This window comes from Micromonospora sp. NPDC051924 (assembly GCF_055586005.1).
Genome location: NZ_JBVJJA010000029.1, coordinates 1 through 51,076 on the forward strand (window position 1 = coordinate 1; position 51,076 = coordinate 51,076).

Consider the following 51,076-nt stretch of genomic DNA (forward strand, 5'->3'; position numbering starts at 1 on the left):
GCGAAAGAAAAAACAAACGCGGCACAAAAAACCCCAAAAAAAAAAAAAAAAAAAACCCCCCCCCCCCCCCCCTGCCCCCCCCCCCCCCCCCCCCCCCCCCCCCCCCGCCTCTCGTACGCACCGCCAGACCGGGTCTGGCCCCACCACCACCGGTCGGACCCGGTACCGGACGCAAGGAGAGACATCATGATCGATGTCACGCTGGAGTCGGTGAGCAAGCGGTTCGCGCGCGCCGGCGACACCGCGGCCGTCGACGACGTCGACATCAGGATCGCCGCGGGGGAGTTTTTCACCCTGCTCGGCCCGAGCGGCTGCGGCAAGACCACCACCCTGCGTATGGTGGCCGGCTTCTACTTCCCCACCTCGGGCCGGATCCGCTTCGGCGAGGAGGACGTCACCCACCGGCCGCCGAACAAGCGCGACACGGGCATGGTGTTCCAGAACTACGCGCTCTTCCCGCACATGACCGTCGCGCAGAACGTCGCGTACGGCCTGAAGATCCGCAAGGTCGGCCGGACCGAGTCGAAGCGGCGGGTCGAGGAAGCACTCGGCCAGGTGCACCTGGCCGGGTACGGCGACCGTCGCATCGACCAGCTCTCCGGCGGCCAGCAGCAGCGGGTCGCGCTCGCCCGGGCTCTGGTCATCCGGCCCCGCACCCTGCTGCTCGACGAGCCGCTGTCCAACCTCGACGCCAAGCTGCGCGAGGAGACCCGCGTCGAGATCCGCCGGATCCAGAAGGAGAGCGGCACCACCGCCATCTACGTCACCCACGACCAGGCGGAGGCGATGGCGATGTCCGACCGGATCGCCGTCATGGAGTCCGGCCGGGTCCAGCAGATCGGCGCGCCGCAGGAGATCTACCACCGGCCGGCCAACGCGTTCGTGGCCCGGTTCATCGGCCGCAGCAACGTGCTCAGCCTGCCGGTGGCTGCGGCCGGCCCGGAGACCGTCACCGTGGCGCTGCCCGGCGGTGACCAGGTCACCGTGGCCGCGCCGGCCGAGCACGGGCTGCGCGAGGGCGCGACGGCCTTGATCTCCGTGCGGCCCGAGCACGTCGGGCTCACCTCGGCCACCGAGGCTGCTGCCCTCAGCGGCCGGGTGACCGAGCTGGAGTTCACCGGCATGGCCACCAACCTGGTGGTCGACGTGGCCGGCGAGCCGGTGCAGGTCGCGGCGATCGACGTCCCGACCGGGCTGGCCGTCGGCGACCAGGTCGGACTGCGGCTGCCCCGGGAGCGGATGTGGGTGGTGCGCCCATGAGCACCATTCCCGCCACCCCCAGCGCGGCCACCGTCCCACCGGCCACCGGCGACCCGACGCCGCCGCGGGCCCGCCGGTCCCGGCGGCTCACCGTCGGCGCCAACTCGCCCTGGTTCCCGTACCTCCTGGTATTCCCGCTGGCGCTGATCCTCTTCGGGTACGTCGTCCAGCCGATGTTCGCCACCTTCGCCGAGAGCGTCGGGGTGGACGGCCTGGCGAACTACGGCACCTTCCTCACCGGTGACGGAGTCGCGCGGTCCGCGCTGGTCACCTCGTTGGTGATCTCGGCCGCCAGCGTGCTGCTCTGCGGCATCGTCGGGGTGGCCATGGCGTTCCTGCTCAAACGGTTCTCGTTCCCGGGCCGCCGGCTGATCGAGGCCATCATCCTGGTGCCGGCGGCGCTGCCGCCGCTGATCGGGGCGATCTCGTTCCAGCTGCTCTACAGCGAGACCGGCATCCTGCCGCGCGGCCTTCAGCACCTGCTCGGCACCGAGAACCCGGTGCTGCCGTTCAGCGGCATCGCCGGGGTGCTGGTGGTGCACACCTTCACCATGTACCCGTTCTTCTACCTGGCGACCTCGGCCGCGCTGGTCGGCATGGACCCGTCGGTGGAGGAGGCCGCGTACAACCTGGGCGCCGGCCGGGTCCGGGTCTGGCGGACGGTGCTGCTGCCGATGCTCACCCCGGCGTTGGTCTCCGCCTCGCTGCTGGTCTTCATGACGTCGCTGGCGTCGTACACCGCTCCGCTGCTGTTCGGGGTGGACCAGACGATGACCATGCAGATCTACATCAACCGCACCAACGGCAACCTGCCGATGGCCTCCACGTACGCCTCGGTGCTCGGCGTGGTGTCGGTGCTGTTCCTGCTCGGCATGCGCTGGTACGAGGGGCGGCGCAGCTACCGGTCCCAGTCCAAGGGCATCGCCGCGCACCGCCGGGAGATCACCAATCCGTTCGGCCGCTGGCTGGCCCTGCTCGCCTCGCTGCTCGCCACCGTGGTGCTGCTCGCCCCGGTGGGAACGATCGCCCTGGTGGCGTTCTCCCAGGACGGCTCCTGGACGACCGAGGTGATCCCGTCGGCGTACACCACGCAGAACTTCGTCACGATCTTCTCCGACCCGGAGGCGTACCGGCCGATCGTCAACTCGCTGAACATGAGCCTGATCGCCACCGTCGGCTGCGTCGTGGTCGGCGTGCTCATCGCGTACGCGGTGCGCCGGCTGAACTTCCGCGGCCGCGGCCTGCTCGACGTGGCGGTCATGCTGGCCTGGGCGCTGCCCGGCACGGTGGTGGCGATCAACCTGATCTCGGCGTTCAGCACCGGCAACGCGTTCAGCCTCGGCCAGGTGCTGATCGGGACCTTCTGGATCATGCCGTTGGCGTACTTCGTGCGGTTCCTGCCGCTGGTGTTCCGCTCCAGCTCGGCGACGCTGGCGCAGCTCGACCCGTCGCTCGAGGAGGCCGCCCGCAACCTCGGCGCGCCCTGGTGGCGGGCGTTCGGCACGGTCACCCTGCGGCTGATGCTGCCGGGCGTGCTGGCCGGCGCGCTGCTCGCCTTCGTGCACGGCGTCGGCGAGTTCGTCGCCTCGGTGCTCATCTACACCTCGGAGACCGCGCCGATCTCCGTCGAGATCAACAACCGGATGTACTCGTTCGAGGTGGGCACCGCCGCCGCGTACGGCATGCTCCAGATCGTCCTGATCTTCGTGGTGATGGTGGTCTCCGGGCGGCTGGAGAGCGGCCCGAAGGCCAGCCGGGAGGCGGCGCAGTGGACGGCGTGACCGACCGCTGGCCGGCGGGCGGCGGGCTGCTCCCCGCCGCCCGGATCCCCGGCGGCGAGCTGGCGGCCGTCGCCGCGGCGGCGGACTTCGCGGTGCTCCCGGTCGGCGCGGTCGAGTGGCACGGCCCGCACCTGCCGCTCGGGACCGACCTGATCCTCGCCGAGGGCTTCGCCGGGGAGAGCGCCGAGGGCCGCGGTCCGCACGGCGTGCTCTTCCCCGCGGTCGCCTACGCCGCCTGCCCGGGACAGACCCGGCCCTGGCCGGGGACGGTCGCGATCCGGCCGGAGATCGCGGTCGGCTACCTCGCCGACGTCATCGAGGGGATCGTCGCCGCCGGGTTTCCTCGGCTGCTGGTCGTCAACGGCCACGACGCCAACATGTCCACCGTCCGGGCCGCGATGGAGTGGGTCTCCGGGCGGCGGACCGCCAGCCTGCTGCTGGTCAACTGGTTCCAGCTGGTCACGCCGGCGGAGACGGCCGACATCTACGGCGAGCCGCCGGCCCGCGGGCACGGCGGCGCGTACGAGACCTCCGGGGTGCTCGGTTTCGACCCCGGGGCGGTACGCCTCGCCGCCGCCGCCGACCTGCCGCCGCGGCCCAAGCTGCCGGTGAGCCATCCGTACGTGCTGGTCGAGTCCCGCCCCGACCCCTGGCAGGGCTGGTCGGGGCACGTCACGCTGGCCAGCGAGGAGGCCGGCCGGAGGGTACGCGGGCTCGCCGCGGCGCGGCTGCGGGAGATCGTGGCCGCCTGGGTGGCCGCCCCGCCGCCGTCCCCGCCCACCGCTGACCCGCTGCCGACCCGGGGAGAATCATGACCGTCGACCGAGGCTTGGACGTCGTCGACTTCCACCTGCACTTCCGGATCGGGGTCGACGAGAGCATCCACGCCTGCGAGCAGGCCGCCGGCATGCACCCGGGCGGCGAGCACGAGCGGGCGGTACGGGCCGCGGGCTCAGCCCCGTACGCCCGGCAGTGGCGCCAGGCGTGGGGCTTCCCCGACCCGGAGCCATCCGCCGAGCGGTGGCAGGACGAGGCGGACCGCTGGGCCGAGGAGTTGCGCGCGGTGCACGTCCGCCGGGCCGTCTTCGTCACCGGCGGCGGCAACGACACCCTCGCCGACGTGGTGGACCGCCACCCTGATCTGCTGCTCGGCTTCGCCCACCACGACCCGTACGGCCCGGACGCCGCGGGCGAACTGGAGCGCGCGGTGACCGAGCGCGGGCTGCGCGGGCTGAAGCTGTTCGCCCCGCTGCTGCGCGGCCCACTGGACCACGAGGACCTGGATCCGCTCTGGGGCACCGCCCAGCGCCTCGGCGTGCCCGTCCTGGTCCACATCGGGCACTACGGCAGCGCCGGCGGCCTCAGCTTCGGCCGGTACGGCGGCCCGGACGAGTTGGCCCGGATGGCTCGCCGCTTCCCGGAGCTGGCCGTGGTCGTGCCGCACTTCGGCGTGCAGCACGTGCAGGAACTCTTCTTCGCCGCCTGGGGCTGCCCCAATATCCACGTCGACACGTCCGGCTCGAACCAGTGGGTGCGCTGGATGCCGTACAAGCTGACGCTGGAGGACCTCTTCCGCCGGTGCTACGAGACGATCGGCCCGCACCGGATCGTCTTCGGCAGCGACTCGTCCTGGTTCCCGCGCGGCTACGTCACCCGCTACCTCGACGATCAACTGCGGGTCTGCCGGGAGCTGGGCCTGCCCGACGACCACCTCCGCGCGATCTTCGCCGGCAACGCCGAACGACTGCTCGGCCTGACCGACTGACCGGCCGAACCCCGCGGACCGGGCCGATCGCCCGCCCGCGGACTGGAAGGAACCCGAGGAACCGCCATGAGCACACCCGCGCTGACCACCTACCAGCGGCACCACCTGGCCCCCACGTACGACCACCACGTCGGCCACCTCTACCCGGCCATGGTGCGCGCCAGCCAGGCGCACGTCGTGATGCTGACCGAGCAGGGGCTGATCCCCGCCGAGCGGGGCGCCCGGCTGCTGCGCGGGCTGGCCGAGCTGCGCGCCGACACCACTCCGGCGCCGGCGTACGACGGCAGCTTCGAGGACACCTACTACCTGCTGGAGAAACGGCTCGCCGCGGCGTGCGGCATCCCGACGTCCGAGCTGGACGTGCAGATGGCCCGTAGCCGCAATGATCTGGACGCCGGGGTGTTCCGGATGCTGCTGCGCGACCAGCTGCTCGGCGTGCTGGACCGGGCGCTCGCCACCGGGCGGACCGCGCTCGACCAGGCCGACCGGTACGCGGACGTGGTCATCACCGGCTACACCCACCGCCGGCCGGCTCAGCCCACCACCGTCGGACACGCCCTGGCCGGGTACGCCGAGGCGCTCGCCGGCGAAGCGGCCGCCTACGCCGACCTGATCGACCAGCTCAACGTCTCGCCGCTGGGCTCCTGCGCGTTCGCCGGCACCGACCTGGAGATATCCCCGGCCCGGGTGGCGGAGCTGCTCGGCTTCGCCGGCCTGGTGACCAACTCCTACGAGGCCGTCGCCGGCGCCGACCACCTGGTCCGGGTCGGCACGCTCAACGCGCAGGCCCTGGCCACCGGGGCGCGGCTGGCCCGCACCCTGATGGACTGGCTGAGCTGGAACTGGGTCACCACCCCGGCCGACTTCACCCAGGGCAGCAGCATCATGCCGCAGAAGCGCAACCCGGTGGTGCTGGAGCATCTCGTCTCGTACGCCGGCGCGGCCGCGGCCGACGCCGCTTCGGTCCTGAACAACGTGGGCGCCGCCTGGTGGGAGGACTCCAACAACGCCACCACCGACGTCCAGGTGCGGCTCTGGGAGAGCAACGACCGGGCAGCGCGCTTCTTCGCCCTGGTCGGCGGCTTCCTCGCCGAGATCGCGCCGCTGTCCCCGCCCAGCCGGGAGGAGATCGTCGCCTCCGGCGCCACCACCACCGCGGCGGCCGACGCGCTGACCCGGCACGGCGTCCCGTTCCGGGCCGCCCACTCGGTGGTCGGCCGGTTGGTCCGGGCCGGCGCGCCGGACACCTGGACCGCCGAGGGCGTCCGGGCCGCCGCCGACGGGCTCACCGGTCCGCTCGACGACGCCGCGGTCGGGGACCTGATCGCCGCCGCCGTCCGTCCCGACCTGGTCCTGAACCGGGCTCAGGCGGATGGCCCCGGCGCCGCCGCGGTGCGCGCCCAGGTGGGTACGTTGCGGGTCGCGTTCGACGCGGTCGCCGACCGGCTGGCGGCGGTGCGTGATCGCCTCCACCGGGCCGACGGAGCGCTGGACGCGGTCGCCGCCGAGCTGGTGGCCCGGTGAGCGTGCGACTCTCGGGGCCTCCCGTCGCCGGCACCCGTGCCGACGGGCTGTTGCTCGGCATCGACTTCGGCGGCACCAAGATGGCCGTCGGGGTGGCCGACGCGCAGGGGCGGCTGCTGGCCCGGCGGCGGGTCCCCACCTACGCCGACCGGGGCGCGCCGCAGGCGCTGGGCCGGGCGCTGGACCTCGCCGGGGAACTGGTCGCCGGCGTCGGTGGCCGGCTGGTCGCCGCCGGGGTCGCCTCGCCCGGCGTGGTCCGCCCGGACGGCATCGACCTGGCCCCCAACGTGCCCGGCTGGGAGCGGCTGCGGCTGGCCGACGCGGTCCGGGAGGCGCTCGACGTGACCCGGGTGGCGGTGGACAACGACCTGAACGCCGCCGCCCTGGCCGAGCTGCGGCTGGGCGCGCTGCGCGACGCGGACCCCGGGCTCGTCGTGGGAATCGGCACCGGCGTGGCGGCGGCCGTGACGATCGGGGGCGGGGTCCTGTCCGGGCACCGCGGCGCGGCGGGCGAGATCGGGTACGCCGTGGCCGGCGGCCCCTGGCCGGGGACCATGCTGGAGCTGGACTTCTCCGGCCGGGCCCTGGACCGGCTCGCCGAGGAGCTGGACGTGCCGGGCGGGGCCGCCGGGCTCGCCGCCGCGGCGGAGCGGCCCGGGCCGGCGCGCGACGCGCTGGCCACCCGGGTTGACGAGGTGGCCCGGCACCTGGTCACCTGCTGCCTGCTGCTGGATCCGCAGCGGGTCGTGCTGGTCGGCGGGGTGACCCGCAGCGCGCTGATCCGCGGGCTGCTGGTCGACCGGCTCACCGAGGTGCTGCCGCACCGGCCCGATGTGGTGCTCTCCCGGTTCGCCGACGACGCCGCGCTGCTCGGCGCGCTCACCCTGGCTCGCGAGGCGGTGCCCTCGCCCCGCTGACCTGGTCCGTCCGGCCCGCCCACGGGCGGGCCGGACGCGCCGCGACGCCCGCTCGTGCGGTCTGGTCCAACGGCTCCGCCGGGGAGGGTTACTCCCGGTTGTTCTTCGCGGCGCTCCCGGGTGCCGGTGGGCCCGACGAAGGTCGCCTCGAAGGCGTCGAGCGGGCCGGCCTTCGTCCGGCGATACTGTCGCCCGGTGGCGTCGCCGTACGCGTCGAGGAGCTTCCGGGTGTCCCGGGTCAGGCCGGGCGGTGGGCGCGCAGCATCAGCGAGACGCCGGGCAGGCCCCGCACCGGCAGGTACCGCTCGGCCGTGACGACCGCGCGCAGGCCGAGGTTCACCACCGGGTGCGGCTCGTCGAGGTCGGAGCCGGTGGACCGGCGGCGCCGCCAGGCGGCCACCGGACGCAGCAGCACGTTCCAGCTCCACAGCTCGTCGACGACCAGCCCGGCCTTCTCCATCGCCGCCCGCAGCCCGGCGCGGTCGTACCGGCGGACGTGCCCGACCGCCACGTCGTGCGCCGACCAGAGCCGCATGTCGGCCGGTACCGCGATCAGCGCGGTGCCGCCCGGGCGCAGGACGCGACGGATCTCGGCGGCGGCGAGGTGGTCCTCGTCGAAGTGCTCCAGGATGTCGAAGGCGACCACCAGGCCCAGGCCGGCCGACGGGACCGGCAGGTGCCGGGCGTCGGCCCGGATCACGTCCAGGCCCCGCTCCCGGGCCACCCCGGCGCCCTCCGCGCTGTATTCCAGTGCGAGCGGCGTCCAGCCGTATGCCCGCAGCACCCGGGTGTTGCCGCCACCGGCCGCGCCGACGTCCAGCGCCCGCTCCGGGCGGACCCCGGCCGCCGCCAGCCGGCGCAACGCCCGGCCCAGCAGGACCCGCCGCTCCCGGTACCACCAGTGGGTGTCCTCGAGCGCGGCGAGCTTGCGGATCTCGGTCGCCTCCACCGCCAGACGGTAACAGGGCCCTCCCGGACGGGAGGGCCCTGTTATGGCAGCGGTCGGATCAGGGCCGGGTGAAGACGAGGGCCACGTTGTGGCCGCCGAAGCCGAACGCGTTGTTCAGCGCCGCCGGGACCTCCATGTGCCGGGCCTTGTGCGCGGCCACGTCCAGGGTGAGACCCTCGTCCGGGTCGTCCAGGTTGATCGTCGGCGGGACGATCCCGTCCCGGATGGCCAGGATGGTGGCGATCGACTCCAGCGCGCCCGCCGCGCCGAGCAGGTGCCCGGTCATCGACTTGGTGGCCGACAGCACCGGGTGGTCGCCCAGCGCCTTGCGCAGCGCGCCGATCTCCAGCATGTCGCCCACCGGCGTGGAGGTGGCGTGCGCGTTGACGTGCACGATGTCCGCCTTCGCCACGTCCGCGTCGGCGATCGCCCGGGCGATGGCCCGGATCGCGCCCTCGCCCTCGGCGTGCGGCTGCACGATGTCGTACGCGTCCGAGGTGATCCCCGCGCCGGCCAGGCGCGCGTACACCCGGGCGCCGCGGGCCGCGGCGTGGTCGGCCCGCTCCAGGACCACCACGCCCGCGCCCTCGCCGAGCACGAAGCCGTCGCGGCCCTTGTCCCATGGCCGGGACGCCTTCTCCGGCTCGTCGTTGCGGGTCGACATGGCCCGCATCGAGGCGAAGCCGGCGATCGGCAGCGGGTGGATCACCGCCTCGGTGCCACCGGCCACCACCACGTCGGCCCGGCCGGCGCGGATGATGTCCAGGCCGAGCGCGATCGCCTCCGCGCCGGTCGCGCACGCGCTGGCCACCGAGTGCACCCCGGCCTTCGCGCCCAGTTCCAGCCCGACCCAGGCGGCCGGACCGTTCGGCATCAGCATCGGCACCGTGTGCGGGGAGACCCGCCGCGGGCCGGACGCCTCCAGGATGTCGTCCTGGGCGAGCAGGGTGGTGGCGCCGCCGATGCCCGAGCCGACGCTGACCGCCAGCCGCTCCGGGTCCAGCCCGGAGTCGGCCAGCCCGGCGTCGGCCCACGCCTGCTGCGCGGCGATGATGGCGATCGCCTCGGACCGGTCCAGCCGCCGCAGCTTGACCCGGTCCAGCACCTCGGACGGGTCCACCGCCAGTTGGGCGGCGATGCGGACGGACAGTTGCGCCGCCCACTCCTGGGTGAGCGCACTCACCCCGGAGCGGCCGGCGAGCATGGCGTCCCAGGTCGACGCGACGTCCCCGCCGAGCGGGGTCGTCGCGCCGAGCCCGGTGACGACGACGTCGGGACGACTCATGATCAGGACTGCGCCTCGATGTAGCTGACGGCGTCCCCGACGGTCTTCAGGTTCTGCACCTCGTTGTCCGGGATCTTGACGCCGAACTTCTCCTCGGCCGCCACCACGACCTCCACCATGGAAAGCGAGTCGACGTCGAGGTCGTCGGTGAAGGACTTCCCCTCGGCCACGTCGTCCGGGTTCACCCCGGCAACCTCTTCGAGGATCTCGGCGAGGCCGGCAGTGATCTCGTCACGGGTCATTGCGCTTGGTTCCTCTCAATGGGGGTTCCTCGACGACCGGCGTCGCCGGCCGCCGCTCCTCGGCGCACTCGCGCCCGAGGGGGTCTCAAGGACAGCGGACGACCTGACCGGCGTAGGTCAGGCCGCCGCCGAAGCCGAACAGCAGCACCGGGGCGCCCGAGGGCACCTCGCGCCGCTCGACCAGCTTGGACAGAGCCAGCGGCACGCTCGCCGCCGAGGTGTTGCCGGACTCGACGATGTCCTTCGCGATGATCGCGTCGGGGATGTTCAGCCGCTTGGCGATCCCGTCGATGATCCGGGCGTTGGCCTGGTGCGGCACGAACGCGGCCAGCTCCGACGGGTCCACCCCGGCCTTCTCGCAGGCCTGCAGCGCCAGCGGCGCCAGCGCGGTGGTGGCCCAGCGGAAGACCGCCTGCCCCTCCTGCGCGATGTACGGCCGCCAGCCCTCGATCCGCACCGCGTCGCTCTTCTCCGGCACCGAGCCCCACACCACCGGCCCGACCCCGGCCGGCTCGTCCTCGGCGGTCGCGGTGACCACCGCCGCCCCGGCGCCGTCACCGAAGATGATGCAGGTCGAGCGGTCGGTCCAGTCGGTGAAGTCGGAGAGCTTCTCCGCGCCGATGACGATCGCGTTGCGGGCCGCGCCGGCCCGGATCGCATGGTCGGCGGTGCCCAGCGCGTACGCGAAGCCGGAGCAGGCGGTGTTGATGTCGTACGCGGCCGGGGCGGTGATGCCCAGCTTGGCGGCGACCCGGCAGGCCACGTTCGGGCTGCGGTCGACCGAGGTGCAGGTGGCCACCACGACGAGGTCGATGTCGGCGGCGGTGAGGCCGGAGTTGGCCAGCGCCTTGCCGGCGGCCGCGGTGGCCATGTCGGCCACCGTCTCGTCCCCGGCGATCCGCCGGGTGACGATGCCGACCCGGTCCCGGATCCACTCGTCGTTGGTCTCGACGAGCTGGGCGAGCTCGTCGTTGGTCACCACCCGCGAGGGCTGGTAGTGCCCCATCGCGACGATTCTGCTGCCGCTCATCAGTGCTTACCTTCCGTTCGCGCCTGCCGGGCGATCAGGTCCCGCGCGGCGGGCAGGTCGTCGGGGGTGTTCAGGGTGACGATCTCCGGCGCGCCCTCGCCCTTGAGTTCGCGCTTGACCAGGCCGGCCAGGGTGCCCGCCGGGGGCAGCTCGATGACGCCGGTGACGCCCAGTTCGGCGAGGGTGCGCATGCACAGGTCCCAGCGGACGGGGGCGGTGACCTGGCGGACCAGCCGCTGGACCAGCTCCGGCCCGTGGCCGACCGCGGTGCCGTCCAGGTTGGAGAGCAGGGTCCGGACCGGGTCGGCCGGGGTGATCCCGGCGGCCGCGGTGGCCAGCGCGGCCTCGGCCGGGGCCATGTGCGGGGTGTGGAACGCGCCGGCCACCTTCAGCCGGGTGATCCGGGCCCGCGCCGGCGGCTCGGCGGCCAGCTTGTCCAGCCCGTCCAGGGTGCCGGCGGCGACGATCTGGCCGGTGCCGTTGCGGTTGGCCGCGTGCAGCCCGTGCGCCTCGATCGCGGCGACCACCTCGTCCGGGTCGCCGCCGAGCACGGCGGCCATCCCGGTCGGCTCGAGCGCGCAGGCGGCGGCCATCTCCCGGCCGCGTACTCCGGCGAGGGTGACGGCCGCCTCGGCGGTGAGCACCCCGGCCAGGGCCGCGGCGCCCAGCTCACCGACGCTGTGGCCGGCGACCAGCGCGACGTCCTGCATCGGCAGGTGCTCGCCCGCGAGCAGCGCGGCCGCGACGAGCAGCGGCTGGGTGCGGGCGGTGTCCTTGATCTCGTCCGCGTCCGCCTGGGTGCCGAGGTGCACCAGGTCGACCCCGGCCAGCTCGGACCACGAGCGCAGGCGCGCCTCCGTGCCGGGGAGGTCCAGCCAGGGGGTCAGGAAACCGGGTTTCTGGGCACCCTGTCCGGGTGAGAGTACGGCGAGCACGACTACGACTCTGACGGATACTCGCGGGTCGCGCTGTAACGCAGGGCACCAAACCGCACTAGAAGCTTTGGAGGATCCCTACAAAGATCGGCGGCGATCATCACCGGTCTGTGATGTTTTCCTCACGGCTGGGCTCAATGTCTGGCTCGGGACGGCTGCGACCGCCGGTACCACCGGGTCGAGCCGACCGACGGTCAGCGCCACCTGCAAGGCGAACGCGTCCCGGGGCGCCAGCGGCGAGAAGCCGGTCACCTCGGCGACCCGCTTGAGACGGTAGCGGACCGTGTTCGGGTGCACGAAGAGCGCCCGGGCCGCGCTCTCCAGCGTCCCCCCGGCCGCGAAGAAGGCGTCCAGGGTCTCCAGCAGCTCGCCCCCGGCGCGGACCAGCGCCGCGTACACGTCGTGGCGCAGCCGGCGGCGGGCCTCCGCGTCGCCGGCGAGGGCCCGCTCCGGCAGCAGGTCCGCGGCGGGCACCGGGCGCGGCGCGGTCGGCCAGGCCGACGCCGCCCGGAAGCCGGCCAGCGCCGCCCGCGTCGAGTCCGTCGCCTCGTCCAGGCTGGGTACGGCCGGACCGACCACCACCGGCCCGTCGCCGAACGCGGTCAGCAGCTTCTCCGTCGCCGCCACCGGGTCCGCCGCGCCACCCAGCACGATCACCAGGCGGTCGCCGTGCACGCCGCCGATCACCTCGACCCCGATCCGGCGGGCCTGCCGGTAGACCGTGTGCAGCACGGCGGCCACCTCCCCGCCCGGGGAACGGCCCACCGCCACCGCCACCGGGGGCGCGTCGGACCAGCCCAGCGCCGCCGCCCGGCTGGCCAGCACGTCCGGCGAGTCGCCGCGCAGCAGCGCGTCCACCAGCAGCGCCTGGAGCCGGGCGTCCCAGGAGCCGCGGGTCTCGGCGGCGCGGGCGTACACCCGGGCGGCGGCGAACGCGATCTCCCGCGAGAAGCGCAGCACCGCCTCCCGCAACGACTGCTCCTCGCCCTTGACCGCGAGCTGGCCGACCTGTTCCTCGACCACCTCGATGGTCACCTTGATCAGCGCCACGGTCTGCTGGAGGCTGATCGACCGGGCGAGAGCCTGCGGCGCGGCGGCGAAGACCTCGTCCGACACCTCCTGGGTGCTGTCCGTCGCGCCGCCGCCCTGCCGCAACCACTGCACCAGCGACCGGACGCCGGCCTGGGCGACCAGCATGACCCAGGACCGCTGGTCCGCCGGCAACTCCCGGAACCAGGGCAGGGCCTCGTCCATCCGGGCCACGCTGGCGGTCGCCAGCGCCCCCGCCGCCCGCTCGATCCGGCGCAGGGTCGCCGACAGTTCGGTACCGCCCGGCTCGCTCACCGGTCCAGCCTGACATGCCCTGACCAGGGACTCCACCTCGAGGGTCGGGCCGGCGGCGGCGGGCCGGCGGTGGCCGGCGACAATGATCTCCCGTGACCGACACCTCGACCGCCCGCGCCGACCTGGCCCGGGACATCGACGCCACCTGCCGACTCACCGGACGGTTCGTGCTCCGTTCCGGCCGGATCGCCGACGAGTACTTCGACAAGTACCGGTTCGAGGCCGACCCGGTGCTGCTGGACCGGGTCGCCGCCGGCCTGGCCGAGCTGGTCCCGCCCGGCACCGAGGTGCTGGCCGGCCTGGAGATGGGCGGCATCCCGGTGGTCACCGCGCTGGCCCGGCACGTCGGTCTGCACTGCGCCTTCGTCCGCAAGACCGCCAAGACGTACGGGACGGCCCGGCTGGCCGAGGGCGCGGACGTCGCCGGCCGGCGGGTGCTGGTGGTCGAGGACGTGGTGACCTCCGGCGGCCAGGTGGTGATCTCCACCGGCCAGCTCCGCGAGCTGGGCGCGACGATCGAGCACGCGCTCTGCGTGATCGACCGGAGCGAGGGCGGCGCGGCGGCGCTCGCCGGCCACGGGATCGCGCTGCGCGCCCTGCTCACCCGCGCCGACCTGGACGCCGCCGGCCGGGCCTGACCGCCGCCCCGCCCCGTCCGGACGATCTCCACGGGTACGCGCCGTCCACCCCGTCCGGCCCGGCCAGTACGGTGTCAGGGCACGTCGGGGCGACCCGCCCGACGGGCGATGGCGAACGTGAGGAGACCGGGATGGCGCACGGGGAGGCCGAGCACGGCTGCGCCCAGGGCGAGCCCTGCCGGCTGGGCCATCACGAACAGTCGGCGTCCGCCAAGCACCCGCGCCGGACGGGCGTGACCCATCCGGCCGAGCCGACCGCCGGGCGCGGGCCCGAGGCCGGCGACGAGGAGCCGCCCGTGCCCCGGCAGCGGGCCGCCGAGCCGGTCCCGCCGGCCGTGCCCGAGCCGGTGCCGGCGCAGGGCTGTCGCAGCGAGCTGCCGGGCTGGGCGGGCGCGCACCGGCACGGCGCGGTCCGGCCGCGGAGCCGGACGATCCGCCGGGATAGACCACCCCGTCGCTGGTGCTGACCCCACGCCCGCCCGATCGAGGGCTAGCGTGAGCAGGGTGAAGGGGATCGCGATCGACGCGTACGGCGCGGCCGACCAGCTCACCCTGCGGGAGCTGCCCACTCCTCCGGTGGGGCCGGACACCGTCCTGGTCCGGGTCCGCGCGGCCGGGGTGAACCCGGTCGACTGGAAGGTCCGCGAGGGCCTTCTCGCCACCGCCATACCCAGCCATTTCCCGCTGGTGCCCGGGTGGGACGCGGCGGGCGTGGTCGAGGCGGTCGGCCCGGCGGTGACCGGCTTCGCCGTCGGGGACGAGGTGATCGGCTACGTCCGGCGCGACCACCTCCAGTACGGCACGTACGCCGAGCTGGTGCCCGCCCCGGAGCGCTGCCTGGCGGACAAGCCGGTGCAGGCGTCCTGGGCGGAGGCCGGTGGCCTGCCGCTGGCCGGGCTGACCGCCTACCAGGGGTTGCAGCTGGCCCGGACGGGCGGCGGGGACACCGTGCTGGTGCACGGCGCGTCCGGCGGGGTGGGGCACCTGGCAATCCAGGTGGCCCGGGCGCTCGGCGCCGGCAGGGTGATCGGCACCGCGAGCGAGGCCAACCACGATTTCGTCCGGTCGCTCGGTGCCGAGCCGGTCAGCTACGGCGACGGCCTGCTGGACCGGCTCCGCGCGGTCGCGCCCGACGGGGTGGACGTGGCGCTGGACCTGTTCGGCGGCGACGCGCTGGACGTCTCCGCCGAGCTGCTGGCCCGGCCGGCGCGGCTGATCTCCACCGCCGACTCGGCGCACGTCACCCGGCTCGGCGGCAGCTATCTCTTCGTCAAGCCGTCCACCGCCGACCTGAGCGTGCTGGCCGGGCTGGTCGACGCCGGCCGGTTGACCGTGCATGTGGCCCGGACGTTCCCGCTGGTCGAGGCGGCCGAGGCGCAGCGCCTGGTGGCGGCCGGGCACGTCCGGGGCAAGGTGGTCCTGGAGGTCTGACCGGCGAGGCCTCAGCGGGTGCGGCGGCGGACCAGCAGCGCGATGCCGGCGAGCCCGCCGGTGATGAGCACCATCACCCCGACGTTGAGCAGGAGCAGCCGCTGCAGCTCGCCCATCGCCGAGTCGATGTCCTGCACCGGGTCCAACGCCTCCTCCGGGATGACCCGGTCGCCGCCGCCGATGCCGCCGCTGAGCGTGTCGTACTGCCGCTCCAGCGGCACCCCGGCGGCCCGCAGCACCTCGGACATGGTCAGCCGGCCGTAGAACCAGCCGGCCCGGGTCTTGCTCAGGTCGGGCTGCTTGGCCGGCCGGTAGACCCGGGGGCCGCCCTTGGCGAGCGGGTAGAGGTCGTAGGTCTTGGTCGCGTTGCCCGCGTAGAGCAGCACCACGGTGTACTTGGGACCGAGGTCCCCCGCCTTCGGGCCGCGCTGCTGGCCGGTGGCCCCCAGCCACTTCACCTGGTCGACGACGGCGTTCACCGCGGCCGGCTGGGCGTCGGCACGCAGTTGCAGCGGCTGGTCGAGCTTGTCGCCGGTGATGTCCACTCCGGCCGGTGGGAGCTTGGGCTTGGGCGCCGCCTGGGCGGCCGTCGGGCCGGTCAGGGCGAACGCGCACGCGGTCGCGATCACGGCGCCCGCCACGGCCACCAGCAGCCGCCTCACCTTCCGGACCATCGCCGCCTCCTCGCCCCGTTCGATGGCTGGCTTCCGCTGCAGGTCACGCTGGATCGGCCGACGGCGGTGGCCGGACCCGAACATCGGGTGCCCACCTTCAAAGACTCCGCAGAACGTCGCTTGGTTGCAGCTGCTGGAAGAGTTATTGGAACTATCTGTGATCTGAGGCCGACTAACCGAGCGGCCGTTGATCAGCGGCCGGATCGTACCCGGACGGAGGGGTTCATGGGGGGACGGACAGCCCGCGCGGCGCGCACCTGGGCGGTGGTTCTCGGTGCGGCGTGCGGTGTGGCGGTGCTGCTGCCGGCCACCCCGGCCGCCGCGCACAACTCGTTGACCGGCAGCGATCCGAAGGACGGAGCCCGGTTGGCGACCGCGCCGAAGCGGATCGAGCTGCGCTTCCTCGCCACGCCGGCCCGGGATACGACGAAGATCACAGTCACCGGTCCGGACCACGCGGCGGCCTCGTCCGGCCCGCCCACCTTCTCCGGCAACCGGGTGAGCGTGCCGTTCACTCCGGGCCCGGCCGGCGGGTACACGGTCGCCTACCAGGTCGGCTCGACCGACGGGCACCCGGTCAAGGGCGAGATCCGATTCACCCTGACCACCGGTGTGCCCGCCGTGACCCCGTCGCCGAGCGTGGCGTCGCCCACCGTGGCGTCGACCGCCGCGAGCCCGGCGGCCCCCACCAGCAACCCGGCCAGCCCGGTGCCCGCCGCCTCCCCGGCGCAAGGCGGCGGCACGGGCTGGTGGTGGGCGCTCGGCGCCGTGGTGGTGCTCCTCGCGCTGGGCGGCGGGCTGCTGCTGCGCCGCCGCGCCGCCGGTCGTTGAGCCACGGTGCATCGCGCGCCGGTGGCCGACGCCGCTGCGCGGTGCCAGCCCGTCGGGAACCTCCGGACGGCAGACAGGGACCGGGAGCGACCTCAGATCAGGCGCACCCGGGCGGCGCGCAGCCGGGTCAGGGTGCGCTCGCGGCCGAGCACCTCGAGGGACTCGAAGAGCGGCAGGCCGACCGTACGCCCGGTGACCGCGACCCGGACCGGGGCCTGGGCCTTGCCCAGTTTCAGCCCGCGCTCCGCGCCGACCGCCTCCAGCGTCGACTTGAGCGACTCGGCGTCCCAGGACTCCAGCGCCTCGAACGCGGCGACGGCCGCGTCCAGCAGGTCCGCCGCGCCCTCCTTCATCGCCTTCGCCCACGCCGCCTCGTCGATCAGCGGGTCGGCCAGGAAGAGGAAGTCGACGTTCGGCACGATCTCGCTGAGCACCGCGATCCGGGTCTGCGCCAGCGGGGCCACCGCGGCGAAGGCGGCGGCGTCGAACTCCTCCGGCTGCCACGGCGGCGGCACGATGGTGTCGGTGCCGGTGAGCCACGGCTGGCACTCGGTGATGAAGTCCTCGACCGGCAGCGCCCGGATGTACTCGCCGTTGAACGCGCGCAGCTTCTTCTCGTCGAAGAACGCCGGGGAGGGGTTCACCTCCTCCAGCCGGAACTCGTCCTCGATCACCGACCACGGCACGATCTCCCGGTCCCCGGACGGAGCCCAGCCGAGCAGCATCAGGTAGTTGCGCATCGCGGCGGCGAGGTAGCCCTCGTCCCGGTACGCCTCCAGGGCGACCTTGTCGCGCCGCTTGGACAGCTTCTGCCGCTTCTCGTTCACCACCACGGGCACGTGCGCCCAGACCGGCGGCTTGACCCCGAGGGCGTCCCAGAGCAGCTGCTGCTTCGGGGTGTTGGGCAGGTGCTCCTCGGCCCGGATCACGTGGGTGATCCCCATGGTCATGTCGTCGACCACGTTGGCGAGCAGGAAGACCGGGGAGCCGTCGCCGCGGGCGATGACGAAGTCCTCGATCAGCTTGTTCTCGAAGGTCGGCTCGCCGCGGATCAGGTCGACCACCACGGTCGCGCCCTCGTCCGGGGTACGGAAGCGCAGCGCCCGCCCCTCACCCGGGCCGAGCCCGCGGTCCCGGCAGAAGCCGTCGTAGCCCTGGTACTGCGAGCCGGTCCGCGCCTGTACGTCCTCGCGGGTGCAGTCGCAGTAGTACGCCCGGCCGCCCTCGTACAGCCGCTGCGCGGCGGCACGGTGCTCACCCGCGTACGTCGACTGGAAGTACGGGCCCTCGTAGCTGCCCCGCGCGATGCCGATCCAGTCGAGCGCGGACAGGATGCCCTCGGTCCATTCGGGCTTGTTGCGGGCCGCGTCGGTGTCCTCGATGCGGAGCACGAACACCCCGCCCTGCTGCTTGGCGTAGATCCAGTTCTGCAGGGCCGAGCGGGCGCCGCCGACGTGGAACATACCGGTCGGGGAGGGGGCGAAGCGTACACGTACCGTCACGTCCCCCAGCCTACGGCGGGGGGCGACCGCTTTCCGGCAGGGGGCCGGTCAGGGCACCGCCTTGATCTTGAGGACCAGGGCGCTGCCGATCAGGGTGACCGCCGCGGTGACCGCGTACAGGGTGGGGTAGCCGCCCAGGTGGACCACGATCGGGGCGGACAGCGCCGGGCCGAGCACCTGCGGCGCGGAATTGGCGATGTTGATCACCCCGAGGTCCTTCGCCCGGTCGGTGGCGGCCGGCAGCACCTGGGTGATCAGCGCCGCGTCCACCGCCAGGTAGACGCCGTAGCCGGCGCCGAGCAGCAGCGCGGCGGTGACCGCCATCGGCCAGGTCGGCGCCAGCGCCAGCAGCACCGCCGCCACCGCCATGATCAGCCCGGAGACGATCACGTACACCTTGCGCCGGCCGGACCGGTCAGAGAGCCGGCCGGACACCACGGCGGTGAGCATCATGCCGAGCGTGTAGAGCAGGATCAGCACCAGCAGCGCGCCCTCGGGGTCGGCCACCCGCACCCCGTCGGTGAGGAAGTAGAGCAGGTAGAGGGTGCCGAGGGCGTTGCCGGTCTGCACCAGGAACCGGGTGAACCAGGCCCAGGCGAAGTCCGGGTGCCGGCGCGGGCTGATCCACATGGAGGCCAACAGCGCGCGCAGCCGCAGCACCGACCGGTGCTCCCGGGGCAGCGGGTCGTCCTCGGTGAGCAGCGCGAACGGCAGCGACAGCAGCAGCATCGCCAGCGCGACGGCCGCGTACCCGGCGGCATTGCCGGTGACCACGGCGGTGACCAGCACCGCCCCGACCACCAGGCCGAGCGCCTGCGGGATGCCCACCCAGCCGGAGACGCCACCGCGCTGGGCGACCGGCACCCGGTCCGGGATGGCCGCGGTGAGGCTGGCCAGCATCGCGTTGAAGCAGACCTGGGCGGCGACCCAGCCCACCGCCACCCCGGCGATGGTGTCCTGCCGGGCCAGCAGCACCAGGGCCAGCGCGCCGAGCACCGCCCCGGAGGCGGTCCAGACGTGCCGCCGGCCGAAGTGCCGGTTCGCCAGGCGCAGCACGGTCCGGTCGGAGAACGCGCCGGCGAGCGGGTTGGCGAGCACCGCGGCGAGCGCGCCGAGGCCGGTGACGACCGCGAGCATGGCCTCCTTGTCGCCCGGCGCGATCCGCTCGATCTGCTGCGGCAGCAGCACCTGGATCGGGGTGAAGAAGGCCATCCAGACGCCCAGGTTGGCCGCGAAGATCAGCGCGATCCAGCTCCGCCGGACCGGCACGGTCGGTTCGGCGAGGGCCGCCGGCAGCGAGGCCGGCGTCGGGTTCACCGTGGTCATGGCCGGATCACCCGGTCACGGAACCAGGCGTACGAGGACTTCGGGGTACGCCGCTGGGTGGCGTAGTCGACGTGCACCAGGCCGAACCGCTTGGTGAAGCCCTCGGCCCACTCCCAGTTGTCCAGCAGGGACCAGACGAAGTACCCGGTCACCGGGACCCCGGCGTCGATCGCCTCGCGGACCGCGCGGAGGTGCCCGTCCAGGTACGCGATCCGGTCCGGATCGGCCACCCGGCCGTCGGCGTCCGGCACGTCGTCGTACGCGCACCCGCTCTCGGTGACCTGGATCGGCGGCAGCGCGTCGCCGTACCGGTCGCGCAGCTGGACCAGCAGTTCGCGGAGGCCGTCCGGGACCACCGGCCAGTCGAAGGCGGTCCGGGGGTAGCCGTCCAGCGGCACGATCTCGAACGGCAGCGGCGAGCCCTCCTCGGCGGCCCGGATGCCGGTCGGGTTGTAGTAGTTCACCCCCAGCACGTCGATCGGGGCGGCGATCACGTCGAGGTCCCCGTCCCGGATCAGGGTCGGGTCGAGGTCGGGCTCCTCCGGGTAGCCGAGGCCGAGCAGCGGGTCGGTGAAGAGCCGGTTGTGCAGCGCGTCGTACGCCGCGCCGGCGATCCGGTCGGCGTCGGTGTCCCCGGCGAGCCGTACCGGGGAGTAGTTGTTCGCGATGGCGACCGGGCTGCTGCTGCGGGCGCGCAGCGCGGAGACGGCGAGACCGTGCCCGAGCAACTGGTGGTGGGCCACCGGGAAGGCGTCGAAGAGCAGCATCCGGCCGGGGGCGTGCACGCCCATCCCGTGCCCGAGGCTCATGTGGATGAACGGCTCGTTGAGGGTGATCCAGAGCTTCACCCGGTCGCCGAGGCGGGCGGCGACCAGGTCCGCGTACTCGGCGAAGCGGGCGGCGGTGTCCCGGTTGAGCCAGCCGCCGGCGTCCTCCAGGGCCTGCGGCAGGTCCCAGTGGAAGAGCGTGGCCACCGGGTCGACCCCGTGCCCGAGCAGTTCGTCCACCAACCGGTCGTAGAAGTCCAGCCCGGCCTGGTTGGCCGGGCCGGCGCCGGTGGGCTGCACCCGCGGCCAGGCGATCGAGAACCGGTACGCGGAGACCCCGAGGCCGGCCAGCAGCGCGACGTCCTCGGCGTACCGGTGGTAGTGGTCGCACGCGTCGTCGCCCGTGCTGCCGTCGACGATCCGCCCGGGGGAGTGGGCGAAGGTGTCCCAGATGGACGGTCCCCGGCCGTCGGCGGTGGCCGCCCCCTCGATCTGGTACGCGGAGGTGGACACCCCCCAGCGGAAGCCGGCGGGGAACTCGGGCATCGGCGGGTACGTCATGCGCCCTCCCTGAAACGCGAAGCGTGCTCGCGACTCTAGGGCGCGGAGCGCCGCCGGTCCATAGGTCCGAAAAGGCAGGCGGCGCAAGGGTTTTCGGCGTGTCTTTTCCGAACCCATCCAGGTAAGTCCGATTTACACATAGAGTGCCGAATATCGCGGATGTGTTTTAAGTGGGGGAAAGACAAGATGATCCTCGTGGAACGCAGTGCGCACGTGATGGCGCCGGTGGAAGCGGTCTGGGACGTCGTGCAGCGGGCCGAGCAGTTGCCGGCCTGGCTGGCGGGGGTCCGCGCGGCCGAGGTCCTCTCGGGGGAGGGCTTCGGCCGGCGACAACTGGTCCAGGCCGGGCGCGGCGCGGCGCACGAGGCCGAGGTGATCGCCTACCAGGAGCCGACCCTGATCGGGTGGCGCGAACGGGCCAAGGGCGCCGGTGCCCGGGCCGAGGCGCGCACCGAGATCTACGTACAGCTGACCCCGGACGAGGAGGAGGGCGGGACGATCGTGCGGCTCATCGTCGTACGGTGGCCCGCCGGGACGGTCAAGGCCGCCCTGCTCCGGCTCGGCCTGCGGCGGGTTGGCGCCGACCTGGAGGACTCGCTGGCCCGGCTCACCGATCTGGCCGCCGTCGGCTGACCGGAGCCGGTCCCGGCGCCGCCCGCGATGGTGATGGTCCGGCGTTCCCGCCAGGGACGCCGGGCCATCGTCGAATCCGCCGTCAGCCGGCCCGCAGTTCGGCGATCGCGGTCCGCAGCCAGGAGCGCTCGGCCCGGCTGATGTCCCGGGCCATCACCAGCATGCCGCGCCGGAAGAGGTCGTCCTGCTCGGCGGCCCGCTGCGGCCGGTCACCGGTGTGGAAGAAGCTGGCCGGCTGGTCGAGGAAGGCCAGCCGACGTTCGAGCACGGTGGCCTGCGCCGCCGGGTCGTCGAGTTGGCCGAGGAAGGCCAGCAGCGTGAAGAACCGGTTCTGGTCGGTCACGTCCAGCTCGGCCGGCTCGCGCAGCCGCCGTCGCAGCTCCGCCCGTCCGGCATCGGTGAGCGAGAGGGTGTGCCGCGGCGCCGCGGCGGCACCCGGTTCCCGTTGCCGGCTGACCAGTCCGGCCCGCTCCAACCGGTTGATCGCCGGGTAGAGGCTGCCGTCGCTGACCGGCCGGGCGTAGCCCGCGAGCCGCGCGATGCGGGCCTTCAGCTCGTAGCCGTGCAGCGGTCCCTCGCCGAGGAATCCCAGGATCGACAACTCCAGCACCCCCACATTCTGCCTTGCCCGGCGCCCCATGCCTCGATACGGTGTACCTCGATTCGAGGTATGAGGAGGAATGCGTGCGCGTCGAGGGACAGGCCGGGACCGGGCTCAACGTGGTCGACTTCGGGGGCGACGGCCCCGGCATCCTGCTGCTGCACGGGCTCACCGGACGCGCCGCGAACTGGACCGCCACCGCCCGCTGGCTCACCCGCTACGGCCGGGTCGTCGGATACGACGCGCGCGGCCACGGCCACAGCGACAAGCCCGACGGCCCGTACGACCGCCCGGCCTACGTCGGCGACGCGGTCGCCGTGATCGAGGCGCTCGACCTCGCGCCGGCGCTGGTGGTCGGGCACTCGATGGGCGGGCTCACCGGCTGGCAGCTCGCCGGCGCCCGACCGGACCTGGTCCGGGGCGTGGTGATCGCCGACATGAACCCGGTGACCCCGCCCGACCTGGTCGACCGGTGGCGACGCTGGCTGGCCGACTGGCCGGTGCCCTTCCCGACCCTGGCGGACGTGCGGGACTGGTTCGGGGCCGAGCGGCGGACCGAGGGGGAGTCCTTCGTGGAGGTGATGGCCGGCAACCCGGACGGGTGGCGGCCGCTGGCCCGTCCCGAGCACGTGCTCGCCTCCCTCGCGCACTGGGCGGACCGCGACCACCGGCCCGAACTCGCCGCGGTGCGCTGCCCGGCGCTGGTCGTCGCCGGGGCGCAGAGCGACCAGCCGGTCGCCCGGCAGCGGGAGATGGCCGACCTGCTGCCCGACGGCCGCTTCGCCCTGGTCCCCGACGCCGGGCACGTCCTGCACTACGACAACCCGTCCGGCTGGCGCGCGGCCGTCGAGCCCTTCGTCGCCGAGCTGGCCCCGCCCCCCGCGCTGGCGTGAGCATTGTCGAGATCCACACACTTTCTCCGAAAGTGCTGTCTCCCGGGCTCGTGAGGCAGCACTTTCCCTGAAGTTGCGCGGATCCTGCGGGTGGGCGGAGACGACGAAGGGCCCGGCGCGAAGCGCCGGGCCCTTCGTACCGGATGGGTCAGCTGTCGCCGCCGGTCTCGCCGACCGGGGCCGCGTTGACGTCCTCCAGCGCGTACTTCTTGGCGGCCTCGGCCGGCACGTGAGCCGGCACCACGCCGCGGAGGGCGAGCTGGCGCAGCGTCGCGACGGCCACCGACTCGGCGTCGACGTGGAAGTGCCGGCGCAGCGCGTGCCGGGTGTCCGACATGCCGAAGCCGTCGGTGCCGAGCGAGGTGTAGTCGCCGGGTACCCAGCGGGCGATCAGGTCCGGTACCGCGCGCATCCAGTCGCTGACCGCGACCTTCGGCCCGTCGGCGTCGGCCAGCTTCTGCTGGATGTACGGGACCCGCTGCTCGCCGCCCGGGTTGAGCAGGTTGTGCTCCTCGCACGCCACCGCGTCCCGGCGCAGCTCGGTCCAGGAGGTCACCGACCAGACGTCGGCGGCCACGCCCCAGTCCGCGGCGAGCAGCTGCTGCGCCTTGAGCGCCCACTGCATGCCGGTGCCGGAGGCCAGGATGTTCGCCTTCGGCGCGTCCCCGTCGACCTGCGGGGCCGGCGAGTAGCGGTAGATGCCCTTGAGGATGCCCTCGACGTCCACGCCCTCCGGCTCGGCCGGCTGGAAGATCGGCTCGTTGTAGACGGTGAGGTAGTAGAAGATGTTCTCCTGCGCCTCGCCGTACATCCGGTGCAGGCCGTTCTCCATGATGTGCGAGATCTCGAAGGCGAACGCCGGGTCGTAGGCGGCCACCGCCGGGTTGGTGGCGGCGAGCAGCAGCGAGTGGCCGTCCTCGTGCTGGAGGCCCTCACCGTTGAGCGTGGTCCGGCCGGCGGTCGCGCCGAGCAGGAAGCCCCGCGCCATCTGGTCGGCCGCGGCCCACAGCCCGTCGCCGGTCCGCTGGAACCCGAACATCGAGTAGAAGATGTAGAGCGGGATCATCGGCTCGTCGTGCGTGGCGTACGAGGTGCCGGCCGCGGTGAACGAGGCGACCGAGCCGGCCTCGTTGATCCCCTCGTGCAGGATCTGGCCGGTGGTGGCCTCCTTGTAGGACAGGAACAGCTCCCGGTCCACCGAGGTGTACCGCTGACCGTGCGGCGAGTAGATCTTCGCCGTCGGGAAGAGCGAGTCCATGCCGAAGGTGCGGGCCTCGTCCGGGATGATCGGCACCCAGCGCTTGCCGAACTCCTTGTCCTTCATCAGGTCCTTGAGGAGGCGGACGAAGGCCATGGTGGTGGCGACCTTCTGCTTGCCCGAGCCGCGCTTGACGTCGGAGAAGCGCTCGGCGCCCGGGATCTGCAGCGTCTTGCGGGTGGTCCGGCGGGTCGGCAGGTAGCCGCCGAGCTGCTTGCGCCGCTCGTGCAGGTACTCGATCTCGTCGGACTTCTCGCCCGGGTGGAAGTACGGCGGGAGGTACGGGTTGTCCTCCAGCTGCTTGTCCGGGATGTCGAGGTAGAGCCGGTCGCGGAAGAGCTTGAGGTCCTCCAGCGTCAGCTTCTTCATCTGGTGGGTGGCGTTGCGGGCCTCGAAGTGCGAGCCCAGCGTCCAGCCCTTGATGGTCTTGGCCAGGATCACCGTCGGCTGGCCGGTGTGCTCCATGGCCGCCTTGTAGGCGGCGTAGAGCTTCCGGTAGTCGTGGCCACCCCGCTTGAGGTTCCAGATCTCGTCGTCGCTCAGGTGCTCGACCATCTTCCGGGTGCGCGGGTCGCGGCCGAAGAAGTGCTCCCGCACGTACGCCCCGGACTCCGCCTTGTAGGTCTGGTAGTCACCGTCGGGCGTGGTGTTCATGAGGTTGACCAGCGCGCCGTCGGTGTCCGCCGCGAGCAGCGGGTCCCACTCGCGGCCCCAGACCACCTTGATCACGTTCCAGCCGGCCCCCCGGAAGAACGCCTCCAGCTCCTGCATGACCTTGCCGTTGCCGCGGACCGGGCCGTCCAGCCGCTGCAGGTTGCAGTTGATCACGAAGGTGAGGTTGTCCAGCTCCTCGCGGGCGGCCACGCCGATCGCGCCGAGCGACTCCACCTCGTCCATCTCACCGTCGCCGAGGAACGCCCAGACGTGCTGCTGGGAGGTGTCCTTGATGCCCCGGTGGTGCAGGTAACGGTTGAACCGGGCCTGGTAGATCGCGTTCATCGGCCCGAGGCCCATCGAGACGGTGGGGAACTCCCAGAAGTCCGACATCAGCCGCGGGTGCGGGTACGACGGCAGCCCACCGCGCGGGTGCGACAGCTCCTGCCGGAAGCCGTCGAGCTGGTCGGCGCTGAGCCGCCCCTCGAGGAAGGCCCGCGCGTACATGCCGGGGGAGGCGTGGCCCTGGTAGAAGATGTGGTCGCCGCCGCCCGGGTGGTCCTTGCCCCGGAAGAAGTGGTTGAAGCCCACCTCGTAGAGGGACGCCGAGCTGGCGAAGGTGGAGATGTGGCCACCGACGCCGATTTCGGGCCGCTGCGCCCGGTGCACCAGCATGGCGGCGTTCCACCGGATGTACGCCCGCAGCCGCCGCTCGATGTGCTCGTCACCCGGGAACCACGGCTCGCGCTCCGGCGGGATGCTGTTGATGTAGTCGGTGGTGGTCAGGGACGGCACCCCGACCTGGCGCTCGCGGGCCCGCTCCAGCAGGCGCAGCATGACGTAGCGGGCGCGCTTGGTTCCGCGCTCGTCGATGACACCGTCAAGCGACTCGACCCATTCGCTGGTTTCGTCAGGGTCGATGTCCGGAAGCTGGCTCGGCAGACCAGCGGTGATCACCGGGCGCTTGCGTTCCGTAGCCACAGGCGTTCCCTCGGTTCTGTGTGGGATAGGTCTCTAGACGCCATCCTGCCCCCTGGTGGCGTTCGTCGTCACGTCTCCCTCCCCCAGACGCGACGCTGAACACAGGTACTCACCAGTAACTTTGTGCGATCACCGAATGCGCTAGGCCGGTGCCGGCTGGACCCGCCCGGCTACCCTGCCGCCATGCGACGTCCGGATCTGGTGGGCGGCACGATGGCGGCCGTCGGGGTGGTGGTCGCGGCGGTCTCCGTCGCGTTCCTGGCGCGCGAGATCGCGCGCAGTTCGGAGTGGGGCCCGGAGCCGCTGTTGGGTGCCGCGGTCGGCGTGCTGCTGCTGCTCGTCGGTGTGAGCACGATCCGCGACCGCTGGCGCTCCCCGTCCGGCCACCCGGCGGACGACGGTGCCGGCGTCCTGTTCCCCTACACCCCGCCGCAGCCGGGCGGCACCGGGGACATGCCGTCGTACGACTGCGGTGACGCCGGTGGCGGTGGCGGTGGCGGTGGTGGTGGTGGAGACTGTGGCGGCGGCGGGGGCGGTTCCTGAGCGGTTACGGCAGAATGCGCCGTATGCGCAGTGAGGTGATCAGCGTCCAGACCGGGTCCCGGCCGACCGTCCGGGACATCACCGCCGAGGCCGAGCGCTTCGTCGCCGACCAGGGGGACGGCCTGCTGCACGTCTTCGTGCCGCACGCCACCGCCGGACTGGCGATCATCGAGACCGGGTCCGGCTCCGACGACGACCTGCTGCGGGCGATCGACGACCTGCTCCCCGCCGACGACCGGTGGCGGCACCGGCACGGCTCGCCCGGGCACGGCCGCGACCACGTGCTGCCGGCCTTCGTCCCCCCGTACGCGACCCTGCCGGTGCTCGGCGGGCGGCTCCAGCTCGGCACCTGGCAGTCGATCTGCCTGGTCGACACCAACGGCGACAACCCCACCCGGAAGGTCCGCCTCTCCTTCCTGCCCGCCTGACCCGCCACGCACCCGGCCCGGCGGCCTCTTTTACGGAAAGAGAGTCGCCATCCCGCGTCGGATGGCCACTCTTTCCGTGAATTCAGGTGGGTGGGGCCAGTAGCCGGCGCAGCTGGGCCGGGGTGTGCCCGAGCTGGGCGCGGACCGTGCGGGTGAGGTGCGCCTGGTCGGCGAAACCGAGCTCGGCGGCGAGCGCGGCGAGGCTGTCCACCCCGTCCGCCAACCGGTCCAGCGCCCGCCCCACCCGCAGCCGGTTGCGGTAGCGGGTCAGCGGCACCCCGACCAGCGCCTGGAACTCCCGGCTCAACCGGTACGGCGAGACCCCGAGCGACCGCGCCAGCGGGACCAGCCCCGCGGCGTCGGGGTGGTCGTCGCGCAGCGCGGCCCGTGCCCGCTCCACCAGCCGGCGGCTCCGCCCGGCGGCGTCGGCCGCCGGGCCGGTGGCCGCGGCGATCAGCCGGACCAGCCGCTCGGCGGCGGCGTACTCCGGGTCGGCGCCGGCCCGCAGCAGCAGCCGGTGGGCGAGGTCGACGCGGGCGTCCACGTGCACCACGGCCGGCACCGGCCGGTCGGCGAACAGGTCCCGCCACAGCTGCTCGGAGAGGTGCACGGAGGTGCAGTCGTCCCCGCCCGCCGGGTGGGCGAACCGTTCCTCCTCGCCGGCCACGGTCAGGTAGGCCACGGTCGGCTCGACGAACTCGGCGCCGCCGCGCCCCGCCCGCCGGAAGCCGCCCCGCCGGGTCAGCACCAACCCGTACGCGGTGGCCGGCTCCGGGGCGGACCAGCCGGTGTGGTCGTCCCGGCAGCGCACCGCGGTGACCCGGAAGTCCGGGCCCCGAAGCAGCGGCGTCGCGGTACGCACCCCGTCAGCGTAGGCCGACCGGGTGACGAAACGCGGCGGCCGGCGCCGCAAGGATCGACAAGACCGGAGGTGGGCGCGGCGGGCAGGGTGGCGGTCGTGACCGACTCGACGCGGCGGCCCGCCGCCCTGCTTCCCGTCCTGCTGACCGGGCAGGCGATGGCCTCCATGGACACCTCGATCGCGGCCGTCGCGGCGCCCGCCATCCGCGCCGACCTGGCCGGGCCGCCGGCCGTGCAGCAGCTCGTGCTCGCCGGCTACACCCTGACCTTCGCGGTGCTCGTGGTGACCGGCGCCCGGCTCGGCGCCCGGCACGGGTACGCCCGGATGTTCCGGCTCGGCCTGGCCGGGTTCACCGTCGCCTCCCTGGCCTGCGGGCTGGCACCCGGGCCGGTCGCGCTGGTGCTCGCCCGGGCGGTGCAGGGGGCCGCCGGCGCGCTGCTGGTGCCGCAGGTGCTGTCGCTGATCCAGGCGCACTTCACCGGCGCGGCACGCGGCCGGGCGATCGGGGCGTACTCGATGGTGCTGGCGCTCGGGGTGGCCGCCGGCCAGGTCGCCGGTGGGCTGCTGGTGACGCTCGACCTCGGCGGCCTCACCTGGCGAAGCGCCTTCCTGGTCAACGTGCCGGTCGGGCTGGTGCTGTGGTTCGTCGCCCGCCGCGTGCTCGCCGGGCCGCCGGCCGGCCCGCCGTCGCGGAAGGGACTGGACACCCCGGGCGTGGCGCTGCTGTCGGCCGCGATGCTGGCCCTGGTGGTGCCCCTGGTGGTCGGCCGGGACCTGGGCTGGCCCGGCTGGATCCAGGTCGTCGCGGCCGCCGTCGGCGCCGTCGGGCTCCGGCTCTTCCTCGGGTACGAGGTACGCCGTGTCCGGCGCGGTCGGGACCCGCTGCTCGACGTGGCGGTGCTGCGCCGGCCCGGGGTGGCGGCCGGGCTGGCCGCCTGCTGCGTGGTGATGGGCTGCTACGCGGGGTTCCTCTTCGTGCTCACCCTGCGCCTGCAGGACGGGCTCGGCTTCACCGCGCTGGCGGCGGGACTGGCCTTCCTCCCGTACGCCTCGGGTTTCGCTCTCTGCGGCCTGGCGGTGCCGCGGCTGCCGGAGCGGGTCCGGGGGGTCCTGCCGGTGGTCGGGCCGCTGGTGCTCGCGGCGGTGGTGGCGGTGCTGGCCTGGGCGTCCCGGGACGGCTGGCCGTGGCTGCCCGGCAGCGCGCTGCTGCTGGCCGGGGGCGCCGCGCACGCGGCGTCGTTCAGTCCGCTGGTCGGGCGGCTCACCGGGATCGTGCCGGTCGCCTCCGCCGCCGCGCTCTCCGCGCTGGTCTCCACCGGCACCCTGCTGGCCGCGGTCCTCGGGGTGACCGTGATCGGCGGCCTCCATCTCGCGTTGACCGCCGCGGGGCGGTCGGGCGCCGCCCTGGCGCTGCCCCCGACCGCCCTCACCGCAGCCCTGCTCCTGACGGGCGCCCTGACCGCCCACCGCGCCCTCCGCCCACCCCACCGCCACCTCCCGGCCCCGGCCCGCGTTGATCACGAAGTTGTCGCCGGATCGCCCGCCGTGTCGGAGCGGTAACTTCATGCGGGGCGGGCCGGGGTGGGGCGGGTCAGGCGGCGGCGAGCTGGGGCTCGATGTCCTCGCTGAACGGGGGGATCGCGCCGAGATCCCGGTAGCGCTCGATGGTCATGCCCGACGGCGCCAGCCGTTGTGCGGCGCGGATCAGCGCGGTGTTGAACGAGGCGTCGCGCAGGCTGCCGGAGATGGCGAGAACGGAGAAGTCGGACATGGTGGCCTCCTCGGACCGATATTCGATGAGCTGCTCAACAGCAGAGCTGCTCAACTATTGAGTTGCAAGTATGATGTGAGTTATGGCGCACCCGAACCTCCCCACCGGCCCCGACCGGGGCGACCGCTCCGAACTGGCGGGCGACACGGTGCGCCGGATCCTGCACATCGCCTCCGCGATGCGGCACTACCAGGACGTGGAGATCGCCGAGCTGGGGCTCACCCCGGCGGCCGCCCGGGCCCTGCACGAGCTCGACCCGGATCGCCCGCTGCCGGGCCGGGACCTCGCCGAACGGCTGGGCTGCGATCGGTCCAACGTCACCGCCCTGGTCGACAAGCTGGAGCAGGCCGGGTTGGTGGAGCGGCGGGTCGACCCGGCCGACCGGCGGCAGAAGACGCTGGTGGTGACCGACGCCGGCCGGCGGGTCCGCGACCGGGTGCGCCAGGTGATGTCGGACTCCCGACTCCTCGAGGGGCTCGGCACCGACGAGCTCGCCAGCCTGCGTGAGCTGGTCTGGAAGGTCTCCGACGGCGGCTGCCCCGAGCAGTGCGGGGAGGACTGAGCCGCCCCGGGCGGAACGTGTCCGGGTGGGCGAGGTGGGCCCTCGTCGGTAATGCTGTCCGACGTGACCACCCCGCAAGATCTCGACGACCGGTTCCGGGCGGCCCTGAGCGGGCTCGGCGCCCCCGCCCAGCGGCGTGACCTGGGCGAACCGCTGTCCGACGGCGCCCCGCTGACCGGCGCGCAGGCGCTGGCCCTCTTCGACGCCCAGGTGACCAGCCGGCTGCTGGACCTGGCCGGGCGGTGGCTGCGCAGCTTCGGCGAGGGGTACTACACCATCGGCTCGGCGGGGCACGAGGGCAACGCCGCGGTGGCCGCCGCGCTGCGGCCCACCGACCCCGCCCTCCTGCATTACCGCTCCGGGGCCTTCTACTGCCTCCGGGCCGCCCAGGCGGCCGGCGACTACCCGGCCGGCTCCGATCCGGAGGCGCCGGCCGCCTCGGAACCGGAAGCGCTGGGCGACCTCGGCCCGCAGGCGGCCACGGTCGCCCCGGCCGGCACCGGGCCGGATCGGATCCCGGCGGACCCGGACGTCCCGGCAGGGGAGGCGGGGACCCAGGGCCGGACCGGCGACGACGAGGCCGGCGCGGACGGTCCCGGCCGGACGGCGGTCCGGATCCCGGATCCCCGGACCGCCATCGACGATCCCGTTCCCGTCGCCGAGGTCGCTGGCGCTCCCGTTCGTGGTGCCGAGGCCGCCGATGCTCCGGTTTTCGTCGCCGAGGCCGCCGACCTCGTCGGGCCGGGCGGGCCGACGACCCGGCCGGACCCGGACGTCGACGAGGTGGCGAGCCTTCCGGTCGGCGCTGCCGTGGTGGTCGACGCCGCCGGCGAGGCCACCGTCCACGCGCCGCCCCTGCCCGCACCCGATCCCGACGACGCGTACGCGGCGGCGGCGCGGGACGTGCTGCGCGGGATGGTCGCCTCGGCGCAGGAGCCGATCGCCGGGGGCCGGCACAAGGTGTTCGGCCGGGCCGACCTGGCCGTCATCCCGACCACCTCCACGATCGCCTCCCACCTGCCGCGGGCGGTCGGCATGGGGCTTGCCATGGAACGGCTGCGTCGGGCCGGCAACCCCCGACGCGCCGACGGGGACGACACCCCCGGCTCGCCCTGGCCGCCGGACGCCATCGTGGTCTGCTCGTTCGGCGACGCCTCGGTCAACCACGCCACGGCCACCGCCGCGTTCAACACCGCCGGCTGGTACGACCACACCGGCCTGCGCATCCCGGTCCTCTTCGTCTGCGAGGACAACGGGCTCGGGATCAGCGTCCGCTCACCGCGCGGCTGGGTCGAGGCGACCCTGCGGGCCAAGCCGGGCATCCGCTACTTCGCGGCCGATGGCACCGACCCGGTCGAGGCGTACCGGGTGGCGGCGGAGGCGGCGGCCTGGGTGCGCCGGCAGCGGCGCCCGGCCGTGCTGCACCTGAGCACCGTACGGCTGATGGGTCACGCCGGGGCGGACGCCGAGACCGCGTACCGGAGCCCGGCCGAGCTCGCCGCGGACGCCGCGCGGGACCCGCTGCTGGCCAGCGCGCGGACCCTGGTCGAGGCGGGCTTCGCCGGCGGCGAGGAACTGCTCGCCCGGTACGACGAACGCGGCTGGCAGATCCGCCGGATCGCCGAGGAGGTGCTCGACGAGCCGAAGCTGGCCTCCCCGGCCGAGGTGATCGCCGAACTGGCCCCGCGCCGGCCGGCCCGGGTCTCCCGGGCGGTGGCCGAGGTGGCGGAGCGGGCGGCCGGGCCCGGCGCGGGCGCCCGGACCGAGGCGTTCGGCGGCAAGCCCCCGGAGCTGGCCGGCCCGCTCACCCTGGCGCAGAGCATCAACGCGGCGCTCGCCGACGGGATGCTGGACCACCCGGGGATGGCCGTGTTCGGCGAGGACGTCGCCGCCAAGGGCGGCGTGTACGGGGTGACCAAGGGGCTGCGGGACCGGTTCGGTCCGGCCCGGGTCTTCGACACGCTGCTGGACGAGACCTCGATCCTCGGGCTCGGGCTGGGCGCCGGTGTGGCCGGGATGCTGCCGGTGCCGGAGATCCAGTACCTGGCGTACCTGCACAACGCCGAGGACCAGCTGCGGGGCGAGGCCGCCACGATGCGGTTCTTCTCCCGGGGGGCGTTCCGCAACCCGATGGTGGTGCGGGTCGCCGGGCTGGCGTACCAGGAGGGGTTCGGCGGCCACTTCCACAACGACAACTCCCTGGCCGTGCTCCGGGACGTGCCGGGGCTGGTCATCGCCGTGCCGGCCCGGCCGGACGACGCCGCGCCGATGCTGCGTACCTGCCTGGCCGCGGCGGCGGTGGACGGCACCGTCTCGGTCTTCCTGGAGCCGATCGCGCTCTACCACACCCGCGACCTCTACTCCGAGGGGGACGGCGAGTGGCTCGGCGAGTACGCCCAGCCGGGGGCGTGGGCCGCCGGGCACGTCCCGGTCGGTCGGGCCCGGGTGTACGGGGTGGGCTCCGCCGAGGACGTCACGATCATCACGTTCGGCAACGGCGTACGCATGTCGTTGCGTGCGGCGGCCACCCTCGCCGACGAGGGCATCGGCACCCGGGTGGTGGATCTGCGCTGGATCGCGCCGCTGCCGGTGGCGGACATCATCCGGGAGGCATCGGCCACCGGTCGGGTGCTGGTCGTCGACGAGACCCGCCGTTCCGGCGGGGTGGGCGAGGGGGTGATCGCCGCGCTGGTGGACGCGGGATACGTCGGCGCGGCGCGGCGAGTGGCCGGACTTGACTCGTTTGTACCATTAGGTCCGGCGGCGGGTCAGGTTCTGGTCTCTACGGAAGCCATTACCCAGGGTGCCCGTACGCTGCTGGCACGGTAAATTCCGTTCCACCCGGTGCGCCACTTGCGCGGGGAGCCACAACTGTGTGGACTTGGCCGACGGCGTCGAACGACGCCGCGAGCAGGGATGAGATGAGGAGGCACGCGACAGTGAGCGCGACCGCTGGTCAGGCCGCCGACGGGGTACGCAGCCTGGCGGACCGGTTCGGGATCGAGCCGGGGATGGTCGTCATGGAGATGGGGTACGACGAGGACGTCGACCAGGATCTCCGGGACGCCCTGACCGACCGCTGTGGGGAACTGGTCGACGAGGACACCGACGAGGTGGTCGACGCGGTTCTGGTCTGGTACCGCGACGGCGACGGCGACCTCTTCGAGCTCCTCGTCGACGCCCTCGGACCACTGGCCGACGCCGGCGTGGTCTGGCTCCTGACGCCGAAGGCCGGCCGGGACGGTCACGTCGAGCCGAGCGAGGTCGCGGAGAGCGCGCAGACCGCCGGCCTCCAGCAGACCTCCACGATCAACGCGGGCCGCGACTGGAGCGGCGCCCGCCTCGTGCTCCGGCGCGGGTCGAAGAGCAAGAAGTAGGCGGCCCGACCGCGCCCGGCGGCCGCCGTCGCCGGGTGTGGCAGGCTGATCTTCTCCAGACCCGACCCGAGGAGTACGCATGCCCATCGAGGTTGGCGCCGAGGCGCCCGACTTCGTGCTCAAGGACCAGAACAACCAGGAGGTCCGGCTCGCCGACTTCCGCGGCAGGCGCACCGTGCTGCTGGTGTTCTACCCGCTCGCCTTCACCGGCATCTGCCAGGGCGAGCTCTGCGAGGTCCGGGACAACCTCGACGAGTACGTCAGCGACGACATGCAGGTGCTGACCGTCAGCGTCGACTCGGTCTACGCGCACAAGATCTGGGCCGACCGGGAGGGCTACCAGTTCCCGCTGCTGGCCGACTTCTGGCCGCACGGCGCGGTCGCCCAGGCGTACGGCGTCTTCAATGACGTCGCGGGCATCGCCAACCGGGGCACGTTCGTGATCGACAAGGCCGGCGTGGTCCGGTTCGCCGAGATGAACATGCCCGGCGAGGCCCGGGACCAGCAGGGCTGGCGCAAGGCCCTCGCCGAGGCCGTCGCCGCCTGATCCCACCCCAGGCACGCCGTTCGACCGGGTCGGAGGCCGGCAGGTAAGCTTGCCAACCTCCGGCCCGCCGTACGGGCGTTCCGGGCGCGTAGCTCAGTGGGAGAGCACTCGCCTTACAAGCGAGGGGTCGCAGGTTCGAAACCTGCCGCGCCCACCACCAACCACCAGCGAAAACCGCCCCGAGAAGATCGCTCCCCAGGGCGGTGACAGCAACGGTGACAGCAGTAGCGGTTACGAGAGCCGTCCGTCGAGCTTCCCGAGCGCCTGCCGCATGACATCAAGGTTGGCGTGCGAGTAGATCTTGAGAGTGATCTTCACATCGGCGTGCCGGGCGATCGCCTGAACGACGTGCGGCGGAACGCCCAGCTCCATGAGCAGGGACACGACTTGGCGACGTTGCTCTCTCCGGGCTCGGCCGTCACGTTGCGTAACTGGCGTGCCGCCTAACGCTGGGGCATGCGATCCTCGCCGGTCAAGACGCGCGATCAGCGGCAGATGTGCGCATCCGATCAAGCAGCGAGATCGTTTCCTCCGGGCGTTGTTGGTGGAGATTGGGACGGCCTGCGAGGACGCCGCAGCCATGCTGCGGCGCGTTGCGGCAGCGGTTGGCCGCCGTAGCGGTTGATCGATACTGTGCCTCGGTGGCCCGTGCACAGCTCACCGCCCAGTTGGTGGTTGACGGTCGTGTTCCGCGGGCATTGGCGCTGTCGCCGGACGGCAGGTGGGTCGCCTACGTGGTCGCCCCCGTCGGGCGGGCTGGTGATCACCCGGTCAGCGAACTCTGGGTCGCCGCCGTCGACGGGACCGGGTCTCCGCGACGATTGACTTCGGGTGAGGCGTACGAATCAGCGCCGCGGTGGGCCGGGGATTCGCTGTTGATTTATTTTCTCTCCGACCGGGCCGAGCGTGGCACGGCGCAACTGCACCGGGTGGGGTTGGTCGACGGTGTTGTGCAGGCGGTCACGTGCTGGGCCGGTGGGGTGTCCGGGCACCTCCCACTAGCCGATCCGGACCTGGTCGTGGTGATCGCAGCCGATGAACCGTCCGCTGAGGACGAACGTCGGGTGAGGGAGCGTGACGACGCTCGGGTGTGGGGTGAATGCGTACTCCCGGACCGGCTGCGGCTGCTCGACGTACGGGGCCGGGAGGTCCGGACACCGGATGCGTTCGGCGATCGCCATGTCGTCGAGGTGGTCCAGCGGCCCGACGATGGAATCCTGGCGGTACTGACCTGGTCGACCCCCGACGTGGACCCGGGCCTTGTGGAGCCCGGTCTCCACCTCCTCGATCCGGACAGCGGTGTGACGCGGGACCTCGGCCCGGCCGCAGCGGGCGCATCGTCGCTCGTCTGGTGGCCCGCCGTCGACGGCTGGCACTTGGCATATGTCGCGAAGACTCCGCCCGCTCTGGTGGGCGGACACGCGGTTCTCGATGTCGCCGTGCCGGTGAGCGGGCCGGTGGGCGAGCACCGTAACGTGACCGCCGGCACGACCGTCTGCCCGAGCGACCTGGTTCAGGTCGACGCCGGTCTGCCGCTGGTGCTGGTCGCCGACGGGCTCGATACCGCGATCCACCGGCTCGATCCGGCCGGGCCCAACCTCGTCGAGGTGTCCCGGGTCGACGGCCTCGCGACGTCGTTGACCACGAGCCGGCACGGTGACGCCGTCGCGGCGGTGGTGAGCACGTCCTACGAGCCCGGGAACGTCCACGCCGGCCCCGCTTGGGGGCCGCTGAGGAGCCTGACCGATCTCAGGCCCGAACTCCGCAGCATCTGGTGGGGTGTCCAGGAACGCCTGTCGTACGAGGCAGCTGACGGGCTGACGCTGGACGGCCTGCTGATCCTGCCCGCCGGCCGGTCCCACAAGGACGGGCCGTTTCCGCTGGTGACACTGGTTCACGGCGGCCCGTACGAACGGCACGCCGACCGGCTCATGCTCGGCTGGGACCCGTCTGGCCAGTGGCTGGCGACCGCCGGCTACGCCGTGTTTCTGCCGAACCCGCGCGGCGGCCAAGGGCACGGTCACGACTTTGCGGTGCGCGTGGCCGGTGCGGTCGGCCTGGACGAGTGGACCGACATCTGCGCCGGCATCGACCTGCTCATCGCCGACGGCGTCGCCGACCCCGACCGGCTGGGCATCGGCGGCTGGAGCCACGGCGGCTTCCTGGCCGCCTGGGCGATCGGGCAGACCGACCGGTTCAAGGCCGCCGTGATGGGCGCCGGAATCAGCGACTGGGGAATGCTCGCCGCGACCGGAGAGCAGGGGCCGTTCGAGTCGGCCCTCGGCGGCAGCAGCGGCTGGGAAGGGCCGGGCCCACACCGCCACGACCGGCTCAGCCCGATCTCGTACGCCTCCAAGGTCCGCACGCCGGTGCTGATCCTGCACGGCGAGAACGACACCAACGTTCCGGTATCACAGGCGGAGTTCTTCCACCGGGCGCTACGCAGGTTCGGAGTCGAGCACAAGTACGTCGTCTATCCCCGAGAGAACCACTCGATCCGCGAACGCAACCACCAACTCGACGTGCTCCGCCGCACCCGCGCATGGTTCGACCGGTGGCTCGGATGAACCCAACGTCCGACCGCCACGACCGCTACGGCCGATCGCCGCAAGCCAGACCACCTATTCCAGCAACAGGGCGGCAAGCAGCGGCAAGCGTTGACGCAGTTGCTGATCGTCGTCCAAGTTCCACAGCAGCCACGCACTCATCTCGGCTACTTGTTCATTGACCTACGACCGCGGCCCGGCCAGGCTTCGGTCGAGGCGCCCGGGCTGTCGCTCTCATCTCGGCTGCCCACGCTGGTCGTGTGGCTCTCATTTGGCCTGCGCGGTCCTCGCGCTGGCGGGCGGTCAGCGTGCTGTTGATGCGGGGTGTTGAGCGTAGCCTGGACAACGGGCTTCCACTGGGCAGCGAAGGTTTCGGCGAATCGTTCATGGTCCGATCGTCGCTGGATATCGCCCACCTTCCGGGCACGGTGTTGGAGCAGATGATGGCCAAGCTCGTGCAGCAGTACGTCAAATCGCATGAAGTCTCGCAGCCGTGCCGCCTCGTGTGCCGGTTGCTCGTAGAGGAAGATCTCGCCTGGTGCTCTGGCCTTGCCGTAGACCACCACTCCGGGATCGAAGTCCTCGGTCTGCCGCAACTCGATAACGCGTAGCCCATACCATGCGGAAGCCCCGATGGCCTCCAGCACCTCACGAACGTCACGTCCGCTTGCCGGATGCACGAATCCAGGTCGCGGTGCATGAACGTGGATCCGCACCCGGTCTGGCCCCGGAGCGCGACGGAGCGCCTGGCGGGACCGGGGATCTGTTCGCAGGCTTCGGCTCACATCGCCCATGTTCGGCGGGCCCCACGACATGCAACAACCGATTTCACCGCGGAACTCACGTATCCTCTGGGGAGTCAGGGGCCGCCAGACCGACGCCCGGGCTCGATGTGTCACGCAGGTCCCGAGACCGGACACCGGCTGCCGGCGATGTCGGGTCTCAGGACGTCCGTGACAGATCGATCTCGGGCCGTGCGTCGGTCGGGTGCACGTGTTGCGCGGGTAGGACCGGGTGGAGGATTAGTGGGCAATCGCACCCGGCGGCCTGAGGGATCTCTGAAGAGGTTGCCCGACCTCCGATGAGTTCCAGCACGGTCCTGCGTCTTAGGTACATCCACCTTCCGCGCGCGAACTTGGAGGCACCTTGAGGCTCTTGCTTACGTCAGGCGGCGTGACGAACCCAAGCATCCACTCGGCGCTCGTGCAGCTCCTCGGCAAGCCGATCGCCGAATGCCACGCCCTCTGCGTCCCGACAGCACAGTGGGGTCACCCGATGTGCGGTCCGAAATCGGTGCGGGGCTTCGTAGCCGCCGAGCCCGTGTTTCAGTACCTGTCCGGCCTGGGTTGGGCGTCGCTCGGTGTCCTCGAGCTCACCGCACTGCCCACCATCGGCGCGCAGCGATGGGTCCCCTGGGTCCGGGAGGCCGACGTGCTCCTGGTCGACGGCGGCGACGCGACATACCTGTGCCACTGGATGCGGGAGTCCGGGCTGGCCGATCTGCTGCCGTCGCTGCCCGACACGGTCTGGGTGGGAGTGAGTGCCGGAAGCATGGTGATGACGCCCCGGATCGGAACGTATTTCGTCGAGTGGCCGTCCGCGCCGGACGACCGCGCCCTGGGAGTCGTCGACTTCTCGATCTTCCCGCACCTGGACGCCTTCCCAACAAACACCCTGGCCGACGCAGAGCGATGGGCCGCCGAAATCGGTGTCCCGGCCTACGCCATCGACGAACAGACGGCCATCAAGGTCGTCGACGGCTCGGTCGAGGTGGTCTCCGAAGGGCAATGGAAGAAGTTCGGGTCATAGCCGCCCGGCATCCGTGACGTCGCGTCGTTGGACGTGACCCCATGTCGCAAGGCGCGTGCGCTCTCGGATCTGCCGCGAGTCACGCCAGCGTCCGAACCTGTGTCAAGGTCCGCTTGACGTGGCGTGCCGGGCGGCGGCCCGCTCCCCGCAGGGCGGGTTGACGGCGACGGGATGGCAGTTCGGGCCTGTGGCTTGCGACAACTAGGACTCGGTCGAGTCCTACTATGAGCGGCGAGCGGTCCAGACGGCCTGTCAACGAATGTCTGGCGTCGCCGGCGCCATGCCGAGCGGACGGTGGCCTCGGCACGGTGGCGGAGGACTTCACGATCCGGGTGGGCTGAGACCAAGCGTTGGTGCTCTCAGGTCGAGTAGCCGGGAGGGGTCTAACCTCCGGCTTTCACAGATCTGGACGTAACAGTCTCACCGTGAACGCTCTTGGTCAGGGGACCATCGACGGCCGGGCTCCCGCCATCTGCCACGGCATGACTCATGGATTGCCCGGGCGAACGGTGCAGACGATGCCGTCGAGTGCCGAGGCGCACCGTCGCTGCGCCCAGCAGGGTCGCGGCGGCCAGCGGCAGCCACAGCGCCGCCGCGCCCAGGCTGAGCAGACCGGTGATGACGACGGGATCGACGGCCCGGGCCAGGCCGTAACTGAGCTGCCAGCGGGCGAGCGCGCGCCCCATCAGGTGTGGCGGTGCTGACTCGATCACCAGCGGCACGCTGCTGCCGGTGTAGAGAATTTCGCCCAGCGTGTAAGGCACGATGACCAGCGCGACGAGCACCGTGCCGGGGCCGCCGCCGGTCGCCCCGCCGAGCCAGAAGGCGAGGTAGGAGGCGGCGAGCAACAGGCCGGACCAGAAGAGCACAGTGCGGTGCGGCCACTTCGCGAGGCGCACTACCACGACCAGCTGCAGCGCAATCACCATGACGGTGTTGGCGACGAAGATGCCCGAGGGCCACGCCAGGGACGCGTGCAGGCCCTGTACCAGCAGCAGCGGCAGGGCGATCTCGAGGATGTCGGCGTAAAACGCGTACGGAATGCCGGCCAGGGCCAGGATGGTAACGGTGTGTAGGCCGGCACCGCGCGCTTCCTTCGTTGCCGCAGCCCGGGCGGGGGCCGGAACATCTTGATGGGGCAGTGGCATCCGGGCGATCACCGCCGCGCCGAACGCGCACCCGACCGCCGTCGCCAGCGCGAGCCAGCGGAGCACCTCCGGCCCGCTCGCGACCAGAACCGTGCCGAGCAGGGCGCCGGCGCCCAGGCCGGCGTTGCGCAGCGAGCGGCCCGCGGCCAGCGCCGCCGCACGCTGGGCCGGGGCGGCCAGCGCGGCGACCAGCGCGGAATTGGTGGGTGGAGCGATCTGCGTGCCGACGCCGATGAGCACCGCACCGATCGCGAATCCGGCGATGCCGGGCACCAGGGCAAGCAGCAGCGACCCCACCGCTCGCACCAGTAGCGCGGCGACGGCGGGGGCCCGCCGCGCTCCGCGGTCGATCCACCATCCGGCGAGCGGGACGGCGCCGAGGCCGGCCAGCATGCCGACGGTCAGTGTCATACCGGCCTGCCGCGCGCTGAGCCCGATCAGCACGGCGTAAATTACGATGAACGGGCGCAGCATCCCGGAGGTCGCTGCCTCGACTGTGGCGCTGAGCGCGTAGCGGCCGCCGCCCGGGATGCGGACCAGCTCACGAAGCGTCGTACGGGTGGTCGTCACGGCTCCGATCGTCCGGCCATACGGCTGCAAAGGGACCCAGGTTGGCCAGCGTCGTCAATCCATGCCTCGTCGATTGACAAACGACGTCAATCGGTCTGCCCGGGCCCGGACCCCTGCCATGATCGGTACTGTGGTTACCTCGGTCGACATCGCCGGCGTACCAGCCGATCGGATCCGGATAACGCCGTCGCCGCTCGCGGAGCTCGGCGCGGTGCTGCACGTGCTCGCGGAGCCGCAGCATCATCCGGACACCGCCGCGGCGGTTGCGATGATGGCGGCTGCCCTTCCCGCAGAGTTGGCTCCAGACCTCGAGGAATTTGGTCTGCTCTGGCACTCCGGCCGGGCCGATTTTCTGTTCCCGTCCGATCCACGGCCGAGCCTGCGCGAGGAACTGGACGACGTCGACCGCCTGGACGATGAGCGCTGGGTCGCTGCGGCGCTCGCCGCCCATCGGGCCGTCTCACCGGCGCCGCGAATGTGGTCGCCGCTGCGTGACCCGATCGTGCGGCAGCGGGCGCTGGCCGCGGCCCGCGCCCGAGGGCCGCGGCAGGCGGCGTGGGCCGAGCGGGTGCTCGCCGATCCGGCCGCCGAGCGCGAGCGGGTACGACGCTTTCTGCTCGCCTGCGAGTCCGCCTTCTTCGGCACGGTCTGGAAACGCGTCCGCCCAGCGCTCGCCGAGGAAGCTGACCGTCGACGCTTCGACCTGGCCCGCGAGGGTATCGGCGCCCTCGGCCGGATCTCGCACGCAATCGGGGTCGACACCGAGCGCGGCATTCTGACGATCGACAAGCTGCAGGACCAGACCGCAGACGGTCGCGGCGGCGGGATGACGCTCATCCCGAGCGCGTACGGCGCACCGCATATGACCGTCGTGTACGCGCCCGGCTGGCTGCCCGTGCTGCAGTACCCGGCACCTGGCTGGGACCCGCGCCCGGTGTTGCGGGTGGACGAACTGGATGCTCGGCTGACCGCGCTTGCGCACCCGCTGCGGCTACGTTTCTGCCGCACGCTCGCCCGAGGTCCGCACACGACCGGCGAGCTGGCCGACTTTTGGCGGGTGACGGCGCCGGAGGTGTCCAGGCACCTCGCGGTGCTAAAGGCGGCCGGGCTGCTGATCTCGGCGCGCCGCGGCCGTTACGTGACGTATCGCCTGGACATGGAGGCCTGCACCGGCCTGGGGCAGCAACTGGTGGACGTCCTCGGGCGCTGAACAGCCAGGACGCGTACGTGGGCAGGAAGACGTCGCAGGGTGCCCCGGCCCGGCCCGGATCGGATGATCCTGGACCGGGCCGGGTTCGTCCGCCGGTCAGTTGAACGCGGCGGCGAACATGCCGGGCTCGTAGGAGCCGCCCTGCTGGTGCACGATCACGGCGAGCCGGTTGGCGGCGTTGATCAGGCCGACCAGGCAGACCAGCGCGGCGATCTGGTCGTCGTCGTAGTGCTTGCGGACCTGGGCCCAGGTCTCGTCGGACACGCCGTGGTGGGCGTCGGCGAGCCGGGTGCCCTCCTCGGCGAGCGCCAGCGCGGCCTGTTCGGCCTCGGTGAACACGGTGGACTCGCGCCAGGCGGCGACGAGGTTGAGTCGGACCGCGGTTTCGCCGGCGGCCGCGGCATCCTTGGTGTGCATGTCGATGCACCACCCGCAGCCGTTGATCTGGCTGGCGCGCAGCGACACCAGCTCCTGCGTGGACTTCGGCAGCGGCGATTGCTGGATGACCAGGCCGGCATTGGCGAACCGCTTGAAGAACTTGACGGCGATCTCGTTGGTCATCAGGTTGATCCGGGGTTCCATGGCGTCGTCCCTACTCGTGGAGTGGCGTGCCGCGCGGTTGGTTCGCGCGGCGTCGTGACGAACATGGAGATGCCGGTGGGCCGAGCCTTGTGACAGCGTGGTCGCGTGACGCGCGCCACCGATCGAGGGTTCCCTCGGCTCCGCGTGCCCTGGCCTGTGCGGCTCAGGCGAACTCGGGGCGGACCATGAGCGTCAGGTCGGTGCTGGGTGGCGGTTGGTCGATCGAGCTGCCCGGTCCTTGGAGTCGAGCGGCTCGACCGGGAACCGGCCGGACAGCACTACATGCAGGTCTGTCTCAACGACGACCTGAGCTACCAGGTGGAATACCGGGACGGCGGCGAGGACCGGCACTTCCAGGCACACGTGCCGAAGCAGCCGGTGGTGATCGGGGTCGAGCCGGTCGCGACGGTCCTCGCGGCCTGGGCCTTCGACCGACCCGGCTGGCGCGAGGCACTCGCGTGGGAGCCCTGGCCCTGACGCCTCGACGATGCGGGGAACGCTCAACGGTCGGTTGGGGCCTCCGTCGGCCCGGCCGCTTCGGCGCGCGCCCGGTCCACGATCAGGCGGGCCGCTGACCGGGCCTCCGACAGCATGCGCTCGGCCTCACGCTCGGCGGTGGCGCGGTGGTGGTCAGCCTGCTCCTCGGCCAGGCGGATGACCTCCTCGACCCTGGTACCCAGCCCGGAGAGCGTCGGGCGTCGATCCGGTGGCTGAGCCGCCGCCTCCGCGTCCGCCGTGTCGGGTGGGGAGCGGAACAGGGACAGCGCCACCCCTGCCAGGCCGACGACGACGCCGGGCCAGACGGCGGCCGCGCCGACCTGAGCGCCTCCTACGGCGCCGACGCCGAGCCCGACCAGCAGCACCGAGAACGACGTCGCAGCTCTCTTCATCGGCCCTCCCCGGCAGCGCGGGCTGCGCATTCGATCCGCTCCACGATCGCAGGCCGCGTCAAACCGGGCCTGCTGCCTCGCCGGCGGCCTGCGCCTGCGATTCGCCAGGGTCGGGCATCCTGGAACTCATGTCTCGACGGACCCGTTCCAGCGGGACCGGGCGGCCGGTCCCCCCGGACCGGGGTAGAGCCCGGCATGGGCAGTGGGGAGTTCGTGATGAGTCGGGCCGCTCGTCGGTCGGGATCGGCGCAACCGGTGGTGTTGCGGCTGCCGTTCCACGGGACCTGGATCGTCCGCAACAGCCCGACCCGTCGAGTCCCGAGTCACGGCACCCACGCCTTTGGCGCGAGTCACGCCATCGACTTCGTCGCCGTCCACGACCGACGGACGGCAGCCGTGCGGGATTGGCGGACCATCTGGGCGGTTGAACCGGTGGACCGGTTCTACGCCTTCGACCAGCCGATCCTCGCGCCCGCCGGCGGGCGAGTGGTGTCGGCGCAGGACGGTGAGCCGGACCTGGTGGCCCGGCGCTCGCCGCTCGCCGGCATCTCGTACGCGCTGACCCAGGCGTCCCGGGCTCGGCGGGGCGCCCGTGGGCTGGCCGGCAACCACGTCGTCCTCGACCTGGCGGACGGCGGGCCGTACCTGGTGGTCGCACACCTGCGTCGCGGCACCGTCGCCGTGCGACCGGGCGAGATGGTGGCCGCCGGCCAGCCGGTGGGCCGGTGCGGCAACTCGGGCAACTCCACCCAGCCGCACGTGCACCTTCAGGTGATGGACGACGTCGACCCGTTCACCGCCGTTGGCGTGCCGATCGTCTTCCGTGACTACCGCGTCCGCCGCCGCGGTGTCGAGGAGCGGGTGCGGCGCGGCGTGCCGGACAACGGCGACATCGTCGAAACGGTTGCCGGAGCGCCCGAGGAGGTAGCGGAATGACCGACGACGACGAGCGGCAGCGGCTCGCCCACCAATTGACGGCGCTCAGCCTGCCGGAACTCGTCGAGGGTCGGGTCCCGTCGCCGGCCGTACGCCGAGAGGGCCGCCGTCCGTCCCTGGCGGCCGGCGTGGCAGCACGGTGAGTCCGGCGGCGACGACGCCGAGGACGATGGTCGCGGCCGCGCACAGCAGCAGCGTCTGGCGGGCGCCCACGGCGGCCGTCAGGGGACCACCGAGCATGGTGCCCGCCGGCACCGCCAGCACGGTGACGGCGCCCCTCGCCGCCAGGACCTGGGGAAGCCTGGCGGGACTGGTGCGGCGTTGGAACAGCGCCGTCGAGACGGACAGGTACGGCGCCCAGATCAGGCCGGCGAGGGCGAAGGCCGGCAGGGACAGGCCGACGGGTACGTCCAGGCCGAGCGGCACCATGGCGACACCGAATCCGGTGACGATGCCGACGGCGGTCGGCCGCAGTGGCCAGCGGCGCAGATAGCCGGTGGCGAGCCCACCGAGGAGGGCACCGACCCCGAAGGCCGTGTAGTAGAGGCCGAGAGTTGCCGCGGACCCGTGCCGGTCGTCGACGACGCGGATGGGCATGGCCACGTAGAACGGCCCGAACAGGAGGAAGAACCCGAACGTCAGGGCCAGCAGACCGAGCAGGGCCCGGTCCCGGAGGATGATGCCGAAGCCGACGGTGCGGGAGGAGGCGCGCTCCGCGGGGCGTGCCGGGTGGGCGGCCGGAACCGCGAGGCGGTAGGTGAGCGCCAGGACGGCGAAACTGACCGCGTCGATCGCGATGACCCACACCGGACCGGCCCAGCCGATGAGGATCCCCGCCAGCGGCGGCCCGACGATGGTGGCGACGTCCGAGATCATGGTGAGCACCGCGTTGGCCGGCAGGTGGTCCCGGTGTGGCAGCAGTTCGGCGATCAGCGTGAAGCGTCCGGCCGAACCCCACGAGTGCAGCAGCGAGGAGGCGGCGAGCAGGGCCACGTACTGCCCGACGCTGAGCACCCCGGCCAGGTGGGCGGCGGGGACCGCGGCGAGCGCGGCGGCACGCAGCGTCGCATCCCAGCCGGCGAGTTGGGCGCCGCTCCGGCCGGCCAGCAGCCGGCCGAAGACCAGCGTGCCGGCCGCGCTGGGCAGGGTGTACGCGGCTACCGCGAGCGCGGTCCACGTCCCGCGCTGTCCTTCCGGTGCGAGCTGTATCGCCAGCCAGGTCACCGCGATCAACGCCATCCCGTCGCCCAGTGCGGAGACCGCGAGTCCGGGCAGGACCCGACGCAGCAACGGGTGGCTGACCACCGGCCAGTAGGGCGAGGATCGGGGAAACCGGGGCGGCACCGCGTCCGACGTCATGTCACCACCCGACCCGAGGCGGGTGCCGCGCGCCAAGGAAATCGCCTGTAGGCAGAAGACCGTCGCCGAGATCGATGGAGGTGCCAGCGTCCGACACGGTGCCAGGCGTGTCGATCATGAAGTTGGCGGCGAAGCCGATCTCGTGGGCTGCCGCCAACTCCATGATCAACAGGGCTGCGCCACGGCGGGAAGGCACCGCGCTGCCAGGTGGACGGACCTGTGAACGGGGATCGCGGCGAAGCCGTCGGTCAGTCGCCGGAGGAGCCGGTGAAGTGCAGCGCGGCCGGCTCGCCGTCCGGGTAGCTGACCACGTGGACGCCCTGCCGCCGGTCGCGGATCGGGGACGGGTCGAAGCTCTTCAGCCCCTCCTCGACCTGCGCCGGGGCCGGCGTCGAGACGGTGCACGTCCAGCCCGAGGCACCCATGTTCGCTCCCGTCGATCGGCCGCCGGATCCTGACATGCCGGTACGACAGGCGGTGACGGCTGACCGAGGCTAGGGTCTGCCCATGCGGGGGGTGGGGCGTGACGCGGACACCTGGCGGATCCACTGGGGACGCGACCTCGTCGGCGAGATCCGCGACGCCGGCTTCCACGACATGTTCTGGACCGGCGGTCGGTTCCACCCGCTCGGCACGTTCGAGCGGGACCTGCGCCCGCTGTTCGACGCGGCGGTGGAGTGCCTGCGCACCGGAGACTTCGACCGTGGTGGCGCGGCGTTGCAGACCATCCTGGCGAACGTGCGCCTGACGGATCCCGCCGGCGCACAGGTGCCGCTGTTCAATCTCATCATCGAGGGCGACCATGCCCGCTTCCGGCGCAAGGCCTGACCGCCGTGCGACGGCACCTCTGTGCCCTGGTCACCGGGCCGGCCCGCGAACTGGTCGAGGGCTGGCGACGGACCTGGGACCCGGCGATGGCGGCCGTCGTGCCGGCGCACGTCACGATCGCGTACCCGGAGGAGACCGTCGACGAGGCGCTGCTGCTGCGCCGCGCCGCAGAGCGGCTCGCCACCGCGTCGCCGTTCCGGCTCCGGCTCGGCGGAGTGTTCGCCGAGGACCAGGGGCGGGGCGGAGTCTTCGTCGGCGTCGACGACGTCGAGGGCGGCTGGATGGGTCTGCGCCGGGGACTGCTCGCCGCGCTGATGACCCCGGTCGACTTCGCGGCCCACGTCACCGTCGCCCATCCCCGTACGTCGACGCGGGGCGAGGAGTGCCGGGCCGCGCTCGCCGGCCGGGCGGTGTCGGCGGAATTCCCGGTCGCGGAGGTGCTGTTCACCGAGACCACCGCCCGCACCTTCAGCGTGCTGCGCCGGCTGCCGCTGGGCGGGGCCGTCCGGCCCTGATCGCGGGGCAGCGGGGGAGACTGGTGCCGACTACCGTCGTGATCATGAACCGGTTGTCCGCCCACCCCGGATACGCGCGGTTCTGGGCGGCCGACACGATCTCCACGTTCGGGACGTACCTGACGACCGTGGCGTTGCCGATCCTGGCGATCGTCACGCTGGACGCGGGCGACGCCGAGGTGGGGTTGATCAACGGGGCGCGCTGGACGCCGTACCTCCTCTTCGGCGTGCTGGCCGGGGTGGTGGCCGACCGCCACCGGCGGCGGCCGATCCTGGTCGCCACCGACCTGGCCCGCGCCGGGCTGCTGACCGTGATCGCGGCGCTCGCCCTGCTCGGTCTGCTGCGGGTGCCCCTGCTGCTGGTCCTGGTCGCCGTCCTCGGCGCGTTGTCGCTGCTGCACGAGGCCGCCCACCAGTCCTACCTGCCCCGGCTCGTCCCGCCCGCCGCCCTGACCCGGGCCAACGCGCGGCTGGAGCAGAGCGGCTCGCTGGCCCAGACCACCGGACCGTTCCTCGGCGGCGCGCTGGTGACGGCGGTCGGCGCGCCGGTCGCGATGCTGGTGGACGCCGTCTCCTACCTGGTCTCCGGGCTGCTGCTGGCGACGATCCGGCGGCCGGAGCCGGCCCCCGCGCCGGCCCGCCGCCACCTTCGGCACGAGCTGCGGGAGGGACTGTCGTGGGTGTACCGGCACCCGGTGCTGGCGCCGTACGCGCTCACCCTGCACGCCCGCTTCCTCTTCGCCAGCGTCGCCTCCACCGGGTTCACCCTCCTCGTCGTACGCGGACTCGACCCGGCGGTGAGCGAGCAGCGGGCGGCGTTCGGGCTCGGCGTGGTGCTGGCCCTCGGCGGCGTCGGCGCGGTGGCCGGCAACGCGCTGTCCCACCGCGTCGGCCGGTGGGGTGCGGGCCGGGCCATCCTGCTGGAACGGGTGGTCGAGCCGGTGGGCTGGACCCTGGCGGCGCTCGCCGTGACCGGTCCGGCCGGGTGGCTGATGGTGGGCGCCGCGCAGGTGGTCATCTGGCTCGCGCTCGGGGTCAGCGGGCCGAACGAGATGGGATACCGGCAGGCGGTCACCCCGGACCGCCTGCAGGGCCGGATGAACGCCACCATCCGCTCGCTGAACTGGGGCATGCTGACCATCGGCGCCCCGGTCGGCGGCCTGCTCGCCAAGCACGTCGGCTACCGGGCGACGATCGGGATCGCGGTCGCCGGGATGGCGGTCGCGGCCACGGTGGCCGCCCTCTCGCCGGTCCGTGCCGCCCGGCACCCCGACGCCGCCCCGGAGACGGAACCGGCACCCGCCCCGGCCGGGCGGGAGTGACGGCGGCGGCTCAGGCGAACGGGCCGTCGGGGAACAGGTCCCGCCCCGCGTCGGGCGCGTCGTCCACGCCGGGGCCGTCCGTCCAGTCCGGCGCCGTGGCGCGCCAGCCGCCGCGCAGCCGCCGCCCGTCGTACGTGACCACGAGGTGGGTACCGGCCACGGGCGTGATCATGCCAGGCGCCGCCGGTAAACGGGTTGCCGGGAGCGAGCCGCGTCGATTGGCTCGGGGGATGGCGGACGTCGACGCGTACTTCATCTGTGCCACGCCGCGCACGGGCAGTTCGCTGCTCTGCGGCCTGCTGGCCTCCACGGGGGTCGCCGGCCGGCCGGAGGCGTACTTCCGGATGCCCGACGAGGAACTGTGGGCGGGGCGCTGGGGGCTGGCGTCCGGCTGGGGGTACGACGACTACGTCCAGGCGGCACTGGCGGCCGGGCGCACCGGCAACGGGGTGTTCGGGGCGAAGCTGATGTGGGGCACCCTCGACCGGGTGGTCGACGGCCTGGCCGGCGCGCATCCGGAGCTGGCCGGCGCGGACGATGAGCTGCTGCGCCGCGCCTTCGGCCGGACGGCCTTCGTGCACCTGCGCCGGGACGACGTGCTGGCCCAGGCGGTGTCCTGGCTGCGCGCCGAGCAGACGCAACTCTGGTACGTGGGCGACGCGGGCGCGAACGGCCGGACCCCGGTGTACGACCCGGACGGCGTCGACGAGCTGCTGCGGACCATCGAGGCGCACCAGGCCGCCTGGGACGAGTGGTTCGCCGCGTACCGGATCACCCCGCACCGGGTGCGCTACGAACACCTGGCGGCCGACCCCACCGCGGTGACCCTCGGGGTCCTCGACGCCCTCGGCCTCGCCCTGCCGCCCGGGGCGGCGGTCCGTCCCCGGCACCGGCGGCAGGCCGACGCGCTCAACGCCGACTGGATCGCCCGCCACCGGTCCCGAACGTGACCTTGGCCACGCTCGCCCCGGGGAGACGCGCAGGGGCAGGTCATCCGCCGTTACCCGACGGTTAAAGTGGGCGCTGCGAAGTCGCTCCCCGACCAGGGTGCGGCTTCGTAGTGCTTCACGGGATCCGTGAAGCCCAGCCGTTCCGACGTTCTCCGGGCCAACCGAATCGGATCGGCTGCACCCCCACCGCCCGACCGGCGCGTCCGGCGGGCCAACCCGGAACGGAGTAAGTCCACGCCATGAGCGTGACTACGCAGGATCCTGCTGCCCCGGTCGAGCCGGCGGAGCCCGCCGAACGCGGCCGCCTCGACCGCTTCTTCGAGATCACCCGCCGGGGTTCGACGGTCAAGCGCGAGGTGCTCGCCGGCCTCACCACCTTCGCGACGATGGCGTACATCGTCGTGCTGAACCCGCTGATCATTGGCACCGCCCCGGACAAGGACGGCAATCTGCTCGGCATCGCGCCGGTCGCCGGGGTCACCGCCCTCGTCGCCGCCGTCATGACGATCATGATGGGCGTGGTCGGCCGGGTGCCGTTCGCCGTGGCGACCGGCCTGGGCCTGAACGCCTTCGTCGCGTACGCCGTCGCCTCCCAGATGACCTGGGCGGAGGCGATGGGCCTGGTGGTGATCGAGGGTCTGATCATCACCGTGCTGGTGCTGACCGGCTTCCGGAAGGCCGTCTTCCGGGCCATCCCGGCCGAGCTGAAGGCCGCCATCGCGGCCGGTATCGGCCTGTTCATCGCGCTGATCGGTTTCGTCGACGGCGGCTTCGTCCGGGCCAGCACCGGCGTGCCGCTGCAGCTCGGCTCCGGCGCCAACGGCACCCTGCACGGCTGGCCCACGATCGTCTTCGTGGTCGGCCTGCTGGTCACGGGCATCCTGGTCGCCAAGAAGGTCAAGGCCGGCGTGCTGATCGGCATCGTCGCCACCACCGTCATCGCGGTGATCGTCAACGCGTTCGCCAAGCCCGGCGGGGCGTTCACCGCCGACGGCAAGCCCAACCCGGACGGGTGGCGGCTCAACGTCCCGACCCTGCCGGACCCGCTGGTCAAGGGGCCCGACCTGCACCTGATCGGCAACGTCTCGTTCAGCGCGTTCGCGCACGTCGGCGTGATGACCGCGCTGCTGCTGGTCTTCACCCTGGTGCTCGCCGACTTCTTCGACGTCATGGGCACCACCGTCGGCCTGGCCAAGCAGGCCAACCTGGCCACCGAGGACGGCACCGACATGCCCCGCCTGGGCAAGGTGCTCTTCGTCGACGGTGTCGCCGCGGTCGCCGGCGGCGCGGGCAGCGCCTCCTCCGCCACCACCTACGTGGAGTCCTCCTCCGGCATCGCGGACGGTGGTCGTACCGGCCTGACCAGCGTGGTCACCGGCGTGCTCTTCCTCGGCGCGCTGCTGCTCACCCCGCTGGTGTCGCTGGTGCCGAGCGAGGCCGCCGGCCCGGCCCTGGTGATCGTCGGCGCGATGATGATCCGCCAGGTCAAGGACATCGACTTCACCGACGTGGGCGTCGCCGTCCCGGCGTTCCTGACCATGACCCTCATGCCGTTCACCTACTCGATCACCAACGGCATCGGTGCCGGCTTCGTCAGCTGGGTGGCGATCCGGGTCGCGCAGGGCAAGGCCCGGCAGATCCACCCGCTGCTGTGGGCCGTCGCCGTCGCGTTCGTGATCTACTTCGGCATCAACCTGGTCAAGGCCGTCACCGGCGTCAGCTGACCGGTCGTCCGTCGCGCCCCCGCTGCCCCCGGCCCGAGGCAGCGGGGGCGCGGCGTATCCGGATCATGGGTTAGAGTGCCGACGCGCGGACACGCGACCGTCGTGGGCGCAGGGGAGATGAGGCCATGGACCGCCATGAGCTTCTCCTGCCATGCCCTCTTCCGGGTCGCGCCTCCTGACTGAGATTCACCGCGACCCGGGTCGCTCCACGACCTTGGGAGTTTCGCGTTGTCTTTTCCTGACCTGACCACCGACCGTCTCGTGCTGCGCCACTGGCCGGCCGAGGAGGCCGAAGCCGTCGTCGCCGGTGAGCGCCGCCCGTACTGGGCGGCGGACTACCCCTTCGAGGGCGACCGGATGATCGCCGGCCTGCTCACCCGCGAGCCGGACCGGCCGCACGGGCACTTCCAGATGATCGAACGGGAGACCGGCCTGACCGTCGGCGGGATCGGGCTGAAACTGCCGGTCCTCGACGGCGCGGTCGAGTTCGGCTACGGCGTCGCCCCGTCCCGGCGCTGCCGGGGCTACACCACCGAGGCCGTCCGGGCGCTGGTCGCCTTCGCCCGCACCGTACCCGGGGTGGCGGAGGTCTTCGCCACCGTGGACCCGGCCAACGTGCCGTCGGTCCGGGTGCTGGAGAAGGCCGGCCTGCGCCGGGACGGCATCGTGGCCTCCGACGAGGGGCCGCTGCACCGGTACGTCGCCGGGTAGCACCGGGTCCGGGGGGGGGGGGGGGGGGGGGGGGGGGGGGGGGGGGGGGAGACAGGAGGGGAAGCGGCAACGAGCAGAAACGACACGGAAGCAATGCGGGGCAC

Annotated in this window: 52 protein-coding genes, 1 tRNA gene and 1 pseudogene; 32 read left to right on the plus strand and 22 right to left on the minus strand. The window is 72.9% G+C overall.

Features of this window, described 5'->3' with window-relative positions:
• Positions 1-186 precede the first annotated feature (186 nt).
• From ACZ6S5_RS22195 to ACZ6S5_RS22220, 6 genes are all read left to right on the plus strand, one after another.
• Entirely contained in the window at positions 187-1,260 is a 1,074-nt protein-coding gene (locus ACZ6S5_RS22195) for an ABC transporter ATP-binding protein (protein WP_466003257.1), read from the plus strand.
• On the plus strand, positions 1,257-3,041 hold the full coding sequence (locus ACZ6S5_RS22200) for an ABC transporter permease (protein ID WP_466003259.1): 1,785 nt from the start codon (positions 1,257-1,259) through the stop codon (positions 3,039-3,041). Before ACZ6S5_RS22195 ends, ACZ6S5_RS22200 begins: the two co-directional genes overlap by 4 nt.
• Positions 3,029-3,856 (plus strand): creatininase family protein, encoded by an 828-nt coding sequence (locus tag ACZ6S5_RS22205; RefSeq protein ID WP_466003261.1) that lies wholly within the window; start codon positions 3,029-3,031, stop codon positions 3,854-3,856. Before ACZ6S5_RS22200 ends, ACZ6S5_RS22205 begins: the two co-directional genes overlap by 13 nt.
• A complete protein-coding gene (locus ACZ6S5_RS22210; protein WP_466003263.1) occupies positions 3,853-4,806 on the plus strand; it encodes an amidohydrolase family protein in 954 nt (317 codons plus the stop codon). The genes ACZ6S5_RS22205 and ACZ6S5_RS22210 overlap by 4 nt, the downstream gene beginning before the upstream one ends.
• Positions 4,807-4,872: 66 nt before the next feature.
• Entirely contained in the window at positions 4,873-6,330 is a 1,458-nt protein-coding gene (locus ACZ6S5_RS22215; RefSeq protein WP_466003265.1) for a lyase family protein, read from the plus strand.
• Positions 6,327-7,247 carry an ROK family protein gene (locus ACZ6S5_RS22220; RefSeq protein WP_466003267.1) on the plus strand — a complete coding sequence of 307 codons (921 nt, stop codon included), beginning with the start codon at positions 6,327-6,329 and terminating at the stop codon, positions 7,245-7,247. The genes ACZ6S5_RS22215 and ACZ6S5_RS22220 overlap by 4 nt, the downstream gene beginning before the upstream one ends.
• 238 nt (positions 7,248-7,485) lie before the next feature.
• Here the strand turns inward: ACZ6S5_RS22220 and ACZ6S5_RS22225 are convergent, their stop codons facing one another.
• The 6 genes from ACZ6S5_RS22225 to ACZ6S5_RS22250 form a co-directional block, all read right to left on the minus strand.
• Complete coding sequence (locus ACZ6S5_RS22225) at positions 7,486-8,196, minus strand: class I SAM-dependent methyltransferase (protein WP_466003269.1); 711 nt, start codon at positions 8,194-8,196, stop codon at positions 7,486-7,488.
• 58 nt (positions 8,197-8,254) lie between these two features.
• Positions 8,255-9,481 (minus strand): beta-ketoacyl-ACP synthase II, encoded by a 1,227-nt coding sequence (gene fabF / locus ACZ6S5_RS22230; protein WP_466003270.1) that lies wholly within the window; start codon positions 9,479-9,481, stop codon positions 8,255-8,257.
• 2 nt (positions 9,482-9,483) lie between these two features.
• Positions 9,484-9,723, minus strand: coding sequence for an acyl carrier protein (locus ACZ6S5_RS22235; RefSeq protein ID WP_007072348.1), 240 nt, complete (start codon positions 9,721-9,723; stop codon positions 9,484-9,486).
• Positions 9,724-9,808: 85 nt separating this feature from the next.
• Positions 9,809-10,753 (minus strand): beta-ketoacyl-ACP synthase III, encoded by a 945-nt coding sequence (locus tag ACZ6S5_RS22240; RefSeq protein ID WP_466003272.1) that lies wholly within the window; start codon positions 10,751-10,753, stop codon positions 9,809-9,811.
• A complete protein-coding gene (locus ACZ6S5_RS22245; protein ID WP_466003273.1) occupies positions 10,753-11,688 on the minus strand; it encodes an ACP S-malonyltransferase in 936 nt (311 codons plus the stop codon). Before ACZ6S5_RS22245 ends, ACZ6S5_RS22240 begins: the two co-directional genes overlap by 1 nt.
• Before the next feature lie 78 nt (positions 11,689-11,766).
• The gene (locus ACZ6S5_RS22250; protein WP_466003274.1) at positions 11,767-13,068 is read right to left on the minus strand and encodes a PucR family transcriptional regulator; all 1,302 of its coding nucleotides are present in this window, start codon (positions 13,066-13,068) and stop codon (positions 11,767-11,769) included.
• Positions 13,069-13,124: 56 nt separating this feature from the next.
• On the opposite strand from ACZ6S5_RS22250, the gene ACZ6S5_RS22255 reads away from it, so the two are divergent.
• The 3 genes from ACZ6S5_RS22255 to ACZ6S5_RS22265 all read left to right on the plus strand — a co-directional run bounded on the left by ACZ6S5_RS22255 (position 13,125) and on the right by ACZ6S5_RS22265 (position 15,101).
• Positions 13,125-13,670 carry an orotate phosphoribosyltransferase gene (locus ACZ6S5_RS22255; RefSeq protein ID WP_466003276.1) on the plus strand — a complete coding sequence of 182 codons (546 nt, stop codon included), beginning with the start codon at positions 13,125-13,127 and terminating at the stop codon, positions 13,668-13,670.
• A gap of 131 nt (positions 13,671-13,801) precedes the next feature.
• A complete protein-coding gene (locus ACZ6S5_RS22260; RefSeq protein ID WP_466003277.1) occupies positions 13,802-14,137 on the plus strand; it encodes a hypothetical protein in 336 nt (111 codons plus the stop codon).
• A gap of 37 nt (positions 14,138-14,174) precedes the next feature.
• Positions 14,175-15,101: an NADP-dependent oxidoreductase gene (locus tag ACZ6S5_RS22265; protein ID WP_466003279.1), complete on the plus strand. Its 927-nt coding sequence runs from the start codon at positions 14,175-14,177 to the stop codon at positions 15,099-15,101.
• 11 nt (positions 15,102-15,112) lie between these two features.
• On the opposite strand, the gene ACZ6S5_RS22270 is transcribed toward ACZ6S5_RS22265, so the two are convergent.
• Complete coding sequence (locus ACZ6S5_RS22270) at positions 15,113-15,775, minus strand: hypothetical protein (RefSeq protein ID WP_466003281.1); 663 nt, start codon at positions 15,773-15,775, stop codon at positions 15,113-15,115.
• Between the two features lie 225 nt (positions 15,776-16,000).
• Here ACZ6S5_RS22270 and ACZ6S5_RS22275 point away from each other — a divergent pair, with 225 nt between their 5' ends.
• Positions 16,001-16,606, plus strand: a complete 606-nt coding sequence (locus ACZ6S5_RS22275; RefSeq protein ID WP_466003282.1) for a copper resistance CopC family protein — start codon at positions 16,001-16,003, stop codon at positions 16,604-16,606.
• Positions 16,607-16,698: 92 nt separating this feature from the next.
• Here ACZ6S5_RS22275 and gltX read toward each other — a convergent pair whose 3' ends face one another.
• Genes gltX through ACZ6S5_RS22290 form a run of 3 tightly spaced genes read right to left on the minus strand, consistent with a single transcriptional unit; the run spans position 16,699 to position 20,762 of the window.
• Positions 16,699-18,108: a glutamate--tRNA ligase gene (gene gltX / locus ACZ6S5_RS22280; RefSeq protein ID WP_466003284.1), complete on the minus strand. Its 1,410-nt coding sequence runs from the start codon at positions 18,106-18,108 to the stop codon at positions 16,699-16,701.
• Positions 18,109-18,156: 48 nt separating this feature from the next.
• Positions 18,157-19,434: an MFS transporter gene (locus tag ACZ6S5_RS22285; RefSeq protein WP_466003286.1), complete on the minus strand. Its 1,278-nt coding sequence runs from the start codon at positions 19,432-19,434 to the stop codon at positions 18,157-18,159.
• Positions 19,431-20,762 carry a GH1 family beta-glucosidase gene (locus ACZ6S5_RS22290; RefSeq protein ID WP_466003288.1) on the minus strand — a complete coding sequence of 444 codons (1,332 nt, stop codon included), beginning with the start codon at positions 20,760-20,762 and terminating at the stop codon, positions 19,431-19,433. The genes ACZ6S5_RS22285 and ACZ6S5_RS22290 overlap by 4 nt, the downstream gene beginning before the upstream one ends.
• A 186-nt stretch (positions 20,763-20,948) precedes the next feature.
• Here ACZ6S5_RS22290 and ACZ6S5_RS22295 point away from each other — a divergent pair, with 186 nt between their 5' ends.
• On the plus strand, positions 20,949-21,395 hold the full coding sequence (locus tag ACZ6S5_RS22295) for an SRPBCC family protein (protein ID WP_466003290.1): 447 nt from the start codon (positions 20,949-20,951) through the stop codon (positions 21,393-21,395).
• A gap of 82 nt (positions 21,396-21,477) precedes the next feature.
• On the opposite strand, the gene ACZ6S5_RS22300 is transcribed toward ACZ6S5_RS22295, so the two are convergent.
• Entirely contained in the window at positions 21,478-22,005 is a 528-nt protein-coding gene (locus tag ACZ6S5_RS22300; RefSeq protein ID WP_466003291.1) for a PadR family transcriptional regulator, read from the minus strand.
• Positions 22,006-22,079: 74 nt separating this feature from the next.
• On the opposite strand from ACZ6S5_RS22300, the gene ACZ6S5_RS22305 reads away from it, so the two are divergent.
• Positions 22,080-22,889 (plus strand): alpha/beta fold hydrolase, encoded by an 810-nt coding sequence (locus tag ACZ6S5_RS22305; protein WP_466003293.1) that lies wholly within the window; start codon positions 22,080-22,082, stop codon positions 22,887-22,889.
• Positions 22,890-23,037: 148 nt separating this feature from the next.
• Here the strand turns inward: ACZ6S5_RS22305 and aceE are convergent, their stop codons facing one another.
• Positions 23,038-25,782, minus strand: a complete 2,745-nt coding sequence (gene aceE, locus ACZ6S5_RS22310; protein ID WP_466003295.1) for a pyruvate dehydrogenase (acetyl-transferring), homodimeric type — start codon at positions 25,780-25,782, stop codon at positions 23,038-23,040.
• A gap of 183 nt (positions 25,783-25,965) precedes the next feature.
• Between aceE and ACZ6S5_RS22315 the strand changes: the two genes are divergently transcribed.
• Positions 25,966-26,325 (plus strand): hypothetical protein, encoded by a 360-nt coding sequence (locus tag ACZ6S5_RS22315; protein ID WP_466003297.1) that lies wholly within the window; start codon positions 25,966-25,968, stop codon positions 26,323-26,325.
• A gap of 23 nt (positions 26,326-26,348) precedes the next feature.
• A complete protein-coding gene (locus tag ACZ6S5_RS22320) occupies positions 26,349-26,753 on the plus strand; it encodes a secondary thiamine-phosphate synthase enzyme YjbQ (protein WP_466003299.1) in 405 nt (134 codons plus the stop codon).
• An 82-nt stretch (positions 26,754-26,835) separates the two neighbouring features.
• Here the strand turns inward: ACZ6S5_RS22320 and ACZ6S5_RS22325 are convergent, their stop codons facing one another.
• Complete coding sequence (locus ACZ6S5_RS22325) at positions 26,836-27,615, minus strand: helix-turn-helix transcriptional regulator (RefSeq protein ID WP_466003301.1); 780 nt, start codon at positions 27,613-27,615, stop codon at positions 26,836-26,838.
• Between the two features lie 96 nt (positions 27,616-27,711).
• Between ACZ6S5_RS22325 and ACZ6S5_RS22330 the strand changes: the two genes are divergently transcribed.
• Entirely contained in the window at positions 27,712-29,175 is a 1,464-nt protein-coding gene (locus ACZ6S5_RS22330) for an MFS transporter (RefSeq protein ID WP_466003303.1), read from the plus strand.
• 31 nt (positions 29,176-29,206) lie between these two features.
• Here the strand turns inward: ACZ6S5_RS22330 and ACZ6S5_RS22335 are convergent, their stop codons facing one another.
• Positions 29,207-29,386: an NADPH-dependent FMN reductase gene (locus tag ACZ6S5_RS22335; protein ID WP_466003305.1), complete on the minus strand. Its 180-nt coding sequence runs from the start codon at positions 29,384-29,386 to the stop codon at positions 29,207-29,209.
• A gap of 82 nt (positions 29,387-29,468) precedes the next feature.
• Here ACZ6S5_RS22335 and ACZ6S5_RS22340 point away from each other — a divergent pair, with 82 nt between their 5' ends.
• The 5 genes from ACZ6S5_RS22340 (at position 29,469) to ACZ6S5_RS22360 (ending at position 34,029) form a co-directional block, all read left to right on the plus strand.
• Positions 29,469-29,948, plus strand: coding sequence for a MarR family winged helix-turn-helix transcriptional regulator (locus ACZ6S5_RS22340; protein WP_466003307.1), 480 nt, complete (start codon positions 29,469-29,471; stop codon positions 29,946-29,948).
• 231 nt (positions 29,949-30,179) lie between these two features.
• Positions 30,180-32,777, plus strand: coding sequence for a transketolase C-terminal domain-containing protein (locus ACZ6S5_RS22345; RefSeq protein ID WP_466003425.1), 2,598 nt, complete (start codon positions 30,180-30,182; stop codon positions 32,775-32,777).
• Positions 32,778-32,887: 110 nt separating this feature from the next.
• Positions 32,888-33,325 (plus strand): DUF3052 domain-containing protein, encoded by a 438-nt coding sequence (locus ACZ6S5_RS22350; protein WP_393184674.1) that lies wholly within the window; start codon positions 32,888-32,890, stop codon positions 33,323-33,325.
• A gap of 79 nt (positions 33,326-33,404) precedes the next feature.
• Positions 33,405-33,872 carry a peroxiredoxin gene (locus ACZ6S5_RS22355; protein WP_466003309.1) on the plus strand — a complete coding sequence of 156 codons (468 nt, stop codon included), beginning with the start codon at positions 33,405-33,407 and terminating at the stop codon, positions 33,870-33,872.
• 82 nt (positions 33,873-33,954) lie between these two features.
• A tRNA-Val gene (locus ACZ6S5_RS22360) sits at positions 33,955-34,029 on the plus strand.
• 74 nt (positions 34,030-34,103) lie between these two features.
• On the opposite strand, the gene ACZ6S5_RS22365 is transcribed toward ACZ6S5_RS22360, so the two are convergent.
• Positions 34,104-34,256 carry a hypothetical protein gene (locus ACZ6S5_RS22365; RefSeq protein WP_466003311.1) on the minus strand — a complete coding sequence of 51 codons (153 nt, stop codon included), beginning with the start codon at positions 34,254-34,256 and terminating at the stop codon, positions 34,104-34,106.
• 257 nt (positions 34,257-34,513) lie between these two features.
• Here ACZ6S5_RS22365 and ACZ6S5_RS22370 point away from each other — a divergent pair, with 257 nt between their 5' ends.
• The 3 genes from ACZ6S5_RS22370 (at position 34,514) to ACZ6S5_RS22380 (ending at position 38,227) form a co-directional block, all read left to right on the plus strand.
• The gene (locus ACZ6S5_RS22370; protein WP_466003313.1) at positions 34,514-36,439 is read left to right on the plus strand and encodes a S9 family peptidase; all 1,926 of its coding nucleotides are present in this window, start codon (positions 34,514-34,516) and stop codon (positions 36,437-36,439) included.
• 239 nt (positions 36,440-36,678) lie between these two features.
• On the plus strand, positions 36,679-37,029 hold the full coding sequence (locus tag ACZ6S5_RS22375) for a hypothetical protein (protein ID WP_466003314.1): 351 nt from the start codon (positions 36,679-36,681) through the stop codon (positions 37,027-37,029).
• Between the two features lie 535 nt (positions 37,030-37,564).
• Positions 37,565-38,227 carry a Type 1 glutamine amidotransferase-like domain-containing protein gene (locus ACZ6S5_RS22380; protein WP_466003315.1) on the plus strand — a complete coding sequence of 221 codons (663 nt, stop codon included), beginning with the start codon at positions 37,565-37,567 and terminating at the stop codon, positions 38,225-38,227.
• Between the two features lie 383 nt (positions 38,228-38,610).
• Here the strand turns inward: ACZ6S5_RS22380 and ACZ6S5_RS22385 are convergent, their stop codons facing one another.
• Complete coding sequence (locus ACZ6S5_RS22385; RefSeq protein ID WP_466003316.1) at positions 38,611-39,945, minus strand: MFS transporter; 1,335 nt, start codon at positions 39,943-39,945, stop codon at positions 38,611-38,613.
• Positions 39,946-40,075: 130 nt separating this feature from the next.
• Between ACZ6S5_RS22385 and ACZ6S5_RS22390 the strand changes: the two genes are divergently transcribed.
• Positions 40,076-41,155, plus strand: a complete 1,080-nt coding sequence (locus tag ACZ6S5_RS22390; protein ID WP_466003318.1) for a DUF5937 family protein — start codon at positions 40,076-40,078, stop codon at positions 41,153-41,155.
• Between the two features lie 96 nt (positions 41,156-41,251).
• Here the strand turns inward: ACZ6S5_RS22390 and ACZ6S5_RS22395 are convergent, their stop codons facing one another.
• Positions 41,252-41,737, minus strand: a complete 486-nt coding sequence (locus ACZ6S5_RS22395; protein WP_466003320.1) for a carboxymuconolactone decarboxylase family protein — start codon at positions 41,735-41,737, stop codon at positions 41,252-41,254.
• Between the two features lie 207 nt (positions 41,738-41,944).
• Here ACZ6S5_RS22395 and ACZ6S5_RS22400 point away from each other — a divergent pair, with 207 nt between their 5' ends.
• Complete coding sequence (locus ACZ6S5_RS22400) at positions 41,945-42,214, plus strand: hypothetical protein (protein WP_466003322.1); 270 nt, start codon at positions 41,945-41,947, stop codon at positions 42,212-42,214.
• A 53-nt stretch (positions 42,215-42,267) separates the two neighbouring features.
• Here the strand turns inward: ACZ6S5_RS22400 and ACZ6S5_RS22405 are convergent.
• Positions 42,268-42,465 (minus strand): annotated as a pseudogene (locus ACZ6S5_RS22405) (cell division protein DivIVA); the annotation flags it as partial.
• Between the two features lie 558 nt (positions 42,466-43,023).
• Between ACZ6S5_RS22405 and ACZ6S5_RS22410 the strand changes: the two are divergent.
• The gene (locus ACZ6S5_RS22410; protein ID WP_466003324.1) at positions 43,024-43,563 is read left to right on the plus strand and encodes a M23 family metallopeptidase; all 540 of its coding nucleotides are present in this window, start codon (positions 43,024-43,026) and stop codon (positions 43,561-43,563) included.
• 45 nt (positions 43,564-43,608) lie between these two features.
• Here ACZ6S5_RS22410 and ACZ6S5_RS22415 read toward each other — a convergent pair whose 3' ends face one another.
• From ACZ6S5_RS22415 to ACZ6S5_RS22425, 3 genes are all read right to left on the minus strand, one after another.
• Positions 43,609-44,922, minus strand: a complete 1,314-nt coding sequence (locus ACZ6S5_RS22415; protein ID WP_466003325.1) for an MFS transporter — start codon at positions 44,920-44,922, stop codon at positions 43,609-43,611.
• A gap of 1 nt (position 44,923) precedes the next feature.
• Positions 44,924-45,091 carry a hypothetical protein gene (locus ACZ6S5_RS22420; protein ID WP_466003327.1) on the minus strand — a complete coding sequence of 56 codons (168 nt, stop codon included), beginning with the start codon at positions 45,089-45,091 and terminating at the stop codon, positions 44,924-44,926.
• A gap of 79 nt (positions 45,092-45,170) precedes the next feature.
• The gene (locus tag ACZ6S5_RS22425) at positions 45,171-45,347 is read right to left on the minus strand and encodes a hypothetical protein (protein WP_466003329.1); all 177 of its coding nucleotides are present in this window, start codon (positions 45,345-45,347) and stop codon (positions 45,171-45,173) included.
• A gap of 82 nt (positions 45,348-45,429) precedes the next feature.
• Here ACZ6S5_RS22425 and ACZ6S5_RS22430 point away from each other — a divergent pair, with 82 nt between their 5' ends.
• Genes ACZ6S5_RS22430 through ACZ6S5_RS22440 form a run of 3 tightly spaced genes read left to right on the plus strand, consistent with a single transcriptional unit; the run spans position 45,430 to position 47,587 of the window.
• Positions 45,430-45,750, plus strand: coding sequence for a hypothetical protein (locus ACZ6S5_RS22430; RefSeq protein WP_466003330.1), 321 nt, complete (start codon positions 45,430-45,432; stop codon positions 45,748-45,750).
• A gap of 5 nt (positions 45,751-45,755) precedes the next feature.
• Positions 45,756-46,265, plus strand: coding sequence for a 2'-5' RNA ligase family protein (locus tag ACZ6S5_RS22435; protein ID WP_466003332.1), 510 nt, complete (start codon positions 45,756-45,758; stop codon positions 46,263-46,265).
• 44 nt (positions 46,266-46,309) lie between these two features.
• A complete protein-coding gene (locus ACZ6S5_RS22440; protein WP_466003333.1) occupies positions 46,310-47,587 on the plus strand; it encodes an MFS transporter in 1,278 nt (425 codons plus the stop codon).
• Between the two features lie 10 nt (positions 47,588-47,597).
• Here ACZ6S5_RS22440 and ACZ6S5_RS22445 read toward each other — a convergent pair whose 3' ends face one another.
• On the minus strand, positions 47,598-47,747 hold the full coding sequence (locus tag ACZ6S5_RS22445) for a hypothetical protein (RefSeq protein ID WP_466003335.1): 150 nt from the start codon (positions 47,745-47,747) through the stop codon (positions 47,598-47,600).
• A 70-nt stretch (positions 47,748-47,817) separates the two neighbouring features.
• On the opposite strand from ACZ6S5_RS22445, the gene ACZ6S5_RS22450 reads away from it, so the two are divergent.
• The 3 genes from ACZ6S5_RS22450 to ACZ6S5_RS22460 all read left to right on the plus strand — a co-directional run bounded on the left by ACZ6S5_RS22450 (position 47,818) and on the right by ACZ6S5_RS22460 (position 50,972).
• Positions 47,818-48,537: a Stf0 family sulfotransferase gene (locus ACZ6S5_RS22450; RefSeq protein ID WP_466003336.1), complete on the plus strand. Its 720-nt coding sequence runs from the start codon at positions 47,818-47,820 to the stop codon at positions 48,535-48,537.
• A gap of 239 nt (positions 48,538-48,776) precedes the next feature.
• Positions 48,777-50,261, plus strand: a complete 1,485-nt coding sequence (locus ACZ6S5_RS22455) for an NCS2 family permease (RefSeq protein WP_466003337.1) — start codon at positions 48,777-48,779, stop codon at positions 50,259-50,261.
• A 228-nt stretch (positions 50,262-50,489) separates the two neighbouring features.
• Entirely contained in the window at positions 50,490-50,972 is a 483-nt protein-coding gene (locus ACZ6S5_RS22460) for a GNAT family N-acetyltransferase (RefSeq protein ID WP_466003339.1), read from the plus strand.
• The last annotated feature ends 104 nt before the right edge of the window (positions 50,973-51,076 follow it).

What these genes read in the sequence shown, in the direction of transcription:
- ACZ6S5_RS22195 (WP_466003257.1), top strand. Translation starts at nt 187, where the DNA reads ATGATCGATGTCACGCTGGAGTCGGTGAGCAAGCGGTTCGCGCGCGCC.
- ACZ6S5_RS22200 (WP_466003259.1), top strand. Translation starts at nt 1,257, where the DNA reads ATGAGCACCATTCCCGCCACCCCCAGCGCGGCCACCGTCCCACCGGCC.
- ACZ6S5_RS22210 (WP_466003263.1), top strand. Translation starts at nt 3,853, where the DNA reads ATGACCGTCGACCGAGGCTTGGACGTCGTCGACTTCCACCTGCACTTC.
- ACZ6S5_RS22215 (WP_466003265.1), top strand. Translation starts at nt 4,873, where the DNA reads ATGAGCACACCCGCGCTGACCACCTACCAGCGGCACCACCTGGCCCCC.
- fabF (WP_466003270.1), bottom strand. Translation starts at nt 9,481, where the DNA reads ATGAGTCGTCCCGACGTCGTCGTCACCGGGCTCGGCGCGACGACCCCG.
- ACZ6S5_RS22235 (WP_007072348.1), bottom strand. Translation starts at nt 9,723, where the DNA reads ATGACCCGTGACGAGATCACTGCCGGCCTCGCCGAGATCCTCGAAGAG.
- ACZ6S5_RS22240 (WP_466003272.1), bottom strand. Translation starts at nt 10,753, where the DNA reads ATGAGCGGCAGCAGAATCGTCGCGATGGGGCACTACCAGCCCTCGCGG.
- ACZ6S5_RS22260 (WP_466003277.1), top strand. Translation starts at nt 13,802, where the DNA reads ATGGCGCACGGGGAGGCCGAGCACGGCTGCGCCCAGGGCGAGCCCTGC.
- ACZ6S5_RS22270 (WP_466003281.1), bottom strand. Translation starts at nt 15,775, where the DNA reads ATGGTCCGGAAGGTGAGGCGGCTGCTGGTGGCCGTGGCGGGCGCCGTG.
- ACZ6S5_RS22275 (WP_466003282.1), top strand. Translation starts at nt 16,001, where the DNA reads ATGGGGGGACGGACAGCCCGCGCGGCGCGCACCTGGGCGGTGGTTCTC.
- ACZ6S5_RS22285 (WP_466003286.1), bottom strand. Translation starts at nt 19,434, where the DNA reads ATGACCACGGTGAACCCGACGCCGGCCTCGCTGCCGGCGGCCCTCGCC.
- ACZ6S5_RS22290 (WP_466003288.1), bottom strand. Translation starts at nt 20,762, where the DNA reads ATGACGTACCCGCCGATGCCCGAGTTCCCCGCCGGCTTCCGCTGGGGG.
- ACZ6S5_RS22295 (WP_466003290.1), top strand. Translation starts at nt 20,949, where the DNA reads ATGATCCTCGTGGAACGCAGTGCGCACGTGATGGCGCCGGTGGAAGCG.
- ACZ6S5_RS22315 (WP_466003297.1), top strand. Translation starts at nt 25,966, where the DNA reads ATGCGACGTCCGGATCTGGTGGGCGGCACGATGGCGGCCGTCGGGGTG.
- ACZ6S5_RS22320 (WP_466003299.1), top strand. Translation starts at nt 26,349, where the DNA reads ATGCGCAGTGAGGTGATCAGCGTCCAGACCGGGTCCCGGCCGACCGTC.
- ACZ6S5_RS22335 (WP_466003305.1), bottom strand. Translation starts at nt 29,386, where the DNA reads ATGTCCGACTTCTCCGTTCTCGCCATCTCCGGCAGCCTGCGCGACGCC.
- ACZ6S5_RS22340 (WP_466003307.1), top strand. Translation starts at nt 29,469, where the DNA reads ATGGCGCACCCGAACCTCCCCACCGGCCCCGACCGGGGCGACCGCTCC.
- ACZ6S5_RS22355 (WP_466003309.1), top strand. Translation starts at nt 33,405, where the DNA reads ATGCCCATCGAGGTTGGCGCCGAGGCGCCCGACTTCGTGCTCAAGGAC.
- ACZ6S5_RS22395 (WP_466003320.1), bottom strand. Translation starts at nt 41,737, where the DNA reads ATGGAACCCCGGATCAACCTGATGACCAACGAGATCGCCGTCAAGTTC.
- ACZ6S5_RS22415 (WP_466003325.1), bottom strand. Translation starts at nt 44,922, where the DNA reads ATGACGTCGGACGCGGTGCCGCCCCGGTTTCCCCGATCCTCGCCCTAC.
- ACZ6S5_RS22425 (WP_466003329.1), bottom strand. Translation starts at nt 45,347, where the DNA reads ATGGGTGCCTCGGGCTGGACGTGCACCGTCTCGACGCCGGCCCCGGCG.
- ACZ6S5_RS22430 (WP_466003330.1), top strand. Translation starts at nt 45,430, where the DNA reads ATGCGGGGGGTGGGGCGTGACGCGGACACCTGGCGGATCCACTGGGGA.
- ACZ6S5_RS22440 (WP_466003333.1), top strand. Translation starts at nt 46,310, where the DNA reads ATGAACCGGTTGTCCGCCCACCCCGGATACGCGCGGTTCTGGGCGGCC.
- ACZ6S5_RS22450 (WP_466003336.1), top strand. Translation starts at nt 47,818, where the DNA reads ATGGCGGACGTCGACGCGTACTTCATCTGTGCCACGCCGCGCACGGGC.
- ACZ6S5_RS22455 (WP_466003337.1), top strand. Translation starts at nt 48,777, where the DNA reads ATGAGCGTGACTACGCAGGATCCTGCTGCCCCGGTCGAGCCGGCGGAG.